The 57671-nt window shown below is 62.8% G+C and carries 53 protein-coding genes and 2 pseudogenes (1 of these 55 only partly in view); 35 read left to right on the top strand and 20 right to left on the bottom strand.

Annotated elements, in window-relative coordinates; translation table 11 throughout:
* Positions 1-57: 57 nt before the first annotated feature.
* Positions 58-822 carry an SDR family oxidoreductase gene (locus RAD10_RS17260; RefSeq protein ID WP_092252198.1) on the bottom strand — a complete coding sequence of 255 codons (765 nt, stop codon included), beginning with the start codon at positions 820-822 and terminating at the stop codon, positions 58-60.
* 15 nt (positions 823-837) lie between these two features.
* On the opposite strand from RAD10_RS17260, the pseudogene RAD10_RS17255 reads away from it, so the two are divergent.
* Together RAD10_RS17255 and RAD10_RS17250 are read left to right on the top strand one after the other, a co-directional pair.
* Positions 838-1413: pseudogene (locus RAD10_RS17255) on the top strand (autoinducer binding domain-containing protein); the annotation flags it as partial.
* A 17-nt stretch (positions 1414-1430) separates the two neighbouring features.
* Positions 1431-1718, top strand: coding sequence for a helix-turn-helix domain-containing protein (locus RAD10_RS17250; protein WP_461618579.1), 288 nt, complete (start codon positions 1431-1433; stop codon positions 1716-1718).
* On the opposite strand, the gene RAD10_RS17245 is transcribed toward RAD10_RS17250, so the two are convergent.
* The gene (locus tag RAD10_RS17245; protein WP_461618459.1) at positions 1631-2431 is read right to left on the bottom strand and encodes a hypothetical protein; all 801 of its coding nucleotides are present in this window, start codon (positions 2429-2431) and stop codon (positions 1631-1633) included. The two genes, RAD10_RS17250 and RAD10_RS17245, sit on opposite strands and share 88 nt — an antisense overlap.
* 361 nt (positions 2432-2792) lie before the next feature.
* Between RAD10_RS17245 and RAD10_RS17240 the strand changes: the two are divergent.
* Positions 2793-3068, top strand: a pseudogene (locus RAD10_RS17240) (AraC family transcriptional regulator); the annotation flags it as partial.
* On the opposite strand, the gene ribB reads toward RAD10_RS17240, so the two are convergent.
* Both ribB and RAD10_RS17230 read right to left on the bottom strand, forming a co-directional pair.
* Positions 3027-4103, bottom strand: a complete 1077-nt coding sequence (gene ribB, locus RAD10_RS17235) for a 3,4-dihydroxy-2-butanone-4-phosphate synthase (RefSeq protein WP_461618578.1) — start codon at positions 4101-4103, stop codon at positions 3027-3029. The pseudogene RAD10_RS17240 and the gene ribB overlap by 42 nt on opposite strands.
* A gap of 142 nt (positions 4104-4245) precedes the next feature.
* Positions 4246-4803 carry an Lrp/AsnC family transcriptional regulator gene (locus RAD10_RS17230; RefSeq protein ID WP_240536499.1) on the bottom strand — a complete coding sequence of 186 codons (558 nt, stop codon included), beginning with the start codon at positions 4801-4803 and terminating at the stop codon, positions 4246-4248.
* Positions 4804-5479: 676 nt separating this feature from the next.
* On the opposite strand from RAD10_RS17230, the gene RAD10_RS17225 reads away from it, so the two are divergent.
* The 12 genes from RAD10_RS17225 (at position 5480) to RAD10_RS17170 (ending at position 16807) form a co-directional block, all read left to right on the top strand.
* The gene (locus tag RAD10_RS17225; protein ID WP_183233617.1) at positions 5480-5833 is read left to right on the top strand and encodes a VOC family protein; all 354 of its coding nucleotides are present in this window, start codon (positions 5480-5482) and stop codon (positions 5831-5833) included.
* Positions 5834-5860: 27 nt separating this feature from the next.
* Positions 5861-6448 (top strand): flavin reductase family protein, encoded by a 588-nt coding sequence (locus RAD10_RS17220; RefSeq protein ID WP_461618458.1) that lies wholly within the window; start codon positions 5861-5863, stop codon positions 6446-6448.
* 114 nt (positions 6449-6562) lie between these two features.
* Positions 6563-7432: a branched-chain amino acid ABC transporter permease gene (locus RAD10_RS17215; RefSeq protein ID WP_461618457.1), complete on the top strand. Its 870-nt coding sequence runs from the start codon at positions 6563-6565 to the stop codon at positions 7430-7432.
* A complete protein-coding gene (locus RAD10_RS17210) occupies positions 7416-8447 on the top strand; it encodes a branched-chain amino acid ABC transporter permease (RefSeq protein WP_461618456.1) in 1032 nt (343 codons plus the stop codon). Before RAD10_RS17215 ends, RAD10_RS17210 begins: the two co-directional genes overlap by 17 nt.
* Positions 8444-9169, top strand: a complete 726-nt coding sequence (locus RAD10_RS17205) for an ABC transporter ATP-binding protein (protein WP_092252330.1) — start codon at positions 8444-8446, stop codon at positions 9167-9169. The genes RAD10_RS17210 and RAD10_RS17205 overlap by 4 nt, the downstream gene beginning before the upstream one ends.
* Positions 9162-9881, top strand: a complete 720-nt coding sequence (locus RAD10_RS17200) for an ABC transporter ATP-binding protein (RefSeq protein ID WP_461618455.1) — start codon at positions 9162-9164, stop codon at positions 9879-9881. The genes RAD10_RS17205 and RAD10_RS17200 overlap by 8 nt, the downstream gene beginning before the upstream one ends.
* 102 nt (positions 9882-9983) lie before the next feature.
* On the top strand, positions 9984-10748 hold the full coding sequence (locus RAD10_RS17195; protein WP_461618454.1) for an enoyl-CoA hydratase/isomerase family protein: 765 nt from the start codon (positions 9984-9986) through the stop codon (positions 10746-10748).
* Entirely contained in the window at positions 10749-11543 is a 795-nt protein-coding gene (locus RAD10_RS17190) for a creatininase family protein (RefSeq protein ID WP_210311180.1), read from the top strand.
* 167 nt (positions 11544-11710) lie between these two features.
* Positions 11711-12844 carry an LLM class flavin-dependent oxidoreductase gene (locus tag RAD10_RS17185; protein WP_092252338.1) on the top strand — a complete coding sequence of 378 codons (1134 nt, stop codon included), beginning with the start codon at positions 11711-11713 and terminating at the stop codon, positions 12842-12844.
* Between the two features lie 16 nt (positions 12845-12860).
* A complete protein-coding gene (locus tag RAD10_RS17180) occupies positions 12861-13640 on the top strand; it encodes an enoyl-CoA hydratase/isomerase family protein (protein ID WP_461618453.1) in 780 nt (259 codons plus the stop codon).
* 1 nt (position 13641) lies between these two features.
* A complete protein-coding gene (locus RAD10_RS17175; protein ID WP_461618452.1) occupies positions 13642-15507 on the top strand; it encodes an AMP-dependent synthetase/ligase in 1866 nt (621 codons plus the stop codon).
* Positions 15508-15583: 76 nt separating this feature from the next.
* Positions 15584-16807, top strand: coding sequence for an ABC transporter substrate-binding protein (locus tag RAD10_RS17170; RefSeq protein ID WP_183231460.1), 1224 nt, complete (start codon positions 15584-15586; stop codon positions 16805-16807).
* 72 nt (positions 16808-16879) lie between these two features.
* On the opposite strand, the gene RAD10_RS17165 is transcribed toward RAD10_RS17170, so the two are convergent.
* Entirely contained in the window at positions 16880-17740 is an 861-nt protein-coding gene (locus RAD10_RS17165) for an AraC family transcriptional regulator (protein WP_461618451.1), read from the bottom strand.
* Between the two features lie 369 nt (positions 17741-18109).
* On the opposite strand from RAD10_RS17165, the gene mdeB reads away from it, so the two are divergent.
* The 6 genes from mdeB to scpA all read left to right on the top strand — a co-directional run bounded on the left by mdeB (position 18110) and on the right by scpA (position 29582).
* The gene (gene mdeB / locus RAD10_RS17160; protein ID WP_461618450.1) at positions 18110-20788 is read left to right on the top strand and encodes an alpha-ketoglutarate dehydrogenase; all 2679 of its coding nucleotides are present in this window, start codon (positions 18110-18112) and stop codon (positions 20786-20788) included.
* 17 nt (positions 20789-20805) lie between these two features.
* Positions 20806-22086 (top strand): 2-oxo acid dehydrogenase subunit E2, encoded by a 1281-nt coding sequence (locus RAD10_RS17155; RefSeq protein ID WP_461618449.1) that lies wholly within the window; start codon positions 20806-20808, stop codon positions 22084-22086.
* 8 nt (positions 22087-22094) lie between these two features.
* Positions 22095-23849, top strand: coding sequence for a dihydrolipoyl dehydrogenase (gene lpdA / locus RAD10_RS17150; protein ID WP_461618448.1), 1755 nt, complete (start codon positions 22095-22097; stop codon positions 23847-23849).
* Positions 23827-25356 carry an acyl-CoA carboxylase subunit beta gene (locus RAD10_RS17145; protein ID WP_461618447.1) on the top strand — a complete coding sequence of 510 codons (1530 nt, stop codon included), beginning with the start codon at positions 23827-23829 and terminating at the stop codon, positions 25354-25356. The genes lpdA and RAD10_RS17145 overlap by 23 nt, the downstream gene beginning before the upstream one ends.
* 8 nt (positions 25357-25364) lie before the next feature.
* The gene (locus RAD10_RS17140) at positions 25365-27380 is read left to right on the top strand and encodes an acetyl-CoA carboxylase biotin carboxylase subunit (RefSeq protein ID WP_461618446.1); all 2016 of its coding nucleotides are present in this window, start codon (positions 25365-25367) and stop codon (positions 27378-27380) included.
* A 63-nt stretch (positions 27381-27443) separates the two neighbouring features.
* Positions 27444-29582 carry a methylmalonyl-CoA mutase gene (scpA, locus tag RAD10_RS17135; protein ID WP_461618445.1) on the top strand — a complete coding sequence of 713 codons (2139 nt, stop codon included), beginning with the start codon at positions 27444-27446 and terminating at the stop codon, positions 29580-29582.
* 53 nt (positions 29583-29635) lie between these two features.
* On the opposite strand, the gene RAD10_RS17130 is transcribed toward scpA, so the two are convergent.
* Positions 29636-29827 (bottom strand): sigma factor-like helix-turn-helix DNA-binding protein, encoded by a 192-nt coding sequence (locus RAD10_RS17130; RefSeq protein WP_461618591.1) that lies wholly within the window; start codon positions 29825-29827, stop codon positions 29636-29638.
* Entirely contained in the window at positions 29782-30024 is a 243-nt protein-coding gene (locus RAD10_RS17125) for a sigma factor (protein ID WP_461618577.1), read from the bottom strand. Before RAD10_RS17125 ends, RAD10_RS17130 begins: the two co-directional genes overlap by 46 nt.
* A gap of 396 nt (positions 30025-30420) precedes the next feature.
* On the opposite strand from RAD10_RS17125, the gene RAD10_RS17120 reads away from it, so the two are divergent.
* Positions 30421-30552 (top strand): MFS transporter, encoded by a 132-nt coding sequence (locus RAD10_RS17120; RefSeq protein WP_246784427.1) that lies wholly within the window; start codon positions 30421-30423, stop codon positions 30550-30552.
* 470 nt (positions 30553-31022) lie between these two features.
* Here the strand turns inward: RAD10_RS17120 and RAD10_RS17115 are convergent, their stop codons facing one another.
* Complete coding sequence (locus tag RAD10_RS17115) at positions 31023-32120, bottom strand: tyrosine-type recombinase/integrase (protein WP_461618444.1); 1098 nt, start codon at positions 32118-32120, stop codon at positions 31023-31025.
* A gap of 148 nt (positions 32121-32268) precedes the next feature.
* Here RAD10_RS17115 and dusA point away from each other — a divergent pair, with 148 nt between their 5' ends.
* Entirely contained in the window at positions 32269-33261 is a 993-nt protein-coding gene (gene dusA / locus RAD10_RS17110; RefSeq protein ID WP_461618443.1) for a tRNA dihydrouridine(20/20a) synthase DusA, read from the top strand.
* Between the two features lie 5 nt (positions 33262-33266).
* Here the strand turns inward: dusA and RAD10_RS17105 are convergent, their stop codons facing one another.
* The 5 genes from RAD10_RS17105 to RAD10_RS17085 form a co-directional block, all read right to left on the bottom strand.
* A complete protein-coding gene (locus RAD10_RS17105; protein ID WP_461618442.1) occupies positions 33267-33821 on the bottom strand; it encodes a TIGR02281 family clan AA aspartic protease in 555 nt (184 codons plus the stop codon).
* A 28-nt stretch (positions 33822-33849) separates the two neighbouring features.
* Positions 33850-34053, bottom strand: a complete 204-nt coding sequence (locus RAD10_RS17100; protein WP_026202286.1) for a DUF1289 domain-containing protein — start codon at positions 34051-34053, stop codon at positions 33850-33852.
* 45 nt (positions 34054-34098) lie between these two features.
* Entirely contained in the window at positions 34099-35691 is a 1593-nt protein-coding gene (locus RAD10_RS17095; RefSeq protein ID WP_461618441.1) for a sensor histidine kinase, read from the bottom strand.
* Positions 35692-35829: 138 nt separating this feature from the next.
* On the bottom strand, positions 35830-37110 hold the full coding sequence (nhaD, locus tag RAD10_RS17090; protein ID WP_461618440.1) for a sodium:proton antiporter NhaD: 1281 nt from the start codon (positions 37108-37110) through the stop codon (positions 35830-35832).
* 96 nt (positions 37111-37206) lie between these two features.
* Entirely contained in the window at positions 37207-38079 is an 873-nt protein-coding gene (locus tag RAD10_RS17085) for an NAD(P)-dependent oxidoreductase (protein WP_461618439.1), read from the bottom strand.
* Positions 38080-38276: 197 nt separating this feature from the next.
* Between RAD10_RS17085 and RAD10_RS17080 the strand changes: the two genes are divergently transcribed.
* The 8 genes from RAD10_RS17080 (at position 38277) to RAD10_RS17045 (ending at position 46590) form a co-directional block, all read left to right on the top strand.
* Complete coding sequence (locus RAD10_RS17080) at positions 38277-38714, top strand: VOC family protein (protein ID WP_018319974.1); 438 nt, start codon at positions 38277-38279, stop codon at positions 38712-38714.
* A gap of 129 nt (positions 38715-38843) precedes the next feature.
* A complete protein-coding gene (locus tag RAD10_RS17075; protein WP_461618438.1) occupies positions 38844-39980 on the top strand; it encodes an Mrp/NBP35 family ATP-binding protein in 1137 nt (378 codons plus the stop codon).
* 220 nt (positions 39981-40200) lie between these two features.
* Positions 40201-41289: a TRAP transporter substrate-binding protein gene (locus RAD10_RS17070; RefSeq protein WP_461618437.1), complete on the top strand. Its 1089-nt coding sequence runs from the start codon at positions 40201-40203 to the stop codon at positions 41287-41289.
* A 169-nt stretch (positions 41290-41458) separates the two neighbouring features.
* On the top strand, positions 41459-42547 hold the full coding sequence (locus RAD10_RS17065; protein WP_461618436.1) for a TRAP transporter substrate-binding protein: 1089 nt from the start codon (positions 41459-41461) through the stop codon (positions 42545-42547).
* Between the two features lie 348 nt (positions 42548-42895).
* Entirely contained in the window at positions 42896-43246 is a 351-nt protein-coding gene (locus RAD10_RS17060) for a YunG family protein (RefSeq protein ID WP_461618435.1), read from the top strand.
* 485 nt (positions 43247-43731) lie between these two features.
* Entirely contained in the window at positions 43732-44295 is a 564-nt protein-coding gene (locus RAD10_RS17055; RefSeq protein WP_461618434.1) for a MarR family winged helix-turn-helix transcriptional regulator, read from the top strand.
* 197 nt (positions 44296-44492) lie between these two features.
* Positions 44493-45167: a response regulator gene (locus RAD10_RS17050; RefSeq protein ID WP_018319980.1), complete on the top strand. Its 675-nt coding sequence runs from the start codon at positions 44493-44495 to the stop codon at positions 45165-45167.
* A gap of 1 nt (position 45168) precedes the next feature.
* Entirely contained in the window at positions 45169-46590 is a 1422-nt protein-coding gene (locus tag RAD10_RS17045; RefSeq protein ID WP_461618433.1) for a sensor histidine kinase, read from the top strand.
* Positions 46591-46616: 26 nt separating this feature from the next.
* On the opposite strand, the gene RAD10_RS17040 is transcribed toward RAD10_RS17045, so the two are convergent.
* The 6 genes from RAD10_RS17040 to RAD10_RS17015 form a co-directional block, all read right to left on the bottom strand.
* Positions 46617-47906 (bottom strand): M20/M25/M40 family metallo-hydrolase, encoded by a 1290-nt coding sequence (locus RAD10_RS17040; protein WP_461618432.1) that lies wholly within the window; start codon positions 47904-47906, stop codon positions 46617-46619.
* Positions 47907-48181: 275 nt separating this feature from the next.
* Positions 48182-49837 carry a TRAP transporter large permease gene (locus RAD10_RS17035; protein WP_461618431.1) on the bottom strand — a complete coding sequence of 552 codons (1656 nt, stop codon included), beginning with the start codon at positions 49835-49837 and terminating at the stop codon, positions 48182-48184.
* Positions 49838-49863: 26 nt separating this feature from the next.
* Complete coding sequence (locus RAD10_RS17030; RefSeq protein WP_461618430.1) at positions 49864-50445, bottom strand: TRAP transporter small permease subunit; 582 nt, start codon at positions 50443-50445, stop codon at positions 49864-49866.
* Positions 50446-50615: 170 nt separating this feature from the next.
* Entirely contained in the window at positions 50616-51635 is a 1020-nt protein-coding gene (moaA, locus tag RAD10_RS17025) for a GTP 3',8-cyclase MoaA (RefSeq protein WP_461618429.1), read from the bottom strand.
* Positions 51636-51743: 108 nt separating this feature from the next.
* On the bottom strand, positions 51744-52238 hold the full coding sequence (locus RAD10_RS17020) for a hypothetical protein (protein WP_461618428.1): 495 nt from the start codon (positions 52236-52238) through the stop codon (positions 51744-51746).
* A gap of 156 nt (positions 52239-52394) precedes the next feature.
* Entirely contained in the window at positions 52395-53069 is a 675-nt protein-coding gene (locus RAD10_RS17015; RefSeq protein WP_461618427.1) for an HAD family hydrolase, read from the bottom strand.
* Between the two features lie 169 nt (positions 53070-53238).
* Between RAD10_RS17015 and rpiA the strand changes: the two genes are divergently transcribed.
* From rpiA to gor, 3 genes are read left to right on the top strand one after another with little or no spacing between them, the layout of a single operon-like run.
* Positions 53239-53964: a ribose-5-phosphate isomerase RpiA gene (gene rpiA / locus RAD10_RS17010; protein ID WP_461618426.1), complete on the top strand. Its 726-nt coding sequence runs from the start codon at positions 53239-53241 to the stop codon at positions 53962-53964.
* A 2-nt stretch (positions 53965-53966) separates the two neighbouring features.
* On the top strand, positions 53967-54506 hold the full coding sequence (locus RAD10_RS17005; protein ID WP_461618425.1) for a DUF2059 domain-containing protein: 540 nt from the start codon (positions 53967-53969) through the stop codon (positions 54504-54506).
* Between the two features lie 46 nt (positions 54507-54552).
* Positions 54553-55941, top strand: a complete 1389-nt coding sequence (gene gor, locus RAD10_RS17000; protein WP_461618424.1) for a glutathione-disulfide reductase — start codon at positions 54553-54555, stop codon at positions 55939-55941.
* An 8-nt stretch (positions 55942-55949) separates the two neighbouring features.
* Here gor and RAD10_RS16995 read toward each other — a convergent pair whose 3' ends face one another.
* A complete protein-coding gene (locus tag RAD10_RS16995; RefSeq protein ID WP_461618423.1) occupies positions 55950-57089 on the bottom strand; it encodes a hypothetical protein in 1140 nt (379 codons plus the stop codon).
* Positions 57090-57465: 376 nt separating this feature from the next.
* Here RAD10_RS16995 and RAD10_RS16990 point away from each other — a divergent pair, with 376 nt between their 5' ends.
* Positions 57466-57671: the 5' portion of a hypothetical protein gene (locus RAD10_RS16990; protein ID WP_461618422.1), read on the top strand. It continues 103 nt past the right edge of the window; 206 of the gene's 309 nt are visible here — the first part of the coding sequence; its start codon is at positions 57466-57468; its stop codon lies off the right edge, out of view.

Below are 57671 nucleotides of genomic sequence, written 5' to 3'. Positions count from 1 at the left end.
CGCCGATCTTGCGATCCTCGCTGTTGATGAAGCGGGATCGCGCCGAGGGGATTAAAATCATTGGGCGTAGACGGCGCCGCCATTCACGTAAACGGTGGTCGTGTTCACCCAACGCGCGTCATTGGACGCTAAGAACAAAGCCGCGTCAGCAACTTCTTCCGGTTCACCCGGTCGTGTGAAAGGGGTCGGAATGGCGGGGGCCGGAGCCGAGCCGGTCGGACCGACCGCTAGGCCCGCGATCCGGTCGGTACGTATCAGTCCGGGGGCCAGAGTGAGAGCACGCACGCCGCGGATCGCAACCTCTCGCGAGAGGGCCCGGGTCAGCTGTTCGATCGCGAGCTTAGTAGATGAGTATAGGCAGTGTTCCGGCACAGCAAGTCGGGTCGTTCCCGAGGAGAGACTGATGATGACGCCGTTGTCGCGCACACGACGGCCAGCTTCTTGAAACGTGACGATAAAGCCCTTCAGCACCTTCAACTGATGGTCGATGGCTTCCTCGGAAAGCTGAGTTGGCGCTCCTGCAGCGATTCCAGGCATCCCGGGATGAGCATTCGCGACCACGATATCCAGACCTCCGAATGCCTTTTGCCCTTCCTCGAACAGCCGGCGTACTGCCACAGGGTCCATGCTATCGCCCTGCAAAACCACGGCATCGCCTCCAGCCGCCTTTACTGCATCCGCAGTCGCATCCGCTGCAGTCTTGTTCGAGACATAGTTGACAACAACCTTCGCGCCCTCGCGCCCGTAGACCTCCGCGATCGCGCGACCGATTCCGCGTGACGCGCCGGTGATGAGCGCTACCTTATTCTCTAATTTGCGCATTGTTTCGCTCACTTCATGAGTGTTTTACTTCTTGAGTTGTCAATTTATCAGGCCCCCATATCATGGAAAGTCGTAAAGCTCCGAACGTGCTGTAAGGAATTATCGAACCGACGAATCCGGCGCTTCGATATACTCGGCGGTGACGGCTTGGCGATCGCAAACAGAATGAATTCGATCGAGGACGCGTTCCAGGAATTCACTGACGCAATCCAGACGGCGGGCGATGTTAACGCATTCGAACGTCTTGGCGCGCGGCTCGCGCAAAGGCTCGGCTTTCAACGATTTGCCTATTTGCGCCTGGCCGGCGAGGCGCCCGTGCTCATCTCGTCCTACCCGAAGTCCTGGACCGACCGCTATTTTGATCTTGGATATCAAAAGCTTGATCCCGTAGTTCTCCGTGCCAAGGCCGAGCGCGACCTCTTTAGCTGGGGTGGGAGAGCTCGTGCGCCCATGGGGTCGCGAGCACAGCGTCAGTTCTTTGATGAGGCCGCAACCTTTGGCATCCGCTCTGGAATCACCGTGCCGATCAGAGGCGGTTTCGGACAGACAGCGGCCTTCACGTTGGCGACGAGCGATCGAGAGGTCGATCTCGACCGTCTTGCCGGCGAATGGAGGGACATCATTCACCAGGCGGGATTGTATTTCCATGCCCACGTCGACGCCCGGCTCGGCGCTCCGTTCGTCACGCGGCAGCTTACCGAAAGCGAGCTGACCCAGCGGAGCGTCAGTGCCTTGCATGGACAGCGCAAGGCAAAACGGTCGCCGATATTGCGGTTCTCGTCGAGATCGCGCCGCGTACCGTCGTCTTTCATCTTGAAAATGCACGTCGCAAATTGGGGGCGGCGTCGATCGCCCAGTGTGTTGCGATAGCATTGCGCCGCGGTCTGTTGAGCTGACTGCCTCGTAGCTGATTTCCAGCAGGGTAGGATACCCGCGTCTTCATATCTACGTCTGGCCAGTCCGGACGGCAAATTTCTTCCTGTCGCATTGTTGTCGCGACCGCATACCGAACGATCCGCCCCATCGGAATGACCTGTCGTGGATTGGTTTCAAAATACTCGATGAGTTCACCGAGCTCGTCTTCAGTTGGGCGTCGGTCCCGCTCCTCCGACTTCCCCACAAGGCCCAAATGCTTCATCGCATATCGCGCTAATCGAACCTCTTCGGCCGAAACTTCAATGCCGTGAACGGCTGCAGCGTGTGTAGTGACGGTTCTGATAAAGGAAAAGTCGATTGACAACGTTGCGGGCCCGGCACCTTCCTTCGCGCGCTGTCGACCGAATTCGATGAGCCGCTCGCGATTGAGCTTGGGTAACTTTACTGCGCCCAACGATTCCTTTAGGGCCTCTAACACCGCGGCCTTGGAGCGGCGGGGAGGGCGGCCGACCTCGTGCATGTCTTCGATGTGCAGATCGATGATATCGCCGAAGGTTTTGGCTTGGACAGCGGCGCGGGGCTTTGGTGATCCGCTGCGATCGATATTGCGCTCCATATCGAGCGCCCAGTCTTCGCCGTCCTTGCGTCGACGGAAGGTCTCTGACACGTAGCGGTTCTTGCGGCGGACCTGGACGCGCCAGTTCCCGGAAGGCAATTGAGTGAAGCTGGCCACGGCCGTGTGCACTCCTCAATTCGTGTGCGCTACGTGTGCACTGAGAGGTCAAAACAGGTACAAACGTGTGCAATTTCGACTAGTTTGGAGTGCACATGTTCAGGGTTCATCCCATTGAGAACATAGGATAAAGTATTGAAATCGCAAGACTATCGGTTTTCTGTGGCTCCGATGATGGACCGGACTGGCCGATCTCGGACCCCGTTGCACGATACTTGATCATTTGGATGGGCGAGATATCTGGACCGCAGATTGCGCCAGCAGGCAACAGCTCCTGTGCGATTGCCATCAAGCGTTCGGCAATTTTGAAAGTTCGCGGGTTCAACGCTGTTGTCGCGCATTTCCTGTTCGTCAAGCGCGCTCTGCTGGCGACACGTTTCAGTCCGTGTCCGGGGCGCTCGGCTACGAGTCGGGGAGCGCGTTCATCACCATGTTCAAGAAGGCGCTTGGCAAATCGCCGGCGCGCTACTTCTCCGAGCGCGAGGCCGGCCAGACTGGCCCGGGGGAGACCTGCCGCGAGACGAACTGCAAGCTTCGCCGGATGCCTGAGGTGCGGGACGCGCTCAATGGACTTTCGAAACGCGGATGGCTGGAGTTAGAGCGCTTCGTTTCGGACGATCTCGATGCCGAAGCCTGACAGTCCCTTGAAGTGATGCGTCGATGACGTGAGGTGACGGATGGAGCTGATCTTGAGATCCCGCAGGATCTGGGCGCCGACGCCGATCTCGCGCCATTGCCGATTACGGTCGTCTTCGCGCGAACTGATCGGGCAGAGCGGCGCAGGCGGAACGCCCGCCGCGCCGTCGCGCAGATAGACGAGCACGCCGCTGCCATTGTCCTTGAAGCGTTGCAGAATGACGTTCATCTTGGCCTGTTCCTGACCCGAGAACAAATCGCGCAGGATGTTGGGTTTGTAGAAGCGCGTGAGGACGTTGGTGCCGTCGCCCAGTTCTCCGTAGATATAGGCGACGTGATGAATGGGGTCGAACGGCGAGCGATACGAATAGCCCTGGAGCGGGCCGATCGAGCTCTCCGCCGTGACGCTCGAGACGCGCTCGATCAGCGTCTCGCGGGCCTGCCGGAAGCTGATGAGGTCTGCGATGGTGACCTGTTTCAGCTTGTGCTTGTCGGCGAACGCCGCGACTTGCGGACCCTTCATCACCGAGCCATCGTCGTTCATCAGTTCGCTGATGACGCCGACCGGCTCGAGACCTGCCAGTCTGCACAGGTCGACGGCGGCCTCGGTGTGACCCGAGCGCATGAGTACGCCCCCTTCTTTTGCGATCAGCGGGAAAACGTGGCCCGGCCGGCAAAAATCGCTGGCGCCGACGTTGGGGTTGGCGAGTGCACGGCAGCACGAGGCCCGTTCTTCGGCCGAGATGCCCGTACCGTTATCCGGCCGGTAGTCCACTGACACGGTGAACGCCGTGGTGTGAGGCGAGTCGTTGTTGACAACCATCGGGTCAAGCCGCAGGCGTCTCGCGTCTTCGAGGGTAATCGGAGCGCAGACGATTCCCGATGTATGGCGAATGATGAAGGCCATCTTCTCAGCCGTACACCGCGAGGCGGCAACGACGAGGTCCCCTTCGCCCTCGCGATCGTCGTCGTCGGTGACCACGACGATTTCGCCGTCGGCGAGCGCCTGCAGGGCCGCTTCGATCCATCCCGTCATCTCGGTCGCTCTGCTCGCTGGAACCGACGGGTGCTCGCGTTGGGTCGTGTGCAGTTTGTCAGGCTCGCAGCGCCGCTCGAGCACTCTGCCGATCTTAACTTCACCATTATTGCCAACTGGCCGGAGCTCATGGCGGGGCGCCTCATAGCCTTTCCACGCTGTAGCTGGGACGATTGGTGTCGAGCCCGATCGGCGCATCGGACAGCAAAGGACCGGTTGGGTCGTATCGGGGTCTTGGTGAGCGCTCCAGAGGGCGCGAGGGGGTGGCGCAAGCCTTGACGGTGACCGGCCGATTGGCGTCGATCGGCAGCACGGTCTTGTGCGAAATGCGCTTGAGGGCCAGATTTGATCGAATGCTGCTGACGCCGGGAATGCGGGATAGTTTGTTGACAATCAGGTCTTCGAGATCTTCGATGTCGGCCGCCATGACGCGGAGCATGTAGTCGCTCTCACCGGTCATGAGATAGCATTCCATTACCTGGGCCAGCCGGTCGATGGATCGGGTGAAATTCTCGAGGGACGTCTGGACCTGCTTTTCCAGCTTGATCTGGATGAAAGCCGTTACACCAATGCCGAGCACGGCGGGATCGAGAAGGGCGATCCGTCGATCGATCACGCCGAGTTTTTCGAGTGTTCTGACGCGTGCCAGACACGGCGACGGCGAGAGATTGACGCGTGATGCGAGCTCGACATTGGTCAAGCTCGCATTCTGCTGGAGCTCGTTGAGGATCTTGATATCTATTCTGTCGAGAGAGGTTGTCGACATCGCGTATCTCCCAAGTATGGCAGTCTTCTGCGGGGCGTATCACCGTCGTTTGCGGCGTGATGACAATCGCGTGGTAAAAGCTAACCGCAATTGCGCTTGTGGGATTTCGACAAATCGTCGATTTGTATCGAAAAACCGTCAACCTTCGCATTGTGCATTGCGATCAGGAGGTTAGTTGCCTACTTCCGATACATTTTTTGCCTATGCGATATGCAGGCCGACGTTGATCCACGGATTCGGTCAAGATGTAATGCCCGCCGCTCCATCGATTGGCTCCCCATGTCACTTGACGGGACGTGCAGCAGAGCTCGATGTCGAGAGCTGCCCTGTTTCGTACAACCGCCTGTCGTCGCGTGTGGCCCCGGTCCCACGTCGCTGACCATGCCGCGGGCGTTGCGCGAGACAAAAGGTTCGGCAGCAACGACGCCCACCCTCGTCAACCAGAAAATGGCAAAGATCGGCCGGATGCAGAGTTGGATCTAGCGACTCGACAAGTCGTTACAGCATAAAATGCTGATGAAGCTTCTGTGACAGGCGTTGTTCAAGCAGTAATGCTGAGAGGCTCGGGCGACTATCCACCCACGATCGCACTTGGGTAGCGACGGATTGGATGTCGAGCGTGAAACTGAAGCAAGTCTATTTGACAGCGAACGATCCTGGACGCCTGGCCGAGTTCTACGAAGGCCTGGGTCTGAAGGTGCGCTTCGCTGATCCCGGCAAGTGGATCCAGTTCGTGAGCGATGCGGCTGCGTTCTGCGTCGCCGGACCGACGGAGTCGGTCTCGGACCAGCTGCAAGATGCTGTTCTTGTCTTCGATGTCGATGACCTCGATGCCGCTATGGAGCGTGCCGCAGCCATGGGGGCGCAAGTCGGCGCGGTCCGGGACATGGAAAGTCACGGCCGTGCGGTGAAGGTGCGGGATCCGGGCGGTAACGTCATCCAGTTCTATCAAGCAGCCGGATAGCTCAGACGTTCGCCGGGGCAGCGCTGCATGCCCGGACTCACAACCAGACAAACAGGGCGCATCCATCCCATGAATCCAAGGGTCTTAGCCATGCCGTCCGCAACACCGCCGCTGTCCGAAACGAGCCCACTCGATGCCGCAGCATTCCGTGCTGCGATGCGCAGCGTGCCGGGCACCGTGTCGATCGTCACGACAGGCCGGGCGCCGAACCGCCATGGTCTGACACTGACGGCGGGCTGCTCGCTGTCGGCGGCTCCGCCGAGCGTGCTGGTTTGCGTCAATCGATCTGCCGGTGCGCACGACACCATTCTCAGCAGTGGGTCGTTCTGCTGGAATATTCTAGGGGTCGAGCATCGCGATCTGGCGCTCAAGTTTTCCGGGCAGGACGGCAGCAAGGGCGATATCCGCTTCGGTGACGGTGTGTGGTGCGATCTCAAAACCGGAGCACCAAGTCTGGTCGGCGCGGTCTGCAGCTTCGATTGCCGCGTGGTGAATGCTTACAGCGACAGTAGTCACACCATTTTCACCGGAGAGGTGGTGGCTCAGACCACGAGGGCCGGATGTGAGTCGCTCGTCTACATCGCCGGATGTTTCGCCGCGCCAAAGGCGGTCTGAAACACAGCACGACGTCAGGCGCCGCTACGTTTCCGCTACAGCCAAGATGGAACCGATCAGCATGCAAGGAAGACGAAGACTTTCTATCGCGCATCCATCGGCGGTCGGTCGCTGATGCTGTCGCTCTGGCTCAATGTCATCGCCGGCGGGGTGCTCATCGGGCTGGTTTACGGGCTCGTCGCGCTCGGTCTCACGATCATCTTCGGCGTCATGCGCGTGGTCAATTTCGCTCATGGCGAGATGGTCGTGTTCGGGATCTACATCGGATACTGGACCGTTCGAATCTGGGACGTCCCGATCGTTTTAGCCGCCGCGATCGCCGCGGTCGTCATGTTCGTGTTCGGCTATCTGCTAGAGACGCTCGTCGTGAAGCGGTTCGTCAATCGGCCGCATCATTATCAGTTCATCGTCTTCATCGGCCTCTCACTGCTTTTCAGCGGCGTATTGCTGATGTCGTTCGGTCCGGATCCGCGGCCGACGGCGTCTCAGTTGTCCTTCCAGACCGTGAGCGTGGGACCGCTCACCTTGGATTGGGCCCGCATCCAGGCGGCCGCTACGGCCGGACTGCTGATCGCCGCACTGGGAGCCTATCTGAAGTACTCCGCATTCGGCCGATCGCTGCGGAGCGCCGCCAACAATCGACTGGGCGGACTAGTGGTCGGGCTGAATATCCCTCGGGTCTATGCGGTGACCTTCGGCATCGGAACCGCCTGCGCTGGCGTCGCCGGCGCATTGATCTCGCCGCTGTTCGATGCGCAGCCCTATCTCGCCGTCGACTTCACGCTGCTGGCCTTCGTGACGGTGATCGTCGGCGGTCTCGGCAGCTTCGGCGGCGCTCTTCTGGGCGGCCTGACGATCGGGGTCGCCGAAGCGATCGCGGCCTTGATGTTCACGCCGTCGATGAAAACAGCACTCCCTTACGCGCTCCTGATCATCATCCTGATTTTCCGTCCGAGGGGATTTTTCGGTGCAAAGGACATCTGATCAAGCCAGCGACATCAAGCGTTGGGGCGCCGGCGCTCTGGTCTTCGCCGCCCTGGCCGTGGTGGGTGGCATGTCCAACGCATACGTCATCTCGCTTCTGACGATCGTCCTGTTGTTCACCTTCATGGGACAATCGTGGAACCTGATGCTCGGGATCGGCGGGCAGCTATCCATCGGTCACGCGCTGTTCGTTGGAATCGGCGCGTATGCGGTGGCGATCCTCAACATCAAATACGGCGTCACCCCGTGGATCGGTCTGCTGCTGGGCGCGGTGATTGCGGGCTTCGTCGGCGCGGTGCTGGCGTGGCTGAGCTTCCGCTTCGAGGTGCGTGGCATCTATTTCGCGTTGCTCACGATCGCAGCCGCCGAATTCGCCCGAATCCTGTTCGGCGGGTGGGACTATGTCGGCGGCATGCAGGGCCTGTTCTATCAGGCGCCGAGCGGCGCGATCGACCTCGGGATGCTGCGCGGTGACGCGCGGTTCTACTACTTCGTCGCGCTCGCGCTTGCGGCCATCGGCGTCGCGGGAACGGAGCTGATCTCGCGGTCCTATTGGGGCTATGTCTGGCGGGCGATGCGGGATGACGACGAGGCCGCCCGCGCGCTGGGGGTACGGACGTTTCGCCACAAGGTGCTGGTGGTCTCGATATCGGCCGCGACGGCCGCGATCGGCGGCGGCGTGCTGGGCCTGGTGCAGGGCGCGATCTTTCCGGATTCGATCATGGGCATGGCGATCTCGGTCGACGTCCTGATCGGCCCCGTGGTCGGCGGATTGGGCACGGCGTTCGGCCCCCTGGTCGGCTCGATGGCCGCAATCCCGCTGCATCACGCCATGGGAGCTCTCGGCGACGCCCTGGGGCTCCCCGGACTGAACAGCGTCGCCTACGGGGCGGTGCTGATCCTGGTCGTGTGGTTTCTGCCCGACGGCATCTGGCCGTCGATCGTCCGGCTCTACGGGGCGATCCAGCTGCCGGCGCGCGGCCGGATCCCACAACTGCGGAAGGTCGAGGAATGACCGCGCTGCTCGAAGTGAAGAACCTGACCAGAGCGTTCGTTGGATTGGTCGCGGTCAATGACGTCAGCTTCTCACTGCAGGCGGGCCGCATCACCGCCCTGATCGGGCCGAACGGCGCCGGCAAGACCACCTGCTTCAATCTCGTGGCCGGGGCGCTGAGACCGACCGCCGGGCAGGTGCTGTTCGAGGGGCGTTCGCTCGAGCGCGAGCCGCCCGAAGCGGTGTGCCGCATGGGCATTGCCCGCACCTTCCAGATCGTTCGGCCGATGAAAGATATGTCGGTGCTGGAGAATGCCATGGTGGGCGCCTTCAGCTGGACGACGAACGTCAAGGAGGCGCGGGACAAGGCGTATGAGTCGCTCGACAATGTCGGGCTCGCCGGCAAGGCGAATGCCCGGACGGATCAGCTGACGTTGCCCGATCGCAAGATGCTGGAGATGGCGAAGGCGCTTTCGACCCGCCCCAAGCTGCTGCTGCTCGACGAAGTGATGGCGGGGCTGCGTCCGACCGAAGCGGCCGGTGTCGTCGGCGTGCTGCACAGGCTCGCCGAGGGCGGACTGACGATCCTGCTGGTCGAGCACGTGATGCGGATCGTGATGGAGGTGGCATCGACCGTGGTGGTGCTTCACCACGGCGCCAAGATCGCCGAGGGCAAACCGTCGGAGGTAGTGGCGGATCCTGCGGTGCTGGAAAGTTATCTGGGAGCCGGCTTCCATGCCTGACGACGCGCTTCTCGCCATCGACCATCTGTGCGTGGCCTATGACGGCTCCAATGCGCTGAACGGCGTGTCGCTCCGCATCGGCAGGGGTGAACTGATCTGCGTGGTCGGCGCCAACGGCGCCGGCAAGACCTCTCTGATCCGATCAATCGCGGGGATCGTGCCGTCGTCGGGCGGATCCGTCAGGTTCGACGGAGTCGATATCTCCCGGCGACCGCCGTGGGACATCTGCGAAATGGGCATCGCTCAGGTCGCCGAGGGCCGCCAGATCTTCGGTGCGCTCTCTGTCGAGGACAATCTGCTGATCGGAGGCTCGCTAAAGCGGGCCAGGCACGACCGGGCAAACACGCTTGATTCCGTCTATCACCTGTTCGGGCGACTTCGCGAACGCCGCGACCAGCTCGCCGGCACGCTCTCCGGCGGCGAGCAGCAGATGCTGGCGATCGGTCGCGCGATCATGTCGAAGCCGGAAATCGTGATGTTCGACGAGCCGTCGATCGGGCTGTCGCCGGCGCTAACCGACGTAATGTTCGGCGTCGTCAAATCCCTCAACGAGCAGGGCATCACGGTCCTTCTCGTCGAGCAGAATGTCGCCAAGTCGCTCGCGCTGAGCAGCCGCGGCTATGTGCTCGAGAACGGCTCCGTGGTGTTACACGGATCGAGCCGCGATCTGCTCGAGAACCCCGATGTCCAGCGCGCCTATTTGGGATTGTGAGGCGCGCCGTCTCGGCGAGGCGTCGGACATTGCCGCTCTCGTTGCCGCCGCTTGGTCCACCGTTCCCCGGCTGCTGCAGCCGCTCTCGCTTGGGTCTCACTTATGAACACTGCCACTGTTCTCCTGATCGAGCGTGATCAAGACCTGGTCACGGTCACGATGAACCGGCCTCCGGCCAATGCGCTGAATGCTCAACTCATCGTCGAGTTGCTGGAGGCGATCCGGCGCTTTGCCGATGACGAGAAACCGCCCGGCATCGTGCTCACCGGAGGCGGCGACCGCTTCTTCAGCGCAGGCGGCGACATCAAGGAAGTCGTCGGGATCGATGTCGCGAGGCCGCGCATCCGGTTCTTCCACGAACTTCTCGTGGCGATGGAGAACTATCCGGGTCCGATCGTCTGCGCCGTCCGCGGCTATGCGGTCGGAGGCGCCCTGGAGTTTCTGCTGCATGCGGACTATGTCGTGGCCGATGCGGCGTGCAAGATCGGGTTCCCGGAAATCAACCACGGCCTGCTGCCGGTGACCAAAGGCATGCGCCGGGCCGTCGAGAAGCTCGGCGTGCGGGCGGCACAAGAGCTGCTGTATTGGGGCGAGCTCGTCGGCGCGGAGCGCGCCGTGGCGATTGGCGCTGTGAACGAGATCGTCGCGACCGAGGAGGTCGCGTCCCGAGCGCGAGACGTGTGCGGCGCGTTGCGGCAGAAAGACCGCAAGCTGTTCCACGCCATCAAACGATCGCTCAACCTCACCAGGCAAATGAGTGATCAGGCGCTCGAAGAAATGACCGTGGCCGACCTCGACGCCTATGTCACAGACGAGAGCTCGATTAATGTGCGTGCGAGGTTTTTGTCAAGGAACAGTAAGGGCTGAATGATGGCGCGCGGATATCCCGATCAGATCTATCTGGAGCAGATGAGCCACGAGGAAGTCGCCGCGGCGCTGGCCGATGGGTGCACGACGGTGGTGATTCCGCTGGGGGCCGTCGAGCAGCATGGACCGCATTTGTCTTTGGGCATGGATGCGGATCATGCCGATGCTCTGGCCGAGCGGATCGCGCGCAGCCGCGGCAACACGCTGGTGGCGCCGACCATCAGGGTCGGCTGCTCGTCTCACCATCTGCCATTCCCGGGCACGATCTCGCTGCGGCCGGAGACGCTAGAAGCGATTTGTGTCGATTATTGCACGAGCCTGGCGCGGCACGGCTTCAAGCGCATCCTGATTCACTCGGGCCACATCGGCAATTTTCCGGTCCTGAAGGACATGCTCGGTCGCTTGCGTGGGGCCGTCCCCTCGGATGTTGCGATCCAGGCATTCGTCGACTCGACGAAATGGATCGACACGTGGCGCGATGCGGTGCGCGAAGCCGGAGGAGACGTGTCGGCTGTCGGCGGCCACGCCGATATCGCCGAGACGTCGCTGATGATGGTCATTCGGCCCGACAGCGTCAGACCGGACCGCTTCGAGGTGGGTCATCTTGGCGGCTTGTCGGAGGCTGACCTCGAGCTGATGTGGAAGAACGGCATCCGATCGGTTTCGCATAACGGCGTGATCGGAAGTCCGTTCGGCTCGAGCCACAGCATCGGCGAAGCGTGCCTCGCGGCGGTCGCCGAGTTGCTGATCAAGACCTTCGATAGCGAGGCCGGAGACGACAGCGCCCGCCGTTGACGGTCAGCCCGTCCGCTGCGCGGCGAAGATTCCCACGGCGTCTGCCATGTTGCGAATACTGACAGCATAAAATTCGGAAAGCTTGACTACGGAACGCGGCTTTCGGGCGAAAATATCGCCCCGCCTATGAAACCCTCTGGCATCTCGAAAGCTAAGAGGATTGAGACATGGCACTTACGTTCGGGTTCTGGTCTGAACAGGAAACCCAGGTCGGCCACAGTTACTCGCGCAGGCTTCACGAACTCGTCGACGAAGTCCGTCTGGCCGAGAAAGTCGGCTTCGACTGTGTCGCGCTCTCCGAGCAGCACGTGGCACTGGGCGGGATCTCGAGCTCGGCGCCCGAAGTGGTGTTCGGCTATCTGGCCGCGGTGACGTCGCGCGTCAAGCTGCGCGCAGCCGTGACGCTGATGCCGCAGCGCATCAACCACGCCTTGCGTTCGGCCGAGCGGCTTGCGGTGACCGACATCCTGTCCAACGGCCGCATGGAATTCTACGGCGGCCGCGCCAACACCACCATCGCGATGCGGGCGTTCAACGTCGATCCGAACGAAACGCTAGCGCAGATGGAAGAAGGACTGGCGCTGCTGAAAAGGGCGATGCGCCAGGACATTTTCACGTTTGACGGCAAGTACTACCAGATCCCTCCGCGCCAGCTGGTTCCGAAGCCGCTGCAGAAGCCGCATCCGGTGATCGGGATCGCCGCGACCAGCGAGCGCAGTCACGTCTGGGCGGCCTCGCAGGGCTTCGCCGTGATGAGCAGCAACATCTATCAGGGCTGGGAAGCGCAACAGAAGCTGATCGGTGCCTATCAGAAGAACTGGAAGCGCGACGAGGGGGGACCGCTGCAGCGTCCGCGTATCGGCATTCCGCTGTTCATCGGTATCGGGAAAACGGACGAGCAGGCCAAGGCGGATTATGCCGGCCCACTGATGCACTATGCCAAGATCTCGACCGATGCCTATCCGCGTCTCGCGGCGATTGCCGATGACTACAAGTACATGGGAGAGAGCGTGCCGTCGATGGAGCGTGCCGCCAACGACTGGGACTATCTGGTCAACGAGTCGGCCACGACGGTGTGCGGCAGCCCCGATACGGTCATTCGTCAGATCGAGAAGTTCGAGGCCATGGGGATCGACGAGGTGCTGCTGCACATGGACTCGGTCCCGCACGAAAAGATCATGGAAGCGATCGACATGGTCGGCCGCTACGTCATCCCGCATTTCAACGACAGAAACAACGTCGTGCGGCCGACCGAGGAGATCCTCGGGCAGATCCGGCTGATGCGGACCCAGAACAAGTAATCCAGCGGTGAAATCAATGTCGCAATACGGCTACAAGTACCTGATCGTCGAACAGCGCGCCACAGGCGTCGCGATCGTCACGATGAACCGACCGGAGATCCTCAACGCGATCAACTGGGAGATGCACGAGGAGCTCGAAGACGTCTTCGTCAAGCTGGATCACGACAGCGCTGTCAACGCGATCGTTCTCACCGGTGCGGGCCGCGGATTTTGCTCCGGTGGCGATCAGAAGTCGCTGGATAAGGGGACGCTGCCGTCCCCGACGCGCAGCGGTCGCCACCTCATCCGCAACATGCTGGAAGTCGAAGTACCGATCGTCGCGGCCGTCAACGGGGTCGCGGTCGGCCTGGGTGCCACGCTCGCGCTGTTCTGCGACGTGATCTATGCGAGCTCGACAGCTCGTTTCGCCGACACGCACGTTAATGCCGGCGTCGTCGCGGGCGATGGCGGCGCGGTGATCTGGCCGCTGCTGATGGGGCCGGTGCGTGCGAAGCACTATCTGATGACCGGCGAATTCATCTCCGCCGAGAAAGCGGCTGCTATCGGCATGATCAACGAGGTGGTCGCGGACGGTAACGTTCTCGATGCCGCGATCGACTACGCCGAACTGCTGGCAAGCGGGCCGAAGGAATCGATCGTGTGGACCAAGTACAGCGTCAATAAGATCATCAAGCAGTATGCCCACCTGCTGCTCGACACTTCTGCGGCGCTGGAGATGTTGACCTTCAAGTCGCCCGAGAGGGCCGAGGCGGTAGCCGCCTTCGCGGCCAAGCGCAAGCGTTTCGCGGAGCGATGAGATGAACGTCGCTGCGATTACATCCGGCGCCCAGTTGGCCGATACGACCATCGCGCAACTTTTGGCTGCGCGACTTGCGGAGCGGCCCGACAAGATCGCCGTGCAACAAAAGCGTCACGGCGCCTGGACCGCCATGACGTGGGGCGCCTATGCGCAGCGTGTCGTGAACCTGGCCAGCGCGCTGCAGCGTGCTGGTCTCGAGCGCGGCGATCGGGTCGCGATCATGGGCGATTCCTCCGAGGAATGGTTGATCGCCGACATGGCCACGATGTGCGCCGGCGGCGTCATGGTAGGCGTGTACTTCACCTCGTCACCTGAAGAAGTGGCTTACTGTCTCACGGATTCAGGCGCGAAGTTCGCGTTCGTCGGCGGGGAACAGCAGCTTCGCATCGTGATCGCCTCCAATCAGGCCGAGCAGCTCCGCGGCATCATCGTGCTCGACCCGGATTGGACCGGCGAGGCCACGGCGTCGATCAAGTCGCTGGCCGACTTTGTCGGAGCACACGATGTCGATGCGCATGATTATCTGCAGAAGGAGAGCGCGACAGCAAAGGCGTCCGATGTCGTCAGCATCGGCTATACGTCCGGGACGACCGGGAACCCCAAAGGCGCCATGCTGACGCACCTTTCCATTCTCGCCGGCGTTCATTGCATCACCCTGTTCGGCCCCAGCATGCGCGAGGAGGAACATCGGGTGGTGGTGCATTTGCCGATGTCGCATACCGTCGCGCGCGGGCAGGCGACGACGTTGCCGCTGATCGCCGACGCAGTTCCTTATTTCGGCGAGACGACCGCGGACTTCGCCCAGACGATCAAAGAGGTGAAGCCGACCTACTACATGGCGCCGCCGCGGTTCTACCAGCGTTTTGCGACGCAAATTCTCAGCAAGGTGCATCCCGCCGGCGGCGCGGGAGATCAGAACTACACGCTCGCCATGACGATCGCGCGCAGGGCGCTCGAAGACCGCCAGGGCGGCCACGAAGACGCCTTCGTCTCGAAACTATTCGCGGCCTGCCGCGAGCAAGTGTTCCTGCCGCTGCTCGCGGAGGTCGGTTTCGACGAGCTGAAGGTCGCGTTCACCTCGTCGGCGGCGATGCCGTCCGAGCTGATGTCGCTGTGGCAGCTGTGGGGCTTGCAGCTCAAGGAGTGCTACGGCCAGACCGAATTGGTCGGTGCCAATCTGGTGCAGATGGCGGAGTGGCCGAAGGCCGGCAACGTCGGGGTCCCGTTGCCGGATCCGGCTTGGGAAACCGCCGTGCTCCAGGACGGCGAGATGATCGTCCGTGGACCGGGATTGTTCGCGGGCTATTGGAACAAGCCGGACGAAACGAAGGCCGCGCTTCGCGACGGCTGGCTCTACACCGGCGACATCGTCGAAGTGTCGCCGGAAGGAATCTTCAAGCTGGTCGACCGGAAGAAGGAGATCATCAACACGTCGAACGGTAAATCGATCAGCCCAACTCAGATCGAAAACGAGCTGAGGCACAGCCCCTTCATCTCCGAAGCGGCGGTCATCGGCGAGGGGCGAAAATATCTCACCGCCCTGATCGAAGTGGATGCTACCGCCACACTGGACTGGGCGAAGTCGCGCGACGACAAGATCACAGGTTACGCCGACCTAGCAGCCTCCGAGATCGTCAACCGGCTGATCGAGGCGGAGATCGGCAAGGCCAACGGAAGGCTGGCGCGAGCCGAGCAGATCAAGGCGTTCCGCATTCTGCCGGAGGAGCTGTCGCTCGAGAATGGTGTGATGACGCCGACGCGGAAGAAGCGTCGCAAGCAGATCAACGAGCGCTATCAGTCGCTGATCGCATCTCTCTACGACGAAACCGAGGAAAAGCTGATCAAGGCCGAGATGGGCCTTTGACGTCGGCGGTCGCTCCCCAAACCTACGAAGCTACTAGTCAAGATACAGTTCACTCCTTCAGCAACAGGACATCGAGATGACCAAGCGAAGCGGGATCACGCGGCGGACGATTGTCGGAAGCGGATTGGGAATTGCGGCAGGCCTGGTATCAAGGCCATCGTTTGCGGCGACCACGAAAGTGAAGGTCGGAGCGATCATGCCCAGCAGCGGCGTGCTGGCGTTTCCCGGTCAGGCCTGCGTGCGCGGCATCGATCTCGGCGCCAAATTCGCGCGTGAGAAGTTCGGCCTCGACATCGAGATCGTTCACGCCGATACGCAAAGCCGTCCGGAGAACGGCCGGATTGCCGCCGAGAGCCTGATCCGGCAGGGCTGCACCGTGCTGATCGGCGCGTGGGATTCCGGCGCCACCATTTCGGCGCTGCAGGCCTGCGAGGCCGCCAAGGTGCCGATGGTGGTCCACATCGCGAGCGCCACCCAGGTGACTTCGCAGGGCTTCACCCAAGTGTTCCGCTATTACCCCACGTCGCTGACCATCGTGCGGCAATCGCTGGCCGAGCTGAAGTCCGTGCTCGGCACGCTGAAGGATCCGCCGAGCAGCGCCGTCGTTCTCCATCTCAACAACACGATGGGGCAGTCGACGGCGGCCAGCATCGATCAGGCGTGGAAGGAGGTAGGTGTTCCGCTCAAGATCGCGCAGTACGTTGCCTATGACGAGAAGGCCAAGGACCTGTCGGTGGAAGTAGCCAAGGCGAAAGCGTCGGGTGCCGATGCCTTGATCTCGGTCACGCGCGTCAACGACGCGATCATGATCGCGCGCGAATGCATCAAGCAGGGCTGGGATCCCAAGATGGTGTTTTCGCCCAACTCCAACGGCGTGTCGGACAAGGCGTATCACGACGCGCTCGGAAAGTACGGTGACGGTCCGGTTCTGTCGGCGTTGTGGCTCAATCCCAAGGGCACCGAGACCGACAAGATCATGAAGATGTTCGCGGCCGACTACCCGAGCGACTGGTTCGATGCCAATGCGGGCTGCGCGTTCGAGGCGGTGCAGATCGTCGCAGATGCCGTGACGCGGGCGGCGTCGCCGGAGTCACCAGCCATTCACGGCGCGCTCAAGACGACCGACATGAAGCCTTTCCTGATGTACGGCGACAACACCAAGTTCGACGAGACCGGCCAGAACATCCACTGTTCGATGGTGATGCTGCAGGGTTTGAAAGGCAGGCCGCGGGTGGTGGCGCCAAAGGCCATCGCGGAAGCGTCGCTCGAATATCCGCTTGCGCCTTACAGCAAACGCTGAGCTCGTCCCGTGCGGCCCCGCGAAAGTGTCGTGGGGTCGCGGTCGTCAAATACCGAGGCAGGGACGTGCGAGCTAGGGCAAACTGTCCGAATTTATCAGGCGCGACCGCTCGGCAAGGAAGCGGCGAGGGCTCTGTCCCATCGTCTTCTTGAACATCGTGATGAACGCGCTGGGCGTTTCGTAGCCCAGTTCCAGCGACACGGCCTGGACCGAACTGCCCGCCGTGAGGCGTTGCATGGCGATCAGAATGTGGAGACGCTGGCGCCAGCGCCCGAAGGTCATCCCTGTTTCCTTGGCGATGAAGCGTGCGAACGTGCTCTCGCTCATTGCGTAGCGCGAGGCGACTTCGTCCATCGTGCTGCGGTCGCCCGGATTATTCAACAAGAAAGTGGCGAGGTGTTGAAGACGGGCGTCGGGGGAGATCGGCAGATACATTTCATCCGTCGTCGGCATCTGCACGAGTTCGTCGAGCAATACCCGGCCGAGACGGCTGGTCGGTCCTTCCAGCGGATAGAGCGGTGGGAACACCGAGAGGCGGTGGATCAATTCGCGCACCAGCGACGTGATCATCAGCGTGCAGCAGGTCCGCGGCAGCATGCTGACCTGTGGATCGATGAACACGGTGTAGAGTTTGCCGAAATCGGCCACGCAATTGCTGTGCTGCACGCCGGCCGGGATCCATACCGCGCCTTGCGGAGGTACGATCCACAAGCCGCCAGGCGCCCGGCACATCACCGAGCCATGAGATGCGACGACCAATTGGCCTTTGCGGTGTGAGTGCAGCGGTAGGTCGTCGTTGTCTTTGCTGGTTTCGAGACAGAATGAAGTGACGGGACGATCGAACTGATCCGGATCGACCGGATCATAGTTGATCCGAAGATCGGGCAGATCCATTCGCGCAAAATCCGGATCGAACTCGGTCTCGGGCGGCATTTCAATCCTGCCAATTCGTCAAGTCAGTCAAGCCTTGATGCAGATCCTGCTGTTAACTGAGGTTAGCTGTTTTGAAAGGTCAGGTCACTAGTCGCGGCGAGCCGTTGAGTTCGCTGATCTGCGACAAGATGCCCGCTCCTACGGCGTGAGCGCTTAGTGATGCGTCATGTTGCGCCGTGACCAAGCGGAAGCACCTGTCAGGCGGCCCACGGTTCGATCACTTGCTGATTAAACCAACAGCAGAGAATGCTGCGACGCGAGCCTCGGCGTCCCTCCGGAGTCGGGCAATCCGTCGGAACGCGGCCGTATTCAGCAGCACGTGCCATAGCACCCGATGCTACCAAGTGCGGGCTTTCTGGAGCCCGACGCATGACTGCACACATGGATCCGCCACGCAAGGCGGTCAACGCCGATCAGGACACGGTCGAAACCGCCGATTGGCTCGCATCGCTTGGATCGCTCCACCGCAGCGCCGGTGCCGAGCGCGTGCGATACATCCTGGCTGCGCTTGATCGGCGTGCGAAGGAGCTTGGAGTTCTGCCGGACTCTCCGCCGTTTTCGCCCTATCGCAATTCGATTCCGCTCGAGCAGCAGAAGCCCTACCCCGGCAACATCGCGATCGAGACGCGCCTGACGGCGATCATTCGCTGGAACGCGCTCGCGATGGTGGTCCGTGCCAACAGGGCCTATGGGGAACTCGGCGGGCACGTCGCCAGCTATGCCTCAGCCGCGGAGATTTTCGAAGTCGGATTTAATCATTTCTTTCGCGCGTCAAGCTCCGAGTCGGAGGGGGACTTGGTGTATTTCCAGCCGCATTCGTCCCCCGGAGTCTATGCACGAGCGTATCTCGAAGGCCGACTGTCGGACGAAAATCTCAAGCTGTATCGCCAGGAACTGAGCGGTCCCGGTCTGTCGTCCTATCCGCATCCCTGGCTGATGCCGGAGTTCTGGCAGGTGCCGTCGGCGTCGATGGGCCTCGGCCCGATCAGCGCGATCTACCAGGCGCGGTTCATGAAGTATCTGCAGCATCGCGGCCTGGTGCAGACGGCTGGTCGCCACGTCTGGGGTGTGTTCGGCGACGGCGAGATGGACGAGCCGGAATCGATCGCCGGGCTCGCCCTGGCGGCGCGGGAAAATCTCGACAACCTCACCTTCGTCGTCAATTGCAACCTGCAGCGCCTGGATGGGCCGGTCCGCGGCAACGGCCAGGTGATTCAGGAACTCGAATCTCTCTTCCAGGGCGCCGGCTGGAACGTCATCAAGGTGTTGTGGGGATCGGACTGGGACGATATCTTCGCACGCGACAGCAAGCATGCGCTGCTGCGCAAATTCGCCGACACCGTCGATGGCAAATATCAGACGCTCGGCGCCAAGGATGGCGCTTACAACCTCGCCAACTTCTTCAGCGAGGACCCCGAGGTCCGGGCGCTGGTTGCGCACATGTCGGACGCGGATATCGACGGCCTGAAGCGCGGTGGCCACGACTTCAAGAAGCTGTTCGCTGCCTTTGCTGCCGCTAAGGACATGAAGGGTCGGCCGACCGTCATTCTGGCGAAGACCAAGAAGGGCTACGGCATGGGCGGCGCCGGCGAGTCGCGCATGACGTCGCACCAGGCCAAGAAGCTCGACGTCGATGCGCTGTATGCGTTCCGCGACCGGTTCGCTCTGCCGCTCAGCAACGAGCAGGTCGAGAATCTGGAGTTCTTCACGCCTGCGGAAGACAGCGCGGAAATTCAGTATCTGCGCGCCCGTCGCGCGGCGCTCGGCGGCTACATGCCGGTGCGGCGACGCGCTTCGGCGACGCTGCCGGTGCCGCCGCTGCAATCCTACGCGGAGTTCGCGTTGCGCGGCGACGGCAAGGAGACGTCGACGACGATGGCGATCGTGCGGCTGTTCACCAATTTGCTCAAGGACAAGACGCTCGGCCCGCGCATCGTTCCCATCGTCGCCGACGAAGCCCGCACCTTCGGAATGGCGAACCTGTTCAGGCAGGTCGGCATCTACTCGCCGGCAGGGCAGCTCTACGAGCCGGAAGATGCCGGCTCGATGCTGTACTACAAGGAAGCGATCGACGGTCAATTGTTGGAGGAAGGGATCACCGAGGCGGGGGCGATTTCGTCCTGGACCGCGGCTGCGACCTCCTACAGCATCCATAACTTCCCATTGCTACCGTTCTATATCTACTATTCGATGTTCGGCTTTCAGCGGGTCGGCGATCTGATCTGGGCAGCGGCGGACCAGCGCGCGCGTGGCTTTCTGATCGGGGCGACGGCCGGCCGGACGACGCTCGGTGGGGAAGGCTTGCAGCATCAGGACGGGTCCAGCCATCTGATGGCGGCGACCGTTCCGAACTGCCGGGCCTACGATCCGGCATTCTCCTACGAGGTGGCCGTCATCGTGGATCACGGCATGCGGTCGATGCTCGAGCAGGGCAACGACGAGTTCTATTACCTCACGGCGATGAACGAGAACTATGCGCAGCCCTCGATGCCCGACGATGCGCGCGACGGGATCATCAAGGGACTCTATCGGGTTCTGCCGAGCGCTAACGGGCCGGCGAAGATCAGGCTGGTCGGCTCGGGCGCCATTCTTCCGGAGGCGCTCGCTGCCGCGGCGATGCTGCAAAGCGAATGGAAAGTGCCCAGCGAAGTCTGGTCGGCAACGAGCTTTTCCGAGCTGGCGCGAGAGGCGCGTGAGGTGGAGCGAACTAATCGGCTCTCGCCGCTGTCGACCCCGGTCGAGAGCCACGTCGCACAATGCCTCGGCGGCAAGGTGCCGATCGTCGCGGCTTCGGATTATGTCCGGGCGTATCCGCAACTGATCGGTTCTTACATCGAGGCCCCCTATACGGTGCTGGGCACCGACGGATTCGGGCGCAGCGATACGCGCGCCGCGCTGAGATCTTTCTTCGAGGTCGATCGCAAGCAGATCGTCGTTGCGGCGCTGTCGGCGCTGGTAAAATCGGGTGACGTGGCGCGTGAGCAGGTCGCCGAAGCCATCGCCAGCTACGAATTGCCGACCGGCGTTGCATCGCCTTGGTCTCGCTGACAGAGGGCGGAGCGCGCATGTCTCATTCAATTGAAGTCGTTCTGCCGGATATCGGAGACTACAAGGATGTTCCGGTAGTCGAAATCAATGTGTTGGTCGGCGACGAGGTCACAATCGACATGCCGTTGCTGTCGATCGAGTCCGACAAGGCGACGATGGAGGTGCCATCCCCGGCCGCAGGCACGGTGGCCAAACTGATGATCGACGTCGGGGCGCGGGTTTCACAAGGTTCGGTTCTGATGATCCTCGAAAGTCGCGGTGAATCCACCGCGCCTTCGCCGGCGGCTGCGTCGGCGGCGCAGGTGGAGCAACGGTTCTCGCAGCAGGAGGCGCTGTCACAGCCGGCGCCCGCCGCTCCAGTCGATGGTTCGCGAGCACGTGCACAACAGCCGCGGCCCAGCGGGGCTGCGCATGCGTCGCCGTCGGTGCGCGCTTTGGCGCGTGAGCTCGGCGTGGCGCTGGACTCTGTCGTGCCCACCGGCCCCAAAGGCCGGATTCTGCGCGAGGATGTGGCGGCCTTCGTCAACGGACTGGCGCGGCCGGGACCGGCGATGGCGCTTGCGCCCGACGCGCCGGTCGATCGGCCCAGTGTGGATTTCGAGAGGTACGGCGCGGTCGAGCGCCTGCCGCTGACGCGGATCCAGAAGCTGACCGGCGCGAACCTCTCGCGCAACTGGACCGTCATTCCCCACGTGACGAATTTCGACAAAGCGGATGTGACCGACGCTGAAGCCTTCCGCCAGCTCGCCAATGCCGAGGCCGCGAAGGACACGGCGAAACTCACCATGGTGTCGCTGCTGATCAAGGCCGCGGCCTTGGCGCTGCAGAAGTACCCGCGCTTCAATTCATCGCTCGATGGCGACGAACTGATCCTCAAGCACTACGTCCACATCGGCTTCGCCGTCGACACGCCGAAAGGTCTGGTCGTGCCGGTGATCCGGGACTGCGATAAGAAGGGCCTTCGGCAGATCGCCGCCGAGATGCGCTCGCTTGCCGACAAGGCGCTCGCGGGGCAGCTCGCGTCGGGCGACATGCAGGGCGGCTGTTTCTCGGTGTCGTCTCTGGGAGGCGTCGGCGGTCAGGGATTTACGCCCATCATCAATGCGCCCGAGGTGGCAATCCTCGGAGCCGGTCGTGCCGCCACCGAGGCAGTCTGGAATGGGCGCGAATTCGAACCGCGGCTCGTCCTTTCCCTGAGTCTGTCGTGGGATCACCGGGTCGTCGACGGCGTAGCCGGGGCCCGGTTCCTGGGCTTCGTCGCGTCGGTGCTCTCCGATCTGCGGCGTTTCGCATTGTGAGGACGCAGATGCGGACAGAGGAGATCCGGGTCCCCGACATCGGGGACTTCCGAGACGTCGAAGTCGTCGAGATCCACGTCAGGGCGGGCGACGTCGTCGCGCGAGAGCAGGCGTTGATCACCGTGGAATCCGACAAGGCGACGCTGGAGATTCCGTCGCCGATTGCAGGGGTGATCACGAGCATTTCGCTACGCGTTGGAGACAAGGTGTCTCAAGGCACCATGATTGGCACGGCGTCGGCGTCGGACAAAGCGGGCCCGCAAAGCGAGGCGGTCTCGGCGGATCAGGCCGATGCTGGCCAGCGTGCAACAGATCATGCACGCTACGATCTCGTCGTGATCGGAGGCGGGCCGGGCGGCTATTCAGCAGCTTTTCGGGCAGCAGATCTTGGACTGAGGACCGCGATCGTCGAACGCTACGGCACCCTGGGCGGAGTTTGCCTGAATGTCGGATGTATCCCGTCGAAGGCGCTGCTTCATGTTGCGGCCGTCAAAGAGGAGGCCGAGCGGATCGCTGACCTGGGCATTCGCTTCGGCGCGCCGCAGATCGATCTGCAGGCGCTGCGCGCCTTCAAGGACGGCGTGGTCACGAAGCTGACGGATGGGCTGAGCCAGATGGCGGCGGCGCGCCGCGTCACGGTGATCCGCGGCACCGCGAAATTCATCTCCGCGACGCGGCTCGAGGTTGCCGGCGAAGGGGCAGGCTCGCAGCAGATCGACTTCGGACAATGTATCATCGCGACGGGCTCGCGCGCGGTGCAGTTGGCGGTGCTTCCCAAGGACGAGCGGATCGTGACCTCGACCGGCGCGCTCTCGCTGCGAAGCATTCCGGGCTCCATGCTCGTGATCGGAGCCGGGATCATCGGGCTGGAGATGGCGACCGTCTACAGCGCGCTCGGCGCGAAGATCGATCTTGTCGAAAGGCTTCCCGATATCCTGGCGGGCGTGGATGCCGATGCGGTGAAGATCTGGCGTTCGCGCAATGCGCATCGCTTCGAGCATATCGACCTTGAAAGCAGCGTATCAACTGCCGCGGTGACGCCCGACGGCGTGACGGTTGCTATCACGGGCGCGTCAGTTCAGACACGATCCTACGATCTCGTGCTGCAATCTGCGGGCCGCGTTCCCAACAGCGGCGAGCTCGGCCTCGAACGGATCGGCGTCGCAATCGATCCGAACGGCTTCATTCAGGTCGACGAGCAGATGAGAACGACGGTGCGCAACGTCTTCGCCATCGGCGACGTCGTCGGCGGTTCGATGCTGGCCCACAAGGCCGTTCACGAGGGGCACGTCGCCGCGGAAGTAGCCGCCGGGAAGCCGGCGGCCTTTACAGCGAAGATCGTCCCCAATGTCGCCTACACCGATCCTGAGATCGCATGGGTCGGCAAGTCCGAGCGTGATGTCGCCGATTCCGGAGGGAAGATCCGTTCGGCAAAATTCCCATGGGCCGCGTCCGGCCGGGCCATCGCGTCGGGCGCGTCCTATGGCATGACGAAGCTGTTGTTCGACGTCGAGACCGATCGCATCGTCGGGGGCGTGATCGTCGGTCCGCATGCCGGCGATATGATCGGGGAAATCTGTCTCGCGATCGAAATGGGGGCTGTCGCGATCGATATCGGCAAGACCATTCACCCGCATCCGACCCTCGGCGAGACGATCTGCATGGCTGCCGAAGTCTATGAGGGCATTTGCACCGACCTGCCTCCAATCGCCAGAAACGGTAGCTCAGTTGGCCCAATCGATGTCCGTTATCGAAGCTCTTGAACAACGTCGCGCCGGTGCCAAACTCGGCGGCGGCGAGAAGCGCATGGACGCGCAGCATGCGCGCGGCCGCCTCACTGCGCGGGAGCGGATCGACCTACTGCTCGACAAGCATTCGTTCGAGGAGATGGACATGTTCGTCCAGCACCGCTCGACCGAATTCGGGATGGAGAAGACCAAGATCCCCGGCGACGGTGTCGTCACCGGCTGGGGCACCGTCAACGGCCGCAAGACTTTCGTCTTCGCCAAGGACTTTACGGTGTTCGGCGGCTCGCTCTCGGAGACGCACGCGCTGAAGATCACCAAGCTGCAGGACATGGCGATGAAGGCGCGGGCGCCCATCATCGGCCTCTATGACGCCGGCGGCGCCCGCATCCAGGAAGGCGTCGCCGCGCTCGCCGGATATTCCTACGTGTTCCGCCGCAACGTGCTCGCCTCCGGCGTGATCCCGCAGATCTCCGTCATCATGGGCCCCTGCGCCGGCGGTGACGTCTATTCGCCTGCGATGACCGACTTCATCTTCATGGTGGAGAACACCAGCTACATGTTCGTCACCGGGCCCGACGTGGTGAAGACCGTCACCAACGAGGTCGTCACGGCCGAGGAGCTCGGCGGCGCCTCGGTGCACGCCACGCGCTCCTCGATCGCGGATGGTGCCTTCGAGAACGACGTCGAGACGCTGTTGCAGATGCGGCGCCTGATCGATTTCCTGCCGTCCAACAACACCGACGGCGTGCCGGAATGGCCGAGCTTCGACGACATCGGCCGGGTCGACATGTCCCTGGACACGCTGATCCCCGACAATCCGAACAAGCCCTATGACATGAAGGAGCTCATCCTGAAGGTCGTGGACGAGGGCGATTTCTTCGAGATTGCGGAGAGCTTCGCCAAGAACATCGTCACCGGCTTTGGCCGCATCGCCGGCCGCACCGTCGGCTTCGTCGCCAATCAGCCGATGGTGCTGGCCGGCGTGCTCGACTCGGATGCCTCGCGCAAGGCCGCGCGCTTCGTCCGCTTCTGCGATGCCTTCAACATCCCGATCGTCACTTTCGTGGACGTGCCGGGCTTCCTGCCGGGCACCGCGCAGGAATATGGAGGCCTGATCAAGCACGGCGCCAAGCTGCTGTTCGCTTATTCGCAGTGCACCGTGCCGCTGGTGACCATCATCACCCGCAAGGCCTATGGCGGCGCCTTCGACGTCATGGCCTCCAAGGAGATCGGCGCCGACATGAACTACGCCTGGCCGACCGCCCAGATCGCGGTGATGGGCGCCAAGGGCGCGGTGGAGATCATCTTCCGCAGTGACATCGGCGACCCCGACAAGATCGCCGCGCGCACCAAGGAATACGAGGACCGCTTCCTGTCGCCGTTCATCGCCGCCGAGCGCGGCTATATCGACGACGTCATCATGCCGCATTCGACGCGGAAGCGGATCGCGCGGGCGCTGGCGATGCTGAAGGACAAGAAAATGGAAGCGCCGGCGAAGAAGCACGACAACATGCCGTTGTGAGAAGAGAAGTGTTCAAACGCATTCTGATCGCCAATCGCGGCGAAATCGCCTGCCGGGTCATCAAGACCGCCCGCCGCATGGGAATTCAGACCGTCGCAGTCTATTCCGAGGCCGACCGCGATGCCCTCCATGTGGAGATGGCCGACGAGGCCGTGCTGATCGGCCCTCCCGCCGCGGCCGAGAGCTATCTGGTGATCGAGAAGATCGTCGAGGCATGTAAAAAGACGGGCGCCGAGGCCGTGCATCCCGGCTACGGCTTCCTCTCAGAGCGCGAGGCATTTCCGCGCGCGCTGGAGGCCGCAGGCATCGTCTTCATCGGCCCGAACCCGGGCGCGATCGCGGCGATGGGCGACAAGATCGAGTCGAAGAAGGCGGCGGCCAAGGCCAAGGTCTCGACCGTGCCGGGCCACCTCGGCGTCATCGAGGATGACAAGCACGCGGTCCGTATCGCCGACGAGATCGGCTACCCCGTGATGATCAAGGCCTCCGCCGGCGGCGGCGGCAAGGGCATGCGCATCGCCCATTCCAAGGCCGAGGTCGCCGAGGGCTTCAATCTCGCCAAGGCCGAGGCCAAGGCGTCGTTCGGTGATGATCGTGTCTTCGTCGAAAAATTCATCGTCGATCCCCGCCACATCGAGATTCAGGTGCTGGGCGACAAGCACGGCAACGTCATCTATCTCGGCGAGCGTGAGTGCTCGATCCAGCGCCGCAACCAGAAGGTCATCGAGGAGGCGCCGTCGCCGCTGCTCGACGAGGCCACGCGCCGCAAGATGGGCGAGCAGGCCGTCGCGCTGGCCAAGGCCGTGAATTACGACTCCGCCGGCACCGTCGAGTTCGTCGCGGGGCAGGACAAGAGCTTCTACTTCCTGGAGATGAACACGCGCCTCCAGGTCGAGCATCCCGTCACCGAGCTCGTCACCGGCATCGACCTCGTCGAGCAGATGATCCGCGTTGCCGCCGGCGAGAAGCTCGCCATCGCGCAGAAGGACGTCACGCTGACGGGCTGGGCGGTGGAATCGCGCCTCTACGCCGAAGACCCGTTCCGCAACTTCCTGCCCTCGATCGGGCGGCTCGTGAAGTATCGTCCGCCGGCGGAAGTGAGCCACGACGGCATCACCATCCGCAACGACACCGGCGTGCAGGAGGGCGGCGAGATCTCGATCCATTACGATCCGATGATCGCAAAGCTCGTCACGCATGCGCCCTCGCGCGCGGCCGCGATCGAGGCGCAGGCGACCGCGCTCGACTCGTTCTATGTCGACGGCATCAGGCACAACATCCCGTTCCTGTCGGCGCTGATGCATCATCCGCGCTGGCGCGAGGGTCGGCTCTCGACCGGCTTCATCGCCGAGGAGTTCCCAAAGGGTTTTGCGGTGCGCGTGCCCGAAGGCGAGGTCGCCCGGCGGATCGCCGCGGTCGGCGCTGCCATCGATCACGTGCTCGGTGAGCGCAAGCGGCAGATTTCGGGCCAGATGGGCGGCCGCGTCGTGCAGCGCGAGCGCCGCCGCGCGGTCTGGCTCGACCGCCAGGAGATCCTGCTCGAGGTGGGGCGCGAGGGCGAGGCGATCGCGATCCGCTTCATCGATGCCGACGGCAAGACCGGCAATGCGCATCTGTTGCAGTCGCCATGGAAGCCGGGCGACCCGGTCTGGCAGGGCACCATCGACGGCCATTTCGTCGCCGTGCAAACCCGCCCCATCGCGAACGGCATCCGCCTCGCGCATCAGGGCGTCGAGGTGCCGGTCTATGTCTGGACTGAGGCGGAAGCGGCTTCGGCGCGCTTGATGCCGGTGACGACGGCCTCCGACACCGGCAAGAAGCTGCTGTGCCCGATGCCCGGCCTCGTGGTCTCGATCGCGGTCAGCGAAGGGCAGGAGGTCAAGGCCGGCGAGACGCTCGCAGTGGTCGAAGCCATGAAGATGCAGAACGTGCTCCGTGCCGAGCAGGACGGTACGGTGAAGAAGATCCACGCCAGCGCCGGTGCGTCGCTGGCGGTGGACGCGCTGATCTTGGAATTTGCGTAAGCAGGCCATGTAGCCCGTGATGCGTGGTGGACAATTAGGTCGGTAACCGGTGCGAGATCAGGAATGTCGATGTCATTTCCAGATGAATGGAAGAGGATTGCCGAGAAGGAACTAAAAGGCGATCCCATCGCGCTCGTGCGGAAGGTTCCGGAGGGCATTGAAGTCAAGCCGATCTATACGGCTTCTGATTTAGATGGGATCGAGCATCTGGACACGTTACCTGGCATGTCGCCGTTCGTTCGCGGTCCTAAGGCGACGATGTATACTGGCAGACCGTGGACAATCCGCCAGTATGCGGGATTCTCGACTGCAGAAGCGTCAAACGCATTCTATCGTTCCGCCCTTTCCTCAGGACAGAAGGGCTTGTCGGTTGCATTCGACTTGGCGACCCACCGCGGCTATGATTCTGATCATCCTCGCGTCCTAGGTGATGTCGGGAAGGCGGGCGTTGCCATCGACTCAGTCGAAGACATGAAGATCCTCTTTGACGGCATTCCCCTCGGGGAAACGTCGGTGTCGATGACCATGAACGGAGCGATAATCCCCATTCTCGCAACCTTCATTGTCGCCGGTGAAGAGCGGGGAATTCCGCGCGAAGCTCTCTCGGGAACTGTCCAAAATGACATTCTGAAGGAGTTCATGGTCCGCAATACCTACATTTATCCGCCGGAATCATCGATGCGCATTGTTGCTGACATTATAGCGTTTACCGCGCAGAACATGCCGCGCTTCAACTCCATCTCGATTTCAGGCTACCATATGCAAGAGGCGGGGGCGACGCTCGTCCAGGAGTTGGCCTTTACGCTTGCTGATGGACGTGAATACGTCCGGTCTGCTCTTGCCAAGGGCCTTAACATCGATGACTTTGCAGGGCGGCTTTCATTCTTCTTCGCTATCGGAATGAATTTCTTCATGGAAGCGGCGAAGTTGCGCGCTGCTCGGCTTATCTGGTCGCGTGTTATGGCGGAATTCAATCCTAAAAAGCAGTCGTCCTTAGTGCTTCGTACGCACTGTCAGACGTCGGGAGTGTCGCTCCAGGAGCATGATCCGTATAACAATATCGTGCGGACCGCTTATGAGGCCTTAGCCGCCGTTCTGGGCGGCACGCAATCGCTGCACACAAATTCGTTCGACGAAGCCATCGCATTGCCTACTGAGTTTTCGGCTCGGATTGCCCGTAACACCCAGCTGATCCTTCAGCATGAGACGGGCGTCGCCGACGTCGTCGATCCCCTCGCGGGATCCTACTATGTCGAGCGCCTGACGGACGATCTCGTCAAGGCTGCCTGGCAACTCATGGAGGAGGTCGAAGAGCGGGGAGGGATGGCGAACGCGATCGCGACAGGGTGGCCTAAGCGATTGATCGAAGAATCGGCGACGCGCAAGCAGGCCGCGATCGATCGCGGCGATCAGGTTATTGTCGGAGTTAATCGGTTTCGGCTTGAACAAGAGGAGCCAATCGACATTCTGGAGATCGACAATTCGACTGTGCGCGCTTCGCAAATTCGCCGCCTGACCGATATCAAACGGTCGAGAGATTCTAAGGGCGTCTCCAGTGCGTTGGCTCGACTAACCCGGGTCGCGCAATTAGGTGAGGGAAATCTGCTGGAAGCCGCGATTGAGGCCGCTAGGTCTCGAGCAACCGTCGGCGAAATGTCTGATGCAATGCGGCAGGCTTTTGGAGATCACCAGGCGATACCCGATGTTGTTTCGAGTGTCTATGGCCCTGCTTATGGAAACGATCCCGAGTTCACCAATCTTGTCTCGCGGCTCGACGAAGTGTCACAAGTGATTGGCGTGAGGCCAAAGATTATGGTCGCCAAGCTAGGACAAGATGGTCATGATCGAGGTGCGAAGGTTATTGCGTCGGCATTCGGCGATATGGGGTTCGATGTTGTTGCCGGTCCTTTGTTTCAGACGCCAGCCGAAGCTGCCGCGATGGCCGTTCAGGCAAAGGTACATGTTCTGGGGGTCTCGTCGCTCGCGGCCGGTCACAGGACGCTCGTTCCTCAGGTTGTCAGGGAGTTGAAGCTGGCTGGCGCTGGCGGCATCATTGTTGTTTGCGGGGGCGTCGTGCCACGGCAGGACTACGAGGAATTGCTTCGGAGCGGAGTGGCAGCCGTGTTTGGACCTGGTACCAACGTACTTGAGGCCGCTATGGCAGTTCTCGATCTTATCGAGGGACGGCGAAGAAATCGCTGATCGAGGCCCGGCCGCTTTGAAGTTGCACGGGCTTCGATCAGGATCCGTTCTATTCATCCAAGCACTAGCGCGCGCCGCGAGCGTACGGACCGCGGCTGGCCCGCGGGGGTGATGGCCAGTTCGGTTAGCGGCACGTCGAAGACGTCATGGAGAAGAAAAGCGGCCCGCTCCAGAGGAGACAGACGCTCGAGGGCCAGCATCAACGTGACCGTGACGTCGTCGGCGACCGTCTCGTCTGGCTCCATGGAACCCACGAGAGGATCTGGCAGCCAGGGTCCCAGGTAGGCTTCCCGGCGCGCCCGCGCGGCGCGGCGTCGTCAGGGCACAGGCGTGTGACGATGCGGGTTAGATGGGCGGGAGGCGAATCGACGTAATCCTCCACCCCGACCCACCGCAGCCATGCGTCCTGAACGACCTCCTCCGCCTCGGCGAGCGAGCCCATCATCCGATAGGCCAGGCGTGTCAGGCGCCTGCGCTTCGCTTCGAACTCGGTGTCGCCGACTCGATGGAAACCCGTTGGCCATAGAGTTGGCTGCCGCCGAACGGCTGCCGAGATCGCTGCCGCCTGTCATCCGTCGGGGAGGAAGCAAGAGCCTCGGCCTGGTACATTGGAAACATAGCCATCGCACTGCGACGCTGCCATCAGCGGCGACGACGTCGTACGAGATCCGCCCCGCTGGCAAATAGAACAGCGCGCCCGCTCGCAAGGGCCTTCGAGCCGCTGCTCGGCTCATTAGCCGCCCGAATAACGGGCAATCGGAAAGGGCGCTTTCTCGTCCGGTGTGGGATACCGGATTGATCCGGCGAAACGAGAAGCGCCCTGCAGGCGATCGCCGGCTTGGAGCAGCAACGACGGTGCGACGGCGCTTACGCGTGGGATCTCTTCGAGGACGCGGCTGTGAACGGCCGCAACCTGGAGGCTTTCAAGGTCGCCTCGTGGCTCGAGCACCTGAGGCAGCCCAGCGCGTGACAAACGCTGACCGTGCATCCAGGATGCGATCGGCGGCGTCAACGCATCAGCCGCTCCAACCATTACGCATTTCATCGCCACCGATCTTCGGATGCGCGATTAAGCGGGCTCATTCCCCTGCGGCGATCAGAAGCCGAAGGACCGGATTTGGCCAGAGTTGGCTTCGGGGAGCCTCATGGGGTCCGATCTGAAACCCGTCATTTTTTAAGTGGGTCATTTTTGGCGGGTTGAGTGTTACGGCTTCTCGCCTACGCGCCGTGTATCGCCAAGACGGACTAACAGCGGGCCGGAAAGCCCATCATGAGTCTGCGTTCCGCCGACAGCCACCACCTGTCGCAAGTCCGCTCATGGCGCAAGGCTGACGTGATGCAGTTACCCGCCGAAGTCCGCTCTCAAGGCCAAAGCAGGCAAGACGATCCTTTGCAGTTATATATTCAGCGAGCAGGTTCAAATTTGACGAAGGTCGCGCTCTAGCTGGCGACCAAGGTGGCTAGGAATTGCTCCATGGATGGCTGTGCAGCTTTCTGCATCTTGTGCAGATCTTCGGGCTTGAGATTTGTATATCGGCGCAACATTCGCCAGCCTTTATGGCCTGTCACCATCGCAACCTGCTGTATCGAAAAGCCCGCTTCGAAGAGTCTACTTGTTCCTTCATGGCGCAAATCGTGAAAGCATAGGTCATCTATATCGATAGCGTTGCATGACCTGCGGAAGGCAGCTCCTACCGACTTCGAGTGGTATGGAAAAACGCGTCCGAGGCCGCGCGTGAGAATCCGCTGCTCGAGCATAAGCTGCCAGGCATCGTACCCGGTCGAATTGAGGAGAGGAACCACTTGGTGGTTTCCGTCTTTGCGTCGAGGATCTTTGCGGTCGCGAATAGTGACGGTCCGCTTTGACATGTCGACATCAGTCCACTCGATGCGGCAGATCTCAGCTTGGCGCATTGCTGTCGCCACAGCAAAGCGAACAATTCTACCGAGTGGTAGATACTGTTGGGCGTTAGATTCGGTGTATCCGATCAGTCGATCGAGTTCGTCTTGGCTAGGGCGCCGATCTCTCTCGTTTGACTTTCCGACGAGATCCAGGTGCTTTAGCGCAGCTCTGGCCAGCTGTACGTTCTCGACTGAAACGTTAATGCCGTGGACTGCGGCAGCGTGAAGTAGGATCGTTCGGATGAATGAGAAATCGATCGCAAGGGTCGCCGGTCCAGCGCCTTGAGCAGCTCGCTTTCGCCCGAACTCAATCAATCTCTCCCTGGTCAGCTCTTTGAGGTTTGTTCGTCCAAGCGAGATCTTGAGGGCCTTGAGCACCATCGACTTGGATCGTCGTACGGGCTTGCCGACCTGGGCAAGATCGTCGAGATGCAGGGTGATCAAATCGGAAAAAATTCGAGGCTGCTCAAAAGGCCGGGAACGTCGAATTGGGGTGCCGCGATCGATAGAGCGCTCCACATCAAGCGCCCATTCTTCAGCATCGCGCCGTCGCACGAACGTGTTTGCGATGTACTCGTTTTTCCTCCTGACCTGAACGCGCCAGTTTCCCGATCTGAGTTTTGTAAACGTCGGCATTGCGTGTGCACTCCACCCCGATTTCGTGTGCGCTACGTGTGCACCGGGAGATCAAATGCGGTACAAACGTGTGCAATTTGGGCTAGTTTAAGTGCACACGTGTGCACCTGGTTCACGTTCTAGTCCATTGAAAGAATAGGACAACTTATTGAAATATCAAGACTATCGCTTTTCCGTGGCACCCATGATGGATTGGAGCGACCGGCACTGCCGGGTGTTCCACCGCCACCTGACGCGGCGGGCGCTGCTCTATACGGAAATGGTGACGACGGGCGCTGTGATTCATGGCGACCGTGAGCGGCTGCTTGGGTTCGATGCGAGCGAGCATCCGGTGGCGCTTCAGCTTGGCGGCTCGGATCCGCGCGAACTGGCGCAGGCTGCGCGGATCGGCGAGACGTTCGGCTATGACGAGATCAACCTCAATGTCGGCTGCCCGTCGGACCGGGTGAAGGACGGCCGCTTCGGCGCCTGCCTGATGGCGGAACCGGAGCTGGTGGCGCGCTGCGTCGGTGCGATGAAACAGGCTGTCGCGGTTCCCGTCACGGTGAAGTGCCGCATCGGCATCGACGAGCAGGATCCGGAAGTCGCCCTTGATGCGCTTGCGTGCGCGGTGGTCGCCTCCGGCTGCGATGCACTGATCGTGCATGCCCGCAAGGCCTGGCTCAACGGATTGTCTCCGAAGGAGAACCGCGACATCCCGCCGCTCGACTATGAGCGCGTCTATCGGCTCAAGCGCGCAATGCCTGACGTGCTTGTCATCATCAACGGCGGCATTCGAGGCCTCGACGAAGCGAGAGCGCATCTCGAACATGTCGATGGCGTGATGCTCGGCCGCGCCGCCTATCAGGACCCGTGGCGGCTGCTCGGCGTCGATCACGAAATCTTCGGCGAGGCGACGTCGCACGCGACCATGCAGGACGCGCTCGAGGCGATGATGCCCTATATCGAGCAGCAGCTTGCGCGCGGCACGCGGCTGCATGCGATCACACGGCATTTCGTCGGCGCATTCCATGCCGTGCCCGGCGCGCGGGCCTTCCGCCGCCATCTGGCCGAGCAGGGCGTGAAGGCAGGCGCCGGCCTCGAGGTGCTGCGCGATGCGATCGCGCGCGTCGGTGCGCGCGCGCCGGCGGAGGCAGCCTAAGTCAGCTAGTCGATCGCCGTGCGCGAGCGGCGATGGCTGCTCTGAAGCTCTGGATAGCCGGTCAGCATCAGCTTGTCGGCGCGCACGCCCCAGCTCTCCAGCCGGTCGAGGAAACTCATGCCGAGCAGATTGGTCTTCATCTGCCCGCGCTGGACAACGAGGGCCGGCACCGATTTTTCGACGAGATGGCCGACGGAGAGACGGTCGAGGGTGAGGCGGGCTGCCTTGGTATGGCCGCCCGCGGTTTCGAGGTCGACATCGTATTCGAGCATCTCGAGCGGCAGCCCGATGGCTTTCGCGGTTTCCCAGGTCAGCACCACCGACGTCGCACCGGTATCGATCACCATCGGCGCGGCGATGCCGTTGATCTTCGCGCGCAGCGCGAATTCGCCGCCCTGGCCGCGTGGGATCTGCACGGCGGGAGCGGGCGTTGCCGTCTGCGCGCGAAAAATATGGGAGACCTTGTGGCTGGCGCGCGCGATCTGATCGGGGTCGCCATAGGCGACGACCGCGCCTGCCGTGCCGGCAAGCATGACGAGAACGAGCAGGAAGCGGATCATCGCGCGCCTCCGCAGGTGTGCTGGCCGGTCAGGTGCGTTTCGGCGATGCCGCGATTGGCGCCAGTCCAGCTTCCGTCATGCGTGCGGGTAACAGCGCCATGACCGCGAGCCGGTCCGCGCTTTCCATGGCGTGCCAGCGCGCGATCTCGGGCAAGGTCCGGCCGCAGCCGAAGCACAGCTTGGTCCTGGGATCGATCATGCAGACGGCGACGCACGGCGTTTCTTTGCTCATTCGGACATAGTGGGGGATTGTCGGGCATGTCTGCAAGCATCTGGTTTAAGAGCCTGTGCCTGCGCTCATGATCGGCTTGTGGCGCGGCCGGCGCTTCTCCTCGGGCAGTACACTCTCCGGCTGGAGCGGCGGGGAATCATCCGACAGCGGCGCCAGCGCGCTCATCACGCGCTCCGGCGGGAAGGTGACGATCACCTCGGTGCCGATGCGCAGCTTCGATTTCAGCGTGAACGTGCCGCCATGCAGGTCGATCAGATTCTTAGCGATCGGCAGGCCGAGACCGGCGCCCTGTTCGGCGGACTTGATCGAGTTGGAGCCCTGGCCGAACGAGGCGAGCACGACCGGGATCTCGTCCTCAGGGATTCCGGAGCCGGAATCCCGCACCGAGAGATATTGTCCGCCCGAGGCGGTCCAGCCGGCCTTGAGCCAGATCTCGCCACCCTGCGGAGTGAACTTGATCGAGTTGGAGAGGAGGTTGAGCACGACCTGGCGGATCGCGCGCTCGTCGGCCCACAGCCGCGGCATGGCCTGCTCGAACACTTCGTGGATGGTGATGCCACGGCTGGAGGCGCGCAGCTTCATCAGGTGATGGCAGTCGGCGACGATACCGACCAGCGACACCGCTTCCTCGTTGAGCTCGTAACGGCCGGCCTCGATCCGCGACAGGTCGAGGATCTCGTTGATGAGGTTGAGCAGGTGCACGCCGGAATTATGGATGTCGGCGGAATATTCCTTGTAGACCGGCACCGCATGCGCGCCAAAAATCTCGCTCTTCATCACCTCGGAGAAGCCGAGGATGGCGTTCAGCGGCGTGCGCAGCTCGTGGCTCATCTGCGCGAGGAAGCGCGACTTGGCGACGTTGGCGGATTCTGCGCGGTGGCGCGCCTCGTCCGAGATCGCCTTGGCCTGTTCGAGCTCGCCGATCAGCGCGTCCTTTTCGGCGCGCGCTTCCAGCGTGGCGAAGGTGGAGGAGTGCAGGCGGTGCGCCAGCAGCACGAAATAGCCTTCGGCGGCGAGCGCAAGCGCGGCCAGAATGTAGTTGTCCAGCGAGCCGGTCATCACGAAGCTCAGCGCCATGGCGACGGCGACCGGCGCGGTGGCGGCAAGGGCTGCGATCGGCAGATTGGCGGCGAGCATGCTCGACACTGCGATCACCAGCAGCATCAGGAACATCATCAGCGTTTCCGTGACCATGTCGAGCACGGGATGGATCAGGATCGCCATCCAGCACAGGCCATAGAGCAGGTCGAGCACGACGAACCGCGTCCGCCAGGCGCGCGTCGCCGCGGGCGAGGCGGGCTCGGTCAGGAAGCGCCGGCAACTGCGGGTCATGGCGCTGTGAATGCAGAGCATGCCGGCGGTCCAGGCCGCGGCCGGGATCGGCTGCATCCACAGGCCGAACAGCACGCCGGTCGCGACCACCAGCAGCATCACGACATAGGAAGCCGACAGCCGCGTCTGGGCGTATTGACGCAGCATCTCGGCGTCGAAGGCCGGCCGGGTTCCACTGGTCGACGTTAACTTGTCCCGCGCCTCGCGCACCCGCTGCGCCGCAGCCCTTCGGCTGCTCGCCGATGGAGCGCTCACCGGCTCGGCCGGAAGCTCCACAACTTCAGGCTTTTCAGCGGGGTTACTCATCAAGCAACAACGATTCCTGCCCACGCCGGACGCGGGCCTTCTGCATTGTCTATTTCTGGCAAGAAATCCTTAAGAGGTGACTTAAGGAGCTAAAGAATTACGTTAACCCGGCGTTAATTTTGGATCTCGCCTGCGCCGTCAATGCAGCGCTGCGTACTGGGCGATGTAGACCATCGCGCCCGCCAGATACCCTACCAGGGCGGGGCCTGCGATACGGCGGGCGTACCAGAAGAACTCGATCTTCTCGAGTCCCATGGCGGCAACGCCCGCGGCCGAGCCGATGATCAGGATCGAGCCGCCGGTGCCGGCGCAATAGGCGATGAACTCCCAGATGAAGCTGTCGGGCGGATGTTGCACCAGACTGTACATGCCCATCGTGGCCGCGACGAGCGGCACGTTGTCGATGATGGCACTCAAGAGGCCGAGCAGGATGACGATGACGTCGAGACGCCCGACCGTGGCGTCGAGCCATTTCGCCAGCAGCTCAAGCACGCGGGCGTGCTCCAGGCACGCGACGGCCATGAGGATGCCGACGAAGAACACGATCGAGCTCATGTCGATCCGTGTCAGCGCATGGACGAGGGTGAGGGGACGGCGCGCATCCTCATCCTTGTGGCGGTGGACGATCTCGCCGACCAGCCAGAGGATGCCGAGCCCGAACAGAATTCCCATGAAAGGCGCAAGGTGCGTCACGGCCTTGAAAACCGGAACGGCAACCAGGGTGCCAAGGCCGAGATAGAACATCAAGTTGCGCTCGAACACTTCGACCCTGAGGGCCTGTGCTTGGCCTTGCAGCGGAGGGACGATCTCCTTTCCCTTGAGCGAATAGCCGATGATGAGCAGCGGTATCAGCAGGTTGAGCAGTGAGGGCAAGAACACCGACTTCATGATGCTGAGGGGAGTGATCTGCCCTCCGATCCAGAGCATCGTCGTCGTGACGTCGCCGATCACGGTCCAGGCGCCGCCGGCATTGGCCGCGATGACGATGATCGAGGCGAACAGCAGGCGATCGCTCTTGCTGCCGATCAGCTTCTGGATCAGCGAGATCATCACGATGGTGGTGGTGAGATTGTCGAGGATCGCGCTCAGGAAGAACGTCACGAAGCCGATGATCCACATCAGCGTGGTCTGCTTCGTGGTGCGGATGATCGAGGTGATGACTTCGAAGCCATTGTGGGCGTCGATCACCTCGACGATTGTCATGGCGCCGATCAGGAAGAAGACGATCTGCGCGGTCGAGGCGACGGATTCGTCGAGCTGATGGTTGACGAGCGAGGCGTCGCCGACGGACAGCGCGTAAATCGTCCAGAGCAAGCCGGCTCCAAGGAGAGCCGAGGCGCTCTTGTTGACACCGAGCGGATGTTCGAGCGCGATGGCAGCATACGCAACGATGAAAACGACAGCTATCACGCTGAGCAAGACAGTCCCCCCGGTATTCGTTCTTCGGCTCGACGCGGCGCCGCGTCAAGGCCGGGGACGGTCGCAGCTGCCCGGCAGCGACCGTCGATGCGCTCCTCAGCGCTGCAGGCGCGCGAGCAGGCTGGACGTATCCCAGCGCTTGCCGCCCATCTTCTCGACCTCGGAATAGAACTGATCGACCAGCGCGGTGACCGGCAGGTTGGCGCCGTTGCGGCGGGCTTCAGCCAGCGAGATCGAGAGATCCTTGCGCATCCATTCGACCGCGAAGCCGAAATCGTACTTGTCCTCGTTCATGGTCTTGTAGCGATTCTCCATCTGCCAGGACTGCGCCGCGCCCTTGGAGATGGTCTCGATCACCGCGGCGACGTCGAGGCCGCTCTTCTTGGCGAAGTGGATACCCTCGGAGAGACCCTGCACCAGACCGGCGATGCAGATCTGGTTGACCATCTTCGTCAGCTGGCCGCTTCCGGCGGGCCCGAGCAGTTTGCACATCCGCGCATAGGCGCCTGTGATGATGGGCTCGGCGCCGGCATAGGCGTCCTGCGCGCCGCCGCACATCACCGTCAGCACGCCGTTCTCGGCGCCGGCCTGGCCGCCGGAGACCGGCGCGTCGATGAACTTGAAGCCGGCCTTGGTGGCGGCCGCATCCAGCTCACGCGCGACTTCGGCGGAGGCGGTGGTATGGTCGACGAAGGTCGCGCCCTTCTTCATGCCGGCGAAGGCGCCGTCGGGGCCGATCGTGACCGCGCGCAGATCGTTGTCGTTGCCAACGCAGCACATCACGTAATCCTGACCTTCAGCGGCCGCCTTCGGGGTCGGTGCGGTCTTGCCGCCGAACTTGTCCGCCCATTCCTTCGCCTTGGCCGCGGTGCGATTGTAGACGGTGACCTCATGGCCCCCTTTTTTCACGAGGTGTCCGGCCATGGGGTAGCCCATGACGCCGAGACCGAGAAAAGCGACTTTAGCCATGTGTGGTACCTTGTCCGTAGCTTGAGTTTTACGGTTGCAGCCGGGCGAGGGCGCCAGGGCGGCGTCCTCGAAGTTCCGCCGCGAGGGCGGATCGGAGGCGCACCATAAACCGTTAAGCCGGGAGGGCAACGGCTTCGTTTGGCGGCCCCCTGTGCTAGGATGGCGGACCTAAGGACTTCAAAAAAGGGAGCGAAAGCATGGGCGGCGTGAGCGTTGGCGTCCTCGATCATTTCAACATCCGGACCCGGAATCTGGCCGAGACCGTCCGCTTCTACGAGGATGTGCTTGGCCTGGAAAAAGGCGCCCGGCCGAATTTCGCCTTCCCAGGCGCCTGGATGTACAGCGAGGGCAAGGCGGTGGTGCACCTCGTCGATATTTCTGCGACGGCCGAGCCACAAAAGCCGGATTCCGGCGTTGTCCATCATGTCGCCTTCGCCAGTCGCGGCTTCGCCGGCATGAAGCAGCGGCTGGCATCCAAGGACATGAAGTTCGAGTCCCGCCAGGTGCCCGGCGGCGACCTCTGGCAGATCTTCGTCAACGACCCCAACGGGGTCATGATCGAGCTGAATTACGAGGCCGCCAGGGAGCAGGGGGCGGCGCCCGCCGAGAAGGCTGACGATATCGGCAGGCAGTAGCCTTTTGGGCGTTTCCGCTCTAATGGGGCATCCTAAAGTCTCGAGCATGACCTTGCCGGAAAGCCGCGCCACGCTTTGCGCTGGTGTCGTCCTTCCGGTCCGGATCATGCTCCGTTCAGGAGATGCGCTTTGAGCGTGACGCAGCAACAGGTTCTCGACACTCTCGCCCGGATCAAATCCCCCCGCGGGGTCGCGCTCACCAATGCCAATGTGCTGAGCGCGATCAGCGCGTCCGACGGCAAGGTGTTCTTCTCGATCAATGTCGATGCCGCCGAGGCGAGGGCCTGGGAGTCCATCCGGGCCGAAGCCGAGGCCGCTGTGCGCACCATTCCCGGCGTCACCACCGTCATGGTGGCGCTGACCGCCGAGCGCAAGCCGGGCTCCGCGCCGCCGCCACCCCCGCAACCCAGCCGCGGCACGCCCGGCGTGCAGCCGGTCCATGCCCACAAGCCGCCGCAGGGCGGCGGGTCGCCGATGGCGCGGCAGTCGGAAATCCCCGGCGTTGCCGCCGTGATTGCGGTCGCCTCCGGCAAGGGCGGCGTCGGCAAGTCGACCACCGCGCTCAACCTGGCGCTGGGCCTGCGCGACCTCGGCCTCAAGGTCGGGCTGCTCGATGCCGACATCTACGGCCCCTCGGTGCCGCGGCTGACCGGCCTGCACGACAAGCCCGAGCTGAACGACGAGCGCAAAATGATTCCGCTTCGGCGCTTCGGTCTCGCCATCATGTCGATCGGCTTCCTGGTCGAGGAGGAGACCGCGATGATCTGGCGCGGTCCCATGGTGATGTCGGCGGTGACGCAGATGTTGCGCGACGTCGAATGGGGCAAGCTCGACGTGCTGGTCGTCGACATGCCGCCGGGCACCGGCGATGCCCAGCTCACGCTGGCGCAGAACGTGCCGCTGAAGGGCGCCGTGATCGTCTCGACCCCGCAGGATCTGTCCCTGATCGACGCGCGCCGGGGGCTTGCCATGTTCAAGAAGGTCAACGTGCCCGTGCTCGGCATCGTCGAGAACATGAGCTACTTCCAGTGCCCGCATTGCGGCACGCGGTCGGACATTTTCGGCCATGGCGGGGCGCGGCACGAGGCCGAGAAGCTCGAGGTACCCTTCCTCGGCGAGATCCCTCTGCACATGGCGATTCGCGCCAGCTCGGATGCCGGCAATCCCGTCGTCGACAGCGAGCCGGACGGTCCTCATGCGGCGATCTACCGCGCCATTGCAGGGCAGGTGCGCGACCAGCTCAAGGGCGTCATCGCGGCGGCCTGAGCCGGCCGCCCGCGGCACGCCTTCCTCGTCCTTTTGGGGGACATGCGACTTTCGTAGAGCCCCGTCATGCCATTGTCGCGTTCCGCAAGCGGGGCTTCCGTGGTAAAGGCCCACGGCAGTCAAGCCCCTTCGGTTCGACGCGGCCCTAGCGCGTCGCCGGAATGAGCGGCGGCAAGAAGAGAAGTTAAGGGGAAACGCCCCAGCAAGGAGAGACCTGAAGATGAAGCGTCGTGATTTTCTGAAAGTGTCGGCAGCAGGCGCGGCGGCGACCGCGGTGGCCTCGCCGGCGATCGCGCAGTCCTCGCCCGAGGTGAAGTGGCGCCTGACTTCGAGCTTCCCGAAGTCGCTCGATACCATCTATGGCGGTGCCGAGCAATTGGCGAAGTACGTCGCCGAGATGACCGACAACAAATTCCAGATCCAGGTGTTCGCCGCCGGTGAACTCGTTCCCGGCCTGCAGGCGCTCGATGCGACCTCCAGCGGCACCGTCGAGATGTGCCATACGGTGTCCTATTACTACGTCGGCAAGGATCCGACCTTCGCGATCTTCGCCTCGGTGCCGTTCGGCCTCAACGCGCGCCAGCAGAATTCGTGGCTCTATCAGGGCGGCGGCATGGAGCTCGCCAACGAGTTCTTTAAGAAGTCGAACGTGGTCGGTTTCCCCTGCGGCAACACTGGCACCCAGATGGGCGGCTGGTTCCGCAAGGAGATCAAGACCGTTGCCGACCTCTCCGGCCTCAAGATGCGCATCGGCGGCATCGCCGGCCAGGTGCTCCAGAAGGTCGGCGTGGTGCCGCAGCAGCTCGCCGGCGGCGACATCTATCCGGCGCTAGAGAAGGGCACCATCGACGCCGCCGAGTGGGTCGGTCCCTACGATGACGAGAAGCTCGGCTTCGCCAAGGTCGCCAAGTACTACTACTACCCGGGCTTCTGGGAAGGTGGTCCGACCGTCCATGCCTTCACCAACCTGGATAAGTGGAATTCGCTGCCGAAGAACTATCAGGCGATCCTCACCAACGCGACGGCCAATGCCAACGCCTGGATGGCCGCACGCTACGACATGCAGAACCCGGCGGCGCTGAAGCGCCTCGTCGCCGGCGGCACCCAGCTCCGTCCCTTCACCAACGAGGTGCTGGAAGCCTGCCTCAAGGCGACCAACGAACTCTGGGCCGATATCTCGGCCAAGAACCCCGATTTCAAGAAGTCGATCGACGCGATGCAGGCCTACCGCTCCGACGAATATCTGTGGTGGCAGGTTGCCGAATATACCTACGACAGCTTCATGATCCGCTCGCGCACGCGCGGCTGATCGCCTAGGCCTAAAGTCGCAAAGACCGGAAAGCCCGGCCTCCAGTGGAGGCCGGGCTTTTTCTTTGCCGCAGTGCGATCGGGATGGAATTGGACGGCGGCTTGCGTCATGGTGGTGCCAAGCCTCGGCAAGAAGGCCCACAATCACTGGTACATCAGGGCAGGAAATCATGAAGAGAAGAGACTTCATCAAGGTCACAGGACTTGGTGCGGCCGGCGCGGCCACGCTTGCGGCTCCCGCGATCGCGCAGTCGATGCCGGAAATCAAATGGCGCATGCCGACGAGCTGGCCGAAATCGCTCGACACGCTGTTTGGCGGCGCCGAGATGATGTGCAAGATGGTCGCCGAGGCAACCGACAACAAATTCCAGATCCAGATCTTCGCGGCCGGCGAGATCGTGCCGGGCCTCCAGGTGCTCGACGCCGTTCAGAACGGCACCTGCGAAATCGGCCACACCGCGTCCTACTACTATTTCGGCAAGGATCCGACCTTCACCTTCGGTTCGGCCGTGCCGTTCGGCCCCAACATGCGCATCAACCAGGCCTGGTACATGCAGGGCGGCGGGCGCGATGTCCTCAACGAGTTCTACAAGAGCTACAACGTCGTCTCGCTGCTCGCGGGCAACACCGGTTGCCAGATGGGCGGCTGGTTCAGGAAAGAGATCAACACGCCCGAGGATCTCAAGGGCATGAAATTCCGCGTCGGCGGCTTTGCCGGCCGCGTGCTCCAGAAGCTCGGCGTGGTGCCGCAGCAACTCGCCGGCGGCGACATCTATCCCGCGCTGGAAAAGGGCACCATCGATGCCGCCGAATGGGTCGGCCCCTATGACGACGAGAAGCTCGGCTTCTACAAGATCGCGCCGCACTACTACTATCCCGGCTGGTGGGAAGGCGGGCCGATGCTGCTGGCCTTCGTCAACCTCGACAAGTGGAACGCGCTGCCGAAATATTATCAGAGCGTGCTGGAGCAGGCCGGCCACTACGCCAACAACTACATGATGGCGCGCTACGACACCGCTAATCCGCTGGCGCTGAAGAAGCTGCTCGCGGGCGGCACCAAGCTGCACGCCTTCTCGCCGTCGATCATGGATGCCTGCCACAAGGCCGCCAAGGAGCTGCATGCCGAAGTCGGCGCGACCAACGCCAGTTTCAAGAAGGTGCACGATTCCCTCGCCAAGTTCACGAGCGACGGCTACGCCTGGTTCCAGGTCGCCGAGGTCGGCTACGACATCTTCATGGCGCGGCGCTCGCAGAGCTGAGCTCATCACCGGTTGGATGCAGCGCCCCGGAGCGAAAGCTCCGGGGCGTTTTCTTGTGCGTCCTGGCCGGCGCCCGACTCAAAATTTGAAAAACAACCCCATACACAGTAGCCAGCGGCTTGATAAGTCATGAGAAAAATCGGCGGTACAAGCGGCCTTCGCGGAGGCGGGATCGGTGCTGCGGTGTGCGGGAGAAGGCTATTCCGAAACCGGCTCGATCGAGGGATGGTTTCGCTTGGCAGCTCCTTTGAAACCAGGAGTACTTTGACTTGTCGGGCAAAGCAGTGACAGAATGTGAGATCGAATAATCAGAAATATGGTTCCTTGGGCAGCCGTTTGGACATGACGATGAGTTTCGATTCCGACGCCGTTCAAAGCGCGCTGCTCAAGGCGTGGTCACGGTCGACCGCGAGCCAATGGACGGCGGACAATCCGGCCGCAGGACAATGCAACGTCACGTCGCTGCTCGTTCATGAACTTTTCGGCGGCGACCTGCTGAAGACGCCACTGCCGGCCGGCGACCATTTTTACAATCGGATCGAAGGCAAGAGGTACGACTTCACGGCGAGCCAGTTCGACCGGCCGATCGCTTATGCGGACTTGCCTGCAGATGGGGCCGACGCGTTGCTGGGAGCAACGAGCGATCAATTAGCCGAACTAAGGGCAGCATTTCAGCAGAGCCATACCAAGTCGGGCTAGCATCATCAGGCAGAAGGCGAATGCGAGTGCGAACCTGACAATGTGCATGCGTGCTCTCCGTTGAGATTTGCCGGAGGTGTCTGTTCGGAACGTATCAATCCATAAGGTGGTTCTTCGCTGCGCTCTCTCCATCCCTGTATGCTGAAGTGCCCGTTGCTTACACGAACCTGACAAGCGTGGCCTTCTTTGATGCCTGCTCATCAGCGGTGCGCCGGGAGAGATCATCGCGTTCGGACGCGCGAGATTTCGTGTCATTCAACGCCCACGCGCTGCGTAGTTTTTCGGTGTTCCTTTTACGGAACGGTCGAGTTATCGGAATCCGGCAATCGGGCTGAAGTCGCGGCGTGTCACTACGCCGGCCGCGCTTCACGGTACGGTATACCGGACTCAACCAGTCCCGACGGGAATGCAGCATTCACCGAACACGGCGGCTCTCGATCGTTGATCGAGATGCCAGGGCCGCCGTTTCCCGTGGGACTTCTCAAATGAGACTGGCAATTGAAATTCTACAACTCCTGGTCCAATCGGCCGACAGCTGGCTTTTTGAAGGGAGCCTTGCGGGGCTGAGCGATCGGGAATGGATGGCCTTGCGCTTTCTCGCCCGCGCAAACAGGTTCTCGCGGACGCCCACGGCTCTCGCCAGCTTTCTGGGCACGACCCGCAGCGTCGCATCGCAGATCGCCGCCGTGCTCGAGAGCAAGGGGTTGATGGTTCGCAAGCCATCTGCAGAAGACAAGCGCTCGATTGCGCTCTGCATCACGAGCGAAGGCGAGAAGTTCCTCGAGCGCGATCCAATTAACGTCCTTCGAGATCAGCTCGTGACACTTGAGCTCCCCGATCGTTCTCAGCTGCGCGATACGCTTCGCCGCGTCCTCGATGGGCTCGATGTTGCCAAGCGCCGTCACAACGCCGACGTCTGCGGCAGGTGCATGTTCCTGATCGAGAGCGGAGAGGGGAAGGATCGTCGCTTCAAGTGCCGGCTGTTCCGGAAATCCATAGCTCCAAAGGACACGACCCTGCTTTGCGCCTATTTCGAGGGACGAGGCTAGGAGGATAGCTGCTACGAACGTCTGCAGGCCCCTGCCTTGGGTCACCTATGGGGGGCACACCTGGTCGGCTTACAAAAACCTGACAGACGACTGGTTCGGCCGGACGCTTTTTCGCTGGCCGAGGCGTCCGGAATGATGGAAGACAGCGAAGATGCCGCGCGAGGCGTGCGGTGACCTGAGTGTCCGGCGGATATGCGATGCGCCTTCTGATCGTCGAGGACAATGCCGAGCTGTCGCGCCTCGTCGCTGGCGGGCTGGCGGCGGCTGGCTATCAGAGCGACATCGTCGGCAGCGCGGCCGAGGCGCGCGAGGCGGTGAGCAGCGTCAGCTATGCCGCGATGATCCTCGATCTCGGGCTGCCCGACGGCGACGGCCTGTCGGTGCTGCGCGAGTTGCGCATCAAGATGGAACCGCTCCCCGTGCTGGTGCTGACCGCCCGCGGCGGTTTGCAGGACCGCGTCAGCGGCCTGCGCAGCGGCGCCGACGACTATCTCGCCAAGCCGTTCGCGATGGAGGAACTGGTGGCGCGGCTGGAGGCGATCCTGCGCCGGCCGGGTCAGCTGCTCGGCCGCTCGCTCAGTCTCGCCAACCTCGTCTACGACACCGAGAGCCGCCAGATCTTCGTCGACGACCAGCCGCGGATCATCTCCGCGCGCGAGACCTCGGTGCTGGAGATCTTGCTGCGCCGGCAGGGGCGGGTGGTGCCGAAGAAGAACGTCGAGGATCACATCTTCGGGCTCGACGGCGAGGTCGCCTCCAACGCGGTCGAGGTCTATGTTTCGCGGCTGCGCAAGCAGCTCGCGGAACACGGCGCCAAGGTCGTGATCCATACCATCCGCGGCGTCGGCTATCTCATGGACGTGGAGAAATAGCGTGGCCCAGCTCGGATCCAACGTCGGATCCTATGCCGGGTCCTATGGCAGGTCTCCGACGTTCAAATCGCTGATCTGGCGCATCGTGTTCCTGCACATCCTGGCGGTCGCGGTGGTCGCGATCTTCCTGCCGCTGGTGCTGTTCTGGCTGCTCAATTCCGAGATCGACCAGCTGCATCGCGACGCCATGCGCGCCCAGGCCGAGGTGCTGGCGGAGCGCATCGTTGTCCAGCCGGGCGGACTGCTGACGTTCAATCTGCCCGACAGTCTCAAGGGCCTCTATTCGGAAGCGTATGGCCGCTATCAGTACGACATTCGCGATGCCGAGGGCCGGCTGCTGTTCTCCTCCCATCGGCGCTCCGCCGCCACCGCTGCACCGCGCTCGTCGGAGAGCATTTCCGGCGCCGCCGTCACCCGCGACATCGACGGCAAGACGGTGCGCATCCAGGTCGCCGAGGACCTCGCGCACCGGGACGTCATCATCGACGACATCGTGTCGAATTTCTTCCGGCGCGTGGGATGGATCACGATCCCGATCCTGCTGGTCCTGCTCGCCACCGACATCATCATCTTCCGCCGCGCGATCGCGCCGCTGTGGAAGGCCTCCGAGGAGGCCAGCAATATCGGTCCGGCGCGCACCGACATCCGCCTGCCGACGGAGCAGATCCCGCGAGAGATCTTGCCGCTCGTCACCGCCGTCAACCAGGCGCTCGACCGCCTCGAAGGCGGCTTTCGGGTACAGCGGCAGTTCACCGCGGATGCCGCGCATCAATTGCGCACGCCGCTCGCGATCCTGCGCACGCGGATCGAGACGCTCGACGATCGGGCGGCACGGCATGCGCTGCATGCCGACATCGAAACCATGAGCCGCCTCGTCGCGCAATTGCTGGAGATCGCCGAGCTGGACACCCTGGTGCTCGATCCCGGCGAGACTGCGGATTTGCGCGCCGTCTGCGCCGAAGTGGTCGCCTCGATCGCCCCGTTCGCGATCGCGCAGCACAAGGATATCGCGCTCCGGGGTACCGACGCGCCTGTCAGGATCCACGGCAATTCGGAGATGCTGCAGCGCGCGGTCTTCAACCTCGCCGAAAACGCCATCAAGTTCACGGCAAAGGACACCACCGTCGACGTCGAAGTGGACGAGGATGGTTCGGTGCGCGTGCGCGATAGCGGCCCGGGGATTGCGGAGGGCGAGCGCGAGCTGATCTTCCAGCGCTTCTGGCGCGCCGACCGGCGCCGCAGCGACGGCGCGGGACTGGGACTCTCGATCGTGCGCGCCGTGGCGGATGATCACGCGGCCACGGTCGCGGTGGAGAACCTTCCCGGCGGCGGCGCGGAGTTCACGCTGCGGTTTCGGCTGGCGGACAAGACGGTCTCCTTGCCTACTCCCACATCCACCTCGCCAGGGCTTCAGCGGACATGAGAGGGAGAAGGAAGAAAGCGCCGCCCCTATTTCAGCTTGCCCGTGGACAGATCCATGATCATGCGTGTGGCCAGATACAACCGCGGCACGATGCTGTTGATCTGCACATATTCGGCGTCGTTGGAGTGCGCACCGAAGCCCGACAGGCCCATGCCCTCCACTACGGCTCCACTGGTCTTCAGCGCGGCAAACGCTGCGTCTGTGCCACCCCCGGTCGCCTTCTCGTCGACCTTGAGGGACATTCCGAGCTCCTGATAGATCGTCTTGCCGTAGGCCGCCACGCGGCGTGAGGCCTCGTTGGCCTCTAACGGCGGGCGACGCACCTCGAACTTCAAATTGACCTTGGAGTCCGGCAGCAGGCGATTCTTGATCTTGTCCTGCAGCGCCTTCTCCAACTCGTCGAAGTCGGACACCTTGAGCGCGCGTGCATCGGCCTGGGCGGTGGCGTCGGCAGGGATCACGTTGCGGTTGGTGCCTGATTTGGAGACCGTCCAGTTCAGCTTCAGGCCCTGCTCCGGCTTGGACAGGTCCTTCATCTGCAGAACCTGGTGCGAGAGCTCGTACAGCGCATTCACGCCGCCCTCCGGCCGTGCGCCAGCATGGGAGGACTTGCCCTGCACCGTGAGATAGGCCGAGCCGATGCCGCTGGTGGCCAGGCGCAGCGTGCCGTCGGTGCCGCCGCCTTCGAACGAGAACACCGCGTCCTGATCAGAGGCGAATTTGGTGATGGTGCTGCGCCAGCCGGGGGAGGAGATCTCCTCGTCGCCGTTCGTGAGCACCGTGAGCGTGCCGTAATCCCTGAAGGCCAGCTTTTGCAGCAAGGCCACGGTGTGGAGAATGAGCGCGACGCCCTGCTTGTCGTCGGCGATGCCGAGGCCATAGGCCTTGTCGCCGTCGATGCGGAACGGCTGATCCTTCAGCATGCCCTTCAGGTACACCGTGTCCATATGGGCGATCAGCATGATCTTTTTAGTTCCCGTGCCCTTGAACACGGCGTGCACGGCCGGCCCGATCTTCTCGGGCGTGTCGTCGAGGCGATAGATGTCGGTGGCTTGCAGGATCTCCACTGTGCCGCCGAGCTGCTTGAGCTGACCGGCAACGCGCTCGGCGATCTGGTTCAGGCCTTCGATGTCCTTGCTGCCGGATTCGAGGGCAACGAGATCACGCAGCGTATCGAGCAGCGGCTGCTGCTCTTTCTGCGCCAGCGCGTGAACATCGGTGACCGGCTCGGCCCGCACCATCGTTGCGGCACAGGTCAGCCAGAGTGAGGCGATCAACGGGCCAAGGACTGAGCGAGCAGTGTGCAATCGGGGCATGAGCGGCCATCCCTAGGGCTGAGGATGGCCCGGTATGCCTCCGTTTCCGGTGCTTGTCACGCGCGGTGTACCCTCTCCCCTTGTGGGAGAGGGTAGCTTCGCGAAAGCGAAGCCGGGTGAGGGGTATCTATCCCCACGAGCAGTGTCGCGAGGGAGAGAGCCCCTCATCCGGCGCCGTAGCCGAAGCTGCGCTTCGGCGTTCCTAGAACGGCGGCCGAGGCCGCCTATGCCACCTCTCCCACAAGCAAGGGGAGAAGGAAGAAAGCGCGCCGCCGCTACTTCGACGGCGGTCCGAGATCCAGCGGCGGCAGCTCGATCTGCGGCACCTCGATCTTGATCGTGTTGGGATCGATGTTGGACTGCACGCCCTTGTAGTGCATGACCATCGACGGGAACGCGATCACCAGGCCGACCATGATCATCTGGATGACAACGAATGGCACCGCGCCCCAATAGATCTGGCCCGTGGTGACCGGTTCCATCCGCTTGCCGGTGACGCGATCGGTGTATCGCTCCTTCGGCGCGACCGAGCGGAGATAGAACAGCGCAAAGCCGAACGGCGGATGCATGAACGAGGTCTGCATGTTGACGCCGAGAATGACGCCGAACCAGATCAGGTCGATGCCGAGGTGCTCGGCCGCAGGTCCCAGCAGCGGGATCACGATGAAGGCCAGCTCGAAGAAGTCGAGGAAGAAGGCGAGCACGAACACGAACGCGTTGACGAAGATCAGGAAGCCGATCTGGCCACCGGGCAGCGAGGTGAGCAGGTGCTCGACCCAGACGTGCCCGTTGACGCCGTAGAAGGTGAGCGAGAACACGCGGGCGCCGACCAGGATGAACACGACGAAAGCCGACAGCTTGGCGGTCGATTCCGTGGCCTGCCGGATCAGGTCCCAGCTCAGCCGCCGCTTCGCGGCACCGAGGATGAGGGCGCCGGCGGCACCCATCGCGCCGCCTTCGGTCGGCGTCGCGATGCCGATGAAGATCGTGCCCAGCACCAGGAAGATCAGGAACAGCGGCGGCACCATGACGAAGGTGGTCTGCTGCGCCATCTTCGAGAGGAAACGGAAGCCGGTGAGCTTGTCGATGACCCAGTTCACCACGGCGACGGCGAAGGCGAAGATGATGCCGCAGAACATGCTGAGCACGACGTAATCGGCACCATGCACGGTCGAATTGCGCATCATGAACCAGCCGAACACGCAGCTCGCGAGGAACAGCATACCGAGCGAGCCGAGGCCGCGGCTGCCACTTTCCTCGCGGAAGCCGATGGCTTCCTTCGGCAGGCCCGGGGTGGCCTTCGGGAAGAACATGCTGACGAGGAAGGCGTAGAGGGCGTAGAGGCCGGCCAGCACGAGACCGGGGATGAAGGCGCCTTCGTACATGTCGCCGACGGACTTGCCGAGCTGGTCGGCCATCACGATCAGAACGAGCGAGGGCGGAATGATCTGCGCGAGGGTGCCGGACGCGGCGATGACGCCGGCGGCCACGCGGCGGTCATAGCCATAGCGCAGCATGATCGGCAGCGAGATCAGACCCATCGAGATCACGGACGCGGCGACCACGCCCGTCGTTGCGGCGAGCAGCGCGCCGACGAAGATCACGGCATAGGCGAGGCCGCCGCGGATGGTGCCGAACAATTGGCCGATGGTGTCGAGCAGGTCCTCGGCCATGCCCGACCGCTCCAGCACCAGTCCCATGAAGGTGAAGAAGGGAATGGCGAGCAGCGTGTCGTTGTTCATCACGCCATAGACCCGCTCCGGAAGAGCCTGGAGGAAGTCCGGGCGGAATTCGCCGAGCTCAATGCCGACGATGGCGTAGAACAGGCCGACGGCGCCGAGCGAGAATGCCGCGGGGTAGCCAAGCAAAAGCATGACGACCAGCGACGCGAACATGATGGGCGCCATATTGGCGATGATAAACGCGGTCATGATTCCCCCTAAACCGTCGCCAACGGCTATTTCTTGTCGATCGCTTCGACGAGATGCTCGACTTCCGCCTCCAGCGCCGACACCTGGGATTCATGCGGGTCCGGAATCATTCCGCGCATGACGGCAATTCGCTTGATCAACTCGGAGATGCCTTGAACGAGCAGGAAGGCGAACCCGATCATGATCAGGGATTTTGCGGGCCATTGCGGCAAACCGCCGGCATTGCCGGACTGCTCGTTGATGTGGAATGAGCGCTGGAAGAACGGCACGCCCGTGATGATCATGACGATGCAGAGCGGAATGAGGAAGAACAGGTGACCGACCACGTCGATCAGGTTACGGACCGTCTTCGGCAGCGCGTTGTTCACGATGTCGATGCGGATGTGCTCGTTGTCGAGCAACGTCCAGGGCGAGCACAGCAGGAACACGATGCTGAACAGCACCCATTGCAGCTCGAGCCATGAATTGGAGGAGGTGTCGAACGTCTTGCGGATGATCGCATTGACCGCGGAGATGATGACAGCGGCCACGATCAGCCACGCCAGGCGTTTGCCCGTCCAGCGTGTGAACGCGTCAATCCCTTGGCTCAGCTTCAGGAGCGCTTGCAACGATAGGTCCTCCCCGATGGCGTGCCCCGGCCGTTTTGACTGCGCCGAAGCGGGCGCGTGGCTTGTCTCGCCGCGCAGGCATGAGGCTGCCGCACCAAACCAGCGGCCGTGCCGCCCGTCAATTGGAAGTTTGTTGATAGTTAAGGGGAATAAGGCCGCAGCCGAGGGTGTCAACCGCCGGTGACGCTCATGTGCCTGGAGACGCTGGGACGGTCGTGGCGGCGGTCGATGATGAAATCGTGGCCCTTGGGTTTCAGGCCGATGGCGCGGTCGATCGCATCCGCAAGCAGCATGTCGTCATCGGATGCACGCAGAGGTTTGCGCAGATCGGAGGCATCCTCGTGGCCGAGGCAGGTGTGCAGCGTTCCCGTGCAGGTAATACGAACCCGGTTGCAGGATTCGCAGAAATTATGCGTCATCGGCGTGATGAAGCCGAGCTTGCCGCCGGTCTCGGTGACGCTGACATAGCGGGCCGGACCTCCGGTGCTCTCCGCTAAATCCGTCAGCGTGAATTGCTGGGCGAGGCGGGCGCGCACCAGCGACAGCGGCAGATACTGGTCGATGCGGCCCGAGCCGATCTCGCCCATCGGCATGACCTCGATCAGCGTCAGGCCCATGCCCTTGCTGTGGGCCCAGCGCATCAGGTCGGGAAGCTCGTCCTCGTTGAGGTTCTTCAGCGCCACCGCGTTGATCTTCACGGCAAGTCCTGCGGCGCGCGCGGCCTCGATGCCTTCCAGCACCTTGTCGATCTCGCCCCACCGGGTGATCTCGCGAAACTTCTTGGGATCGAGCGTATCGAGCGAGACGTTGATGCGGCGCACGCCACAATCGGCGAGCTCGCTTGCGTGTTTCGCAAGCTGGGTGCCGTTGGTGGTCAGCGTCAGCTCGTTCAGGGCGCCGCTCGACAGATGCCGCGACAGCGAGCGGACCAGCGTCATCACGTTGCGCCGGACCAGCGGCTCGCCACCGGTGAGCCGCAGCTTCTTGACGCCCTTGGCGATGAAGGCCGAGCAGAGCCGGTCGAGTTCCTCCAGCGTCAACAGGTTCGCCTTGGGCAGGAACGTCATGTCCTCCGACATGCAGTAGAAGCAGCGCAGGTCGCAGCGGTCGGTGACCGAAACGCGCAAATAGCTGATGGTCCGCCCGAACGGATCGGTCATCGGGGTGGACAGCGCGGCGGATCCGTTCATGCGAGAGGCCTTGTCACTAACGGCGACGAGCGCACCTTGGCTTCAGCGGTGCTTGAGACCCAATCTAAGCATTGGAAGCGACGAGGACAATCGGGTGGTATACGTAGGTCATCGCCTGCCGGCGTGCGGATCGGGGAACGGTGAGCCCGCGGCCGTTGCGGCCTCAGTCGGTGCCGCGGCAGGCGCGGCGGCGGCCGGTTTGGGCTTCCTGGGCCGGTGCGGCTTGCGGATCGGTTTCGGCGGAGTGGCCGGCTGGAGTTCCGCAAACACCGGATTCGGGTCGGTGGCCACCGAGGCCGGGGTGGTGAAATCCCCGGGATTCTTTATCACGTTCACCGGGACGCTCGCCGGCTGGTACTTGGGCAGCGCGAAAGCGACCGTAAACGGGGCCTCGGGTGCGGGAACCGAGACGGAGCAGGGTGTCTTGCAGCCCGGCCCGAGCGAGGTCGTGGCGTCGGCACCTGGCGGGTTGGATTCGATTCGGACCTGGACGGTCGGCGGGGCCGATTTGAACATGTCCCAGGACATCGAGGAGCAGCCACCAAGACTTGCCGCTCCCAATAGACTCGCTCCGGCTAACGCAACCGCAATGACACGACGCATGACCCATCCACTTCAACTGCGACGAACCGCCACATAACCCCGCGCGGACCTTAGGAGCGTCGTCTGGGGCAGGCAACCGGCGGGCTGCGCATAGTTAGTGGATGGTTAGCGCGGGGTCTCGCGGAATACCGAAGCGATATCAGTATCTTGATGAGGTCATGTCGTCATTAGGCTGCTGGCGGCGGCGGGCAGGTCACGCATGTGATGGATCAGCCGGTCCGGCTTCAGGTCGGCGATCGGCACGTCGGTGTAGCCAAAACTAACCCCGATCACCGGCACTCCGGCCCGGCGGGCCACCCCGACATCGGTTCCGGCATCGCCAACCATGATGCTGGCTTTGACCGCTCCGCCGGCGCGCGCCACCGTTTCACGAAAGATGGTCGGGTCGGGCTTCTGGACGCCAAAGGTGTCCGCGCCGCAGATCGCCGCGAAGCGGCGACTGAGGTCGAACTCGTCCAGCAGCCGCTTCGACAGCCATTCCAGCTTGTTGGTGCAGACGGCAAGGCGATGGCCTTGCGCGGAAAAATGGTCCAGCGCGGCCTCGAGCCCCTCGAAGGGCCGGGATTCGACCGCGATATGATCGGCGTAATAGGCGATGAAATCCGCGGTCATCCGGTCCATGTCGGCGGGCGTGACGGTGCGGCCCTCGGCCTCCAGCCCCCGCTCGATCAGCTTGCGGGCGCCGGCGCCGATCATGTTGCGGGCCGAGGCCATCGGCACCGGCGGCAGCCCTTCGCGGTCGAGCACGTGATTCAGCGCGGTGATCAGGTCGGGCGCCGTATCCACAAGCGTGCCGTCGAGATCGAAGACGATGGTGTGAGGGGAGGTCATGGTCCAAGCGCTACCGGCCCGGCCAGGTCAGTGCAAGGGGCGGCGCCATAAGATCAGCTTATAGCCTGGTTCCCCAGACCCTGTTCTCCGGCGGAAAACGAGGCTACATAGGCCGCCGAAAGCGGCCACGATCGGCGGCACATTCGAGACTTCAGAGGCGGGCGCAAACGTGAATATGGACCAGTTGAAGCGACAGGCCGCGGCGCGCGCGCTCGAGGAGGTGCGGGACGGCATGCAGCTCGGGCTCGGCACTGGCTCGACGGCCAAGCATTTCGTCGAGCTGCTCGGCGAGCGCGTCGCCGCCGGGCTCAAGGTGATCGGCGTGCCGACCTCCGAGGCGACTCGCCTCGATGCGACGCGGTGCGGCGTGCCGCTGACCACGCTCGACGAGATCGACCATCTCGACATCACCATCGACGGCGCCGACGAAATCGATCCCGCGCTCAACCTGATCAAGGGCGGCGGCGGCGCGCTGCTGCGCGAGAAGATCGTGGCAGCGGCCTCGGATCGCATGATCGTGATTGCAGATGACACCAAATGGGTGCCGACGCTCGGCAAATTTCCGCTGCCGATCGAGGTCATCCCGTTCGGCCTTGGCGCAACACGCCGTGCGATCGAGAAGGCATTTGCCCAATGCGGCGTTTCCGGGCAAATGGCGGTCCGAAAGGCCAAGGGCGGGGACAAGGATGGCCACGTTTTCGTCACCGACGGCGGCCACTGGATCGTCGATGCCCAGCTCGGACAGATCGAGGATCCTGCCCGCCTCGCCAGCGCGTTGAGCGCGATCCCCGGCGTGGTCGAGCACGGGTTGTTCATCGGCTTGGCCAGCTCGGCTGTTCTGGCGGGCGGCGAGGGAATTCGCGTGATTGAACGGCGTAAGCCGAAAGGAGACTAGGAATGAAGTGCGTTTTGAAGTTTTTGCCGGCTGCGACCCTCGCTGTGGGACTGGCCCTCTCGGTCGTCCCGGCCGCCGCGCAGCAGGCGCCGAAGGCTGGCGCCGCACCCGCCCAACCCAAAGCCTCGCCTGCGGCGATCGCGGCGGCCAGGGAGATCCTGCAGATCAAGAACGCCACCGCGATGTACGCGGGCGCCGTGCCTGGTCTGGTCGAGAAGACCAAGATCGCGCTGACCCAGCAGAACCTCAACTACCAGAAGGATCTCAACGAGGTCGCCCCGATCGTCGCCCAGCAGCTGCAAGGCCGCCAGAACGAGATCGGCGAAGGCATGGCGCAGATCTATGCCAGCGAGTTCACCGAGCAGGAGCTCAAGGATCTCGTCACCTTCTACAAGTCGCCGCTGGGCAAGAAGCTGATCGATGCCGAGCCGCGCGCCATCGGCCTGTCCATGGCCTTCATGAACTCCTGGGCCCAGAACTTCGCCGAGACCGTGATGGGAGCCTTCCGCGCCGAGATGCGCAAGCGTGGCAAGGAGATCTGACAGACACTATCTGATCAGGACTTCCAGATAGGGGTCGGAGTGGACAATGGCTGAATTCGACGTCGACCTCTTCGTCATCGGTGGCGGCTCGGGCGGCGTGCGTGCCGCCCGCATCGCGGCCGGTTATGGCGCCCGCGTGACGATCGCGGAAGAGTACCGCATGGGCGGGACCTGCGTGATCCGCGGCTGCGTGCCGAAGAAGCTGCTCGTGATCGGCTCGCATTTTCGCCACGAGCTCGAGGACGCCGCAGGTTACGGCTGGACCGTTCCGCCCGCCAGCTTCGACTGGTCGACGCTGATCGCCAACAAGGACAAGGAAATCGCGCGGCTGGAGGCGGCCTACACCGCCAATGTCGAGAAGTCAGGCGCGCAGATCGTCAAGAGCCGCGCGGTGATCGAGGACAAGCACACCGTCCGTCTGCTCGAAAACGACCGCAAGATCACCGCAAGATACATCCTGATCGCTACCGGCGGCGCGCCCAACCACGGCGCCTCGATTCCCGGCATCGAGCACGTGATCTCCTCCAATGAAGCGTTCCATCTGAAGAAGCTGCCGAAGCGGATCGTGATTCAGGGCGGCGGCTACATCGCGCTGGAATTCGCCGGCATCTTCGCCGGCTTCGGCTCCGACGTCACCGTGATCTATCGCGGCGACAACATCCTCCGCGGTTTTGACGAGGATGTTCGCACCCACGTTCGTGCCGAGATGGAGAAGCAGGGCATCACCATTCTCACCGGCTGCACTGTGAGCAAGGTCGACCGCCACGGCGATGAATTCACCACGCATCTGTCGAACGGATCGAGCATCGCCTCGGAGCAGGTGATGTTCGCGATCGGCCGCCATCCGGCCGTCGCCAATCTCGGGCTCGAGAACGCCGGCGTTGCCATTAATCCTGCGAATGGCGGCATCGCGGTCGACCATTTCTCCAGGAGCTCGGTCGACAGCATCTACGCGATCGGCGACGTCACCCATCGCTTCAACCTGACGCCGGTCGCGATCCGCGAAGGCCACGCCTTCGCCGACACCGTGTTCGGCAAGCGCGAGGTGAAGGTCGACCACGCCAATATCCCGACCGCCGTGTTCTCGCAGCCGGAGGTCGGCACCGTTGGTCTGACCGAGACCGAGGCGCGCGCGCAGTTCAGTCACGTCGACATCTACAAGACCTCGTTCCGCCCGATCAAGGCGACGATGTCCGGCCGCGACACCCGCGTGCTGATGAAGCTCGTGGTCGATGGTTCGACCGACCGCGTGCTCGGCTGCCACATCGTCGGCGATGCCGCCGCCGAGATCACGCAAGCCGTCGCGATCGCGGTGAAGATGAAGGCGACCAAGGCCGATTTCGACGCGACCATCGCGCTGCATCCGACCGCAGCCGAAGAGCTCGTCACCATGCGCACCCCGACCGCGCGCCACGTGCGCCAGGCCGCGGAGTAGGGCGTCTCCTAGGCGTAGAGATATCCGACCGGCTTGCCTTCGGTGCGCAGCGGACGAATGTCTTTCTGCGTGATGATCTGGCCGGCGAGACCGTCGATCTCGTCGCGCTGCGTCGGCGTCCAGCCGCGAAGGTCGTCGATGCCCCTGAGAAGGCCGAGCCGGAGCACCTGCGTGTTCTCGCCGACCGCAATGAGGCTGATCGAGCTCTTGCCTGCGGTCACGACGTCGCCGGCCGCGAGCTCGAAGATCTCGCCCGCCTTGTTCTTGAATTCCGCCGTGCCGCGAATGACGCGATAGATCACGACCTCGCCCTTGGCGAACGAGGCGGCGTCCGCGGATGCCGATGTCCTCTTCGGCAGAAGCGACCGGCCGCACGGATCGGTTGCGATGATATGGCCGGTGACGAGCTGGCCGCTCGGTGCCTCGATGCCGATATCGCGCACGTAAACGGGCAGCGCCGATTTGATCGAGCCGTCGCCAAGCGGCTTGAACAGTGCATCCAGCGCCAGCGGATCCTGAAGCCAGAAGCCGGCATTGGCCGGGCGATCGTGCAGCGGATGGCTCCAGGCCACGCGCGGCGTTTCGGCTTCGTTGATCTGATCGGGACCGACGATGGTGGGATTCGGAAAGGTGGTGGGATCGGTGATGAAGGCTTCGAGGAATTTGCCGGAATAGCCCATCGAGACCGGATCCGGCACCACCGTCTGCGGCGTCTTCAAATTCTCTTCGGTTGGCAAGCCCGACCAGGTGTAGAACAGCTGGCGATGCACGATCGCGCTTTGCAGCATCACCGCGCCGGGGCCGACATTGTAGAAGCGCCCGTCATAGTCGAAGGTGAAAGCGCCCGAAGTGACCAGCACGAGCTGAAAGCCGCCCGGTGGAAGATGCAGATGGAAATCGGTGGGACCGGTGTCGGGACGGTAGATCGGCAGATTGGTCGCGACTTCGTGGAGCAGGAAGGTTTCGTTGTTGGCGTGAAAGCCTTCATTGGCGCGATTGTAGAGCGCTTGTGGACGATACGTCGCCTCGAACTTCGCATTCCGAGCGCGATCGATTGCGATGAAGTCCTGCGTGTTGAGGCGGAGCGGCGCGCCATTCGGATGGGTGAGGCCGGTCGTCTTGAGATCGCCCGCAGCATGCACGTTCATGACGTTCTCCGCTCTGCGCCGTTGCTTCGCTTGCACCGTCATTGCGAATTTTGGGCCAGTTGGTTTGCGAAGCAGCAAGCGGGCCTGGCGCCGCGATGCCGGCGTGCCCGTTCGGGAAAAATCCGGTGGCTGCACGGGAGGTTAGATCGACGGCTTGTTCTGATCGTCGGACGCGTGCCAGGGACGCGCGTCCGGCGCAGCGAGGGGACCTGTCTAATTTGTCGGCAAGCCCCGCCAGTGCGCGTGCAGCGGCGCAGGTGCCAGATCGGTCCGATGGCGCCTTCGGGATTTAGCGAAAGCGTCGCGATCCGGCACGGCGGCGATTGACAGGTTGTTCATGTTTTGTTCTTATGCTGCGACCGAGATGGAGGCCGCCATGGACAACCGTATCAACGAAATCCGCAGAACCATCAGAGCGCTCCGCGTCAGCATGCGCGAAGCGGAAGCGATCATGCATGAGCAGATCAACCGCGACGAGGATTGCGGCTTCGTGGCGCAGGAAGTCATCAAGATGCGCTCGGTCATGAGCCTGCTCGTGAAGGAGCGGATCGCGCTCGGCGACCACGAGCCGATCGTCGTGAA

This window comes from Bradyrhizobium sp. 23AC (assembly GCF_054863025.1).
Note: the sequence above shows the minus strand (reverse complement) of the source record. Positions and strands in the feature narration are given on the sequence as shown.

Excerpts from the sequence above, each read along its gene's own strand:
- RAD10_RS17095 (WP_461618441.1), bottom strand. The coding sequence starts at position 35,691 with ATGAGTAACCCCGCTGAAAAGCCTGAAGTTGTGGAGCTTCCGGCCGAG.
- RAD10_RS17190 (WP_210311180.1), top strand. The coding sequence starts at position 10,749 with ATGATGGCGCGCGGATATCCCGATCAGATCTATCTGGAGCAGATGAGC.
- mdeB (WP_461618450.1), top strand. The coding sequence starts at position 18,110 with ATGACTGCACACATGGATCCGCCACGCAAGGCGGTCAACGCCGATCAG.
- RAD10_RS17050 (WP_018319980.1), top strand. The coding sequence starts at position 44,493 with ATGCGCCTTCTGATCGTCGAGGACAATGCCGAGCTGTCGCGCCTCGTC.
- RAD10_RS17055 (WP_461618434.1), top strand. The coding sequence starts at position 43,732 with ATGAGACTGGCAATTGAAATTCTACAACTCCTGGTCCAATCGGCCGAC.
- RAD10_RS17035 (WP_461618431.1), bottom strand. The coding sequence starts at position 49,837 with ATGACCGCGTTTATCATCGCCAATATGGCGCCCATCATGTTCGCGTCG.
- lpdA (WP_461618448.1), top strand. The coding sequence starts at position 22,095 with ATGCGGACAGAGGAGATCCGGGTCCCCGACATCGGGGACTTCCGAGAC.
- RAD10_RS17260 (WP_092252198.1), bottom strand. The coding sequence starts at position 822 with ATGCGCAAATTAGAGAATAAGGTAGCGCTCATCACCGGCGCGTCACGC.
- RAD10_RS17040 (WP_461618432.1), bottom strand. The coding sequence starts at position 47,906 with ATGCCCCGATTGCACACTGCTCGCTCAGTCCTTGGCCCGTTGATCGCC.
- RAD10_RS17155 (WP_461618449.1), top strand. The coding sequence starts at position 20,806 with ATGTCTCATTCAATTGAAGTCGTTCTGCCGGATATCGGAGACTACAAG.
- RAD10_RS17020 (WP_461618428.1), bottom strand. The coding sequence starts at position 52,238 with ATGCGTCGTGTCATTGCGGTTGCGTTAGCCGGAGCGAGTCTATTGGGA.
- RAD10_RS17005 (WP_461618425.1), top strand. The coding sequence starts at position 53,967 with ATGAAGTGCGTTTTGAAGTTTTTGCCGGCTGCGACCCTCGCTGTGGGA.
- RAD10_RS17085 (WP_461618439.1), bottom strand. The coding sequence starts at position 38,079 with ATGGCTAAAGTCGCTTTTCTCGGTCTCGGCGTCATGGGCTACCCCATG.
- RAD10_RS16995 (WP_461618423.1), bottom strand. The coding sequence starts at position 57,089 with ATGAACGTGCATGCTGCGGGCGATCTCAAGACGACCGGCCTCACCCAT.
- RAD10_RS17125 (WP_461618577.1), bottom strand. The coding sequence starts at position 30,024 with ATGGGCTCGCTCGCCGAGGCGGAGGAGGTCGTTCAGGACGCATGGCTG.
- RAD10_RS17100 (WP_026202286.1), bottom strand. The coding sequence starts at position 34,053 with ATGAGCAAAGAAACGCCGTGCGTCGCCGTCTGCATGATCGATCCCAGG.
- RAD10_RS17165 (WP_461618451.1), bottom strand. The coding sequence starts at position 17,740 with ATGCCGCCCGAGACCGAGTTCGATCCGGATTTTGCGCGAATGGATCTG.
- RAD10_RS17105 (WP_461618442.1), bottom strand. The coding sequence starts at position 33,821 with ATGATCCGCTTCCTGCTCGTTCTCGTCATGCTTGCCGGCACGGCAGGC.
- RAD10_RS17195 (WP_461618454.1), top strand. The coding sequence starts at position 9,984 with ATGAACACTGCCACTGTTCTCCTGATCGAGCGTGATCAAGACCTGGTC.
- RAD10_RS17215 (WP_461618457.1), top strand. The coding sequence starts at position 6,563 with ATGCTGTCGCTCTGGCTCAATGTCATCGCCGGCGGGGTGCTCATCGGG.
- RAD10_RS17250 (WP_461618579.1), top strand. The coding sequence starts at position 1,431 with ATGGAGGGACATCATTCACCAGGCGGGATTGTATTTCCATGCCCACGT.
- moaA (WP_461618429.1), bottom strand. The coding sequence starts at position 51,635 with ATGAACGGATCCGCCGCGCTGTCCACCCCGATGACCGATCCGTTCGGG.
- RAD10_RS17175 (WP_461618452.1), top strand. The coding sequence starts at position 13,642 with ATGAACGTCGCTGCGATTACATCCGGCGCCCAGTTGGCCGATACGACC.
- RAD10_RS17180 (WP_461618453.1), top strand. The coding sequence starts at position 12,861 with ATGTCGCAATACGGCTACAAGTACCTGATCGTCGAACAGCGCGCCACA.
- RAD10_RS17060 (WP_461618435.1), top strand. The coding sequence starts at position 42,896 with ATGAGTTTCGATTCCGACGCCGTTCAAAGCGCGCTGCTCAAGGCGTGG.
- RAD10_RS17200 (WP_461618455.1), top strand. The coding sequence starts at position 9,162 with ATGCCTGACGACGCGCTTCTCGCCATCGACCATCTGTGCGTGGCCTAT.
- RAD10_RS17065 (WP_461618436.1), top strand. The coding sequence starts at position 41,459 with ATGAAGAGAAGAGACTTCATCAAGGTCACAGGACTTGGTGCGGCCGGC.
- RAD10_RS17080 (WP_018319974.1), top strand. The coding sequence starts at position 38,277 with ATGGGCGGCGTGAGCGTTGGCGTCCTCGATCATTTCAACATCCGGACC.
- RAD10_RS17220 (WP_461618458.1), top strand. The coding sequence starts at position 5,861 with ATGCCCGGACTCACAACCAGACAAACAGGGCGCATCCATCCCATGAAT.
- RAD10_RS17115 (WP_461618444.1), bottom strand. The coding sequence starts at position 32,120 with ATGCCGACGTTTACAAAACTCAGATCGGGAAACTGGCGCGTTCAGGTC.
- RAD10_RS17145 (WP_461618447.1), top strand. The coding sequence starts at position 23,827 with ATGTCCGTTATCGAAGCTCTTGAACAACGTCGCGCCGGTGCCAAACTC.
- RAD10_RS17185 (WP_092252338.1), top strand. The coding sequence starts at position 11,711 with ATGGCACTTACGTTCGGGTTCTGGTCTGAACAGGAAACCCAGGTCGGC.
- RAD10_RS17170 (WP_183231460.1), top strand. The coding sequence starts at position 15,584 with ATGACCAAGCGAAGCGGGATCACGCGGCGGACGATTGTCGGAAGCGGA.
- gor (WP_461618424.1), top strand. The coding sequence starts at position 54,553 with ATGGCTGAATTCGACGTCGACCTCTTCGTCATCGGTGGCGGCTCGGGC.
- RAD10_RS17130 (WP_461618591.1), bottom strand. The coding sequence starts at position 29,827 with ATGGAGCCAGACGAGACGGTCGCCGACGACGTCACGGTCACGTTGATG.
- scpA (WP_461618445.1), top strand. The coding sequence starts at position 27,444 with ATGTCGATGTCATTTCCAGATGAATGGAAGAGGATTGCCGAGAAGGAA.
- RAD10_RS17015 (WP_461618427.1), bottom strand. The coding sequence starts at position 53,069 with ATGACCTCCCCTCACACCATCGTCTTCGATCTCGACGGCACGCTTGTG.
- ribB (WP_461618578.1), bottom strand. The coding sequence starts at position 4,103 with ATGACGGGATGGATCGAAGCGGCCCTGCAGGCGCTCGCCGACGGCGAA.
- RAD10_RS17070 (WP_461618437.1), top strand. The coding sequence starts at position 40,201 with ATGAAGCGTCGTGATTTTCTGAAAGTGTCGGCAGCAGGCGCGGCGGCG.
- RAD10_RS17205 (WP_092252330.1), top strand. The coding sequence starts at position 8,444 with ATGACCGCGCTGCTCGAAGTGAAGAACCTGACCAGAGCGTTCGTTGGA.
- RAD10_RS17225 (WP_183233617.1), top strand. The coding sequence starts at position 5,480 with ATGTCGAGCGTGAAACTGAAGCAAGTCTATTTGACAGCGAACGATCCT.